Source organism: Rhodospirillales bacterium (genome assembly GCA_016710335.1).
GTDB lineage: Bacteria > Pseudomonadota > Alphaproteobacteria > Rhodospirillales > Defluviicoccaceae > JADJXQ01.
Genome location: JADJXQ010000004.1, coordinates 1 through 57,671 on the forward strand (window position 1 = coordinate 1; position 57,671 = coordinate 57,671).

At 62.0% G+C, this 57,671-nt stretch carries 45 protein-coding genes and 3 pseudogenes (1 of these 48 running past the window's edge); 16 read left to right on the plus strand and 32 right to left on the minus strand.

Annotated features, from left to right (window positions below; genetic code table 11):
• A partial coding sequence (locus IPM60_07740; protein ID MBK8907787.1) for an N-(5'-phosphoribosyl)anthranilate isomerase occupies positions 1 to 232 on the minus strand: 232 nt, incomplete at its 3' end.
• Positions 222 to 968, minus strand: a complete 747-nt coding sequence (gene pyrF / locus IPM60_07745; protein MBK8907788.1) for an orotidine-5'-phosphate decarboxylase — start codon at positions 966 to 968, stop codon at positions 222 to 224. The genes pyrF and IPM60_07740, both read right to left, overlap by 11 nt.
• 181 nt (positions 969 to 1,149) lie before the next feature.
• Between pyrF and IPM60_07750 the strand changes: the two genes are divergently transcribed.
• Positions 1,150 to 2,121, plus strand: a complete 972-nt coding sequence (locus tag IPM60_07750; protein MBK8907789.1) for a patatin-like phospholipase family protein — start codon at positions 1,150 to 1,152, stop codon at positions 2,119 to 2,121.
• Positions 2,122 to 2,590: 469 nt separating this feature from the next.
• Here the strand turns inward: IPM60_07750 and IPM60_07755 are convergent, their stop codons facing one another.
• Positions 2,591 to 2,812, minus strand: coding sequence for a hypothetical protein (locus IPM60_07755; GenBank protein ID MBK8907790.1), 222 nt, complete (start codon positions 2,810 to 2,812; stop codon positions 2,591 to 2,593).
• Positions 2,813 to 3,088: 276 nt separating this feature from the next.
• Between IPM60_07755 and IPM60_07760 the strand changes: the two genes are divergently transcribed.
• Together IPM60_07760 and IPM60_07765 are read left to right on the plus strand one after the other, a co-directional pair.
• Positions 3,089 to 3,988, plus strand: coding sequence for a helix-turn-helix transcriptional regulator (locus IPM60_07760; protein ID MBK8907791.1), 900 nt, complete (start codon positions 3,089 to 3,091; stop codon positions 3,986 to 3,988).
• Positions 3,989 to 4,115: 127 nt separating this feature from the next.
• A complete protein-coding gene (locus IPM60_07765; protein MBK8907792.1) occupies positions 4,116 to 5,699 on the plus strand; it encodes an EAL domain-containing protein in 1,584 nt (527 codons plus the stop codon).
• A 544-nt stretch (positions 5,700 to 6,243) separates the two neighbouring features.
• Here the strand turns inward: IPM60_07765 and IPM60_07770 are convergent.
• The 10 genes and pseudogenes from IPM60_07770 to IPM60_07815 all read right to left on the minus strand — a co-directional run bounded on the left by IPM60_07770 (position 6,244) and on the right by IPM60_07815 (position 18,907).
• Positions 6,244 to 7,482, minus strand: a complete 1,239-nt coding sequence (locus tag IPM60_07770) for an AMP-binding protein (protein ID MBK8907793.1) — start codon at positions 7,480 to 7,482, stop codon at positions 6,244 to 6,246.
• 13 nt (positions 7,483 to 7,495) lie between these two features.
• On the minus strand, positions 7,496 to 8,338 hold the full coding sequence (locus IPM60_07775; GenBank protein MBK8907794.1) for an ABC transporter ATP-binding protein: 843 nt from the start codon (positions 8,336 to 8,338) through the stop codon (positions 7,496 to 7,498).
• Positions 8,339 to 8,457: 119 nt separating this feature from the next.
• Positions 8,458 to 9,804, minus strand: a complete 1,347-nt coding sequence (locus tag IPM60_07780) for an ABC transporter substrate-binding protein (GenBank protein MBK8907795.1) — start codon at positions 9,802 to 9,804, stop codon at positions 8,458 to 8,460.
• 87 nt (positions 9,805 to 9,891) lie between these two features.
• Positions 9,892 to 10,967: pseudogene (locus IPM60_07785) on the minus strand (branched-chain amino acid ABC transporter permease).
• A 15-nt stretch (positions 10,968 to 10,982) separates the two neighbouring features.
• Entirely contained in the window at positions 10,983 to 11,918 is a 936-nt protein-coding gene (locus tag IPM60_07790; GenBank protein ID MBK8907796.1) for a branched-chain amino acid ABC transporter permease, read from the minus strand.
• 160 nt (positions 11,919 to 12,078) lie between these two features.
• Positions 12,079 to 12,891 (minus strand): ABC transporter ATP-binding protein, encoded by an 813-nt coding sequence (locus IPM60_07795; protein MBK8907797.1) that lies wholly within the window; start codon positions 12,889 to 12,891, stop codon positions 12,079 to 12,081.
• Between the two features lie 32 nt (positions 12,892 to 12,923).
• The gene (locus tag IPM60_07800) at positions 12,924 to 14,909 is read right to left on the minus strand and encodes an AMP-binding protein (protein MBK8907798.1); all 1,986 of its coding nucleotides are present in this window, start codon (positions 14,907 to 14,909) and stop codon (positions 12,924 to 12,926) included.
• Between the two features lie 351 nt (positions 14,910 to 15,260).
• The gene (locus IPM60_07805) at positions 15,261 to 16,622 is read right to left on the minus strand and encodes a HAMP domain-containing protein (protein ID MBK8907799.1); all 1,362 of its coding nucleotides are present in this window, start codon (positions 16,620 to 16,622) and stop codon (positions 15,261 to 15,263) included.
• On the minus strand, positions 16,609 to 17,289 hold the full coding sequence (locus tag IPM60_07810) for a response regulator transcription factor (protein MBK8907800.1): 681 nt from the start codon (positions 17,287 to 17,289) through the stop codon (positions 16,609 to 16,611). The genes IPM60_07805 and IPM60_07810 overlap by 14 nt, the downstream gene beginning before the upstream one ends.
• 163 nt (positions 17,290 to 17,452) lie before the next feature.
• On the minus strand, positions 17,453 to 18,907 hold the full coding sequence (locus tag IPM60_07815) for a DegQ family serine endoprotease (GenBank protein MBK8907801.1): 1,455 nt from the start codon (positions 18,905 to 18,907) through the stop codon (positions 17,453 to 17,455).
• 566 nt (positions 18,908 to 19,473) lie between these two features.
• On the opposite strand from IPM60_07815, the gene IPM60_07820 reads away from it, so the two are divergent.
• The 6 genes from IPM60_07820 to IPM60_07845 all read left to right on the plus strand — a co-directional run bounded on the left by IPM60_07820 (position 19,474) and on the right by IPM60_07845 (position 27,109).
• On the plus strand, positions 19,474 to 20,922 hold the full coding sequence (locus IPM60_07820) for a lipopolysaccharide biosynthesis protein (protein MBK8907802.1): 1,449 nt from the start codon (positions 19,474 to 19,476) through the stop codon (positions 20,920 to 20,922).
• A 43-nt stretch (positions 20,923 to 20,965) separates the two neighbouring features.
• Complete coding sequence (locus IPM60_07825; protein MBK8907803.1) at positions 20,966 to 21,733, plus strand: glycosyltransferase family 2 protein; 768 nt, start codon at positions 20,966 to 20,968, stop codon at positions 21,731 to 21,733.
• Positions 21,734 to 21,842: 109 nt separating this feature from the next.
• The gene (locus IPM60_07830; GenBank protein ID MBK8907804.1) at positions 21,843 to 23,069 is read left to right on the plus strand and encodes a glycosyltransferase; all 1,227 of its coding nucleotides are present in this window, start codon (positions 21,843 to 21,845) and stop codon (positions 23,067 to 23,069) included.
• Positions 23,069 to 25,150: an NAD-dependent epimerase/dehydratase family protein gene (locus IPM60_07835; GenBank protein MBK8907805.1), complete on the plus strand. Its 2,082-nt coding sequence runs from the start codon at positions 23,069 to 23,071 to the stop codon at positions 25,148 to 25,150. Before IPM60_07830 ends, IPM60_07835 begins: the two co-directional genes overlap by 1 nt.
• A complete protein-coding gene (locus IPM60_07840; protein MBK8907806.1) occupies positions 25,147 to 26,070 on the plus strand; it encodes a glycosyltransferase family 2 protein in 924 nt (307 codons plus the stop codon). The genes IPM60_07835 and IPM60_07840 overlap by 4 nt, the downstream gene beginning before the upstream one ends.
• A 169-nt stretch (positions 26,071 to 26,239) precedes the next feature.
• Complete coding sequence (locus tag IPM60_07845) at positions 26,240 to 27,109, plus strand: sulfotransferase domain-containing protein (protein MBK8907807.1); 870 nt, start codon at positions 26,240 to 26,242, stop codon at positions 27,107 to 27,109.
• Between the two features lie 112 nt (positions 27,110 to 27,221).
• Here IPM60_07845 and IPM60_07850 read toward each other — a convergent pair whose 3' ends face one another.
• From IPM60_07850 to IPM60_07860, 3 genes are all read right to left on the minus strand, one after another.
• Positions 27,222 to 27,677, minus strand: coding sequence for a hypothetical protein (locus IPM60_07850; GenBank protein ID MBK8907808.1), 456 nt, complete (start codon positions 27,675 to 27,677; stop codon positions 27,222 to 27,224).
• A 221-nt stretch (positions 27,678 to 27,898) separates the two neighbouring features.
• A complete protein-coding gene (locus IPM60_07855; protein ID MBK8907809.1) occupies positions 27,899 to 28,972 on the minus strand; it encodes a hypothetical protein in 1,074 nt (357 codons plus the stop codon).
• Between the two features lie 156 nt (positions 28,973 to 29,128).
• Positions 29,129 to 29,758, minus strand: coding sequence for an autoinducer synthase (locus IPM60_07860; protein ID MBK8907810.1), 630 nt, complete (start codon positions 29,756 to 29,758; stop codon positions 29,129 to 29,131).
• Between the two features lie 445 nt (positions 29,759 to 30,203).
• On the opposite strand from IPM60_07860, the gene IPM60_07865 reads away from it, so the two are divergent.
• Positions 30,204 to 31,022, plus strand: coding sequence for a sulfite exporter TauE/SafE family protein (locus IPM60_07865; GenBank protein MBK8907811.1), 819 nt, complete (start codon positions 30,204 to 30,206; stop codon positions 31,020 to 31,022).
• Positions 31,023 to 31,028: 6 nt separating this feature from the next.
• On the opposite strand, the pseudogene metH reads toward IPM60_07865, so the two are convergent.
• Together metH and metF are read right to left on the minus strand one after the other, a co-directional pair.
• Positions 31,029 to 34,750: pseudogene (gene metH, locus IPM60_07870) on the minus strand (methionine synthase).
• Entirely contained in the window at positions 34,747 to 35,697 is a 951-nt protein-coding gene (gene metF, locus IPM60_07875) for a methylenetetrahydrofolate reductase [NAD(P)H] (protein ID MBK8907812.1), read from the minus strand. Before metF ends, metH begins: the two are co-directional and overlap by 4 nt.
• 381 nt (positions 35,698 to 36,078) lie before the next feature.
• Between metF and IPM60_07880 the strand changes: the two genes are divergently transcribed.
• Positions 36,079 to 36,924, plus strand: a complete 846-nt coding sequence (locus IPM60_07880; GenBank protein MBK8907813.1) for a VacJ family lipoprotein — start codon at positions 36,079 to 36,081, stop codon at positions 36,922 to 36,924.
• Between the two features lie 44 nt (positions 36,925 to 36,968).
• Positions 36,969 to 37,619, plus strand: coding sequence for an ABC transporter substrate-binding protein (locus IPM60_07885; protein ID MBK8907814.1), 651 nt, complete (start codon positions 36,969 to 36,971; stop codon positions 37,617 to 37,619).
• A 61-nt stretch (positions 37,620 to 37,680) separates the two neighbouring features.
• Here IPM60_07885 and IPM60_07890 read toward each other — a convergent pair whose 3' ends face one another.
• Complete coding sequence (locus IPM60_07890) at positions 37,681 to 39,174, minus strand: CBS domain-containing protein (protein ID MBK8907815.1); 1,494 nt, start codon at positions 39,172 to 39,174, stop codon at positions 37,681 to 37,683.
• 649 nt (positions 39,175 to 39,823) lie between these two features.
• Here IPM60_07890 and IPM60_07895 point away from each other — a divergent pair.
• The 3 genes from IPM60_07895 (at position 39,824) to IPM60_07905 (ending at position 42,806) form a co-directional block, all read left to right on the plus strand.
• Positions 39,824 to 41,836 (plus strand): sodium:solute symporter family protein, encoded by a 2,013-nt coding sequence (locus IPM60_07895; GenBank protein ID MBK8907816.1) that lies wholly within the window; start codon positions 39,824 to 39,826, stop codon positions 41,834 to 41,836.
• Between the two features lie 86 nt (positions 41,837 to 41,922).
• Positions 41,923 to 42,171, plus strand: coding sequence for a hypothetical protein (locus IPM60_07900; GenBank protein MBK8907817.1), 249 nt, complete (start codon positions 41,923 to 41,925; stop codon positions 42,169 to 42,171).
• Positions 42,168 to 42,806: a tetratricopeptide repeat protein gene (locus IPM60_07905; protein ID MBK8907818.1), complete on the plus strand. Its 639-nt coding sequence runs from the start codon at positions 42,168 to 42,170 to the stop codon at positions 42,804 to 42,806. The genes IPM60_07900 and IPM60_07905 overlap by 4 nt, the downstream gene beginning before the upstream one ends.
• Positions 42,807 to 43,391: 585 nt before the next feature.
• Here IPM60_07905 and IPM60_07910 read toward each other — a convergent pair.
• From IPM60_07910 to IPM60_07920, 3 genes are all read right to left on the minus strand, one after another.
• Positions 43,392 to 44,132, minus strand: a complete 741-nt coding sequence (locus IPM60_07910) for a hypothetical protein (GenBank protein MBK8907819.1) — start codon at positions 44,130 to 44,132, stop codon at positions 43,392 to 43,394.
• Positions 44,133 to 44,311: 179 nt separating this feature from the next.
• Positions 44,312 to 44,911: a hypothetical protein gene (locus tag IPM60_07915; GenBank protein MBK8907820.1), complete on the minus strand. Its 600-nt coding sequence runs from the start codon at positions 44,909 to 44,911 to the stop codon at positions 44,312 to 44,314.
• A 1,261-nt stretch (positions 44,912 to 46,172) separates the two neighbouring features.
• A complete protein-coding gene (locus tag IPM60_07920) occupies positions 46,173 to 47,165 on the minus strand; it encodes a D-glycerate dehydrogenase (protein ID MBK8907821.1) in 993 nt (330 codons plus the stop codon).
• Positions 47,166 to 47,349: 184 nt separating this feature from the next.
• Between IPM60_07920 and IPM60_07925 the strand changes: the two genes are divergently transcribed.
• Positions 47,350 to 47,850 (plus strand): hypothetical protein, encoded by a 501-nt coding sequence (locus tag IPM60_07925; GenBank protein MBK8907822.1) that lies wholly within the window; start codon positions 47,350 to 47,352, stop codon positions 47,848 to 47,850.
• A gap of 46 nt (positions 47,851 to 47,896) precedes the next feature.
• On the opposite strand, the gene IPM60_07930 is transcribed toward IPM60_07925, so the two are convergent.
• The 10 genes and pseudogenes from IPM60_07930 to infB form a co-directional block, all read right to left on the minus strand.
• Positions 47,897 to 48,484, minus strand: a complete 588-nt coding sequence (locus IPM60_07930; GenBank protein ID MBK8907823.1) for a DUF3501 family protein — start codon at positions 48,482 to 48,484, stop codon at positions 47,897 to 47,899.
• Positions 48,485 to 48,498: 14 nt separating this feature from the next.
• Positions 48,499 to 49,842 (minus strand): glycerol-3-phosphate dehydrogenase, encoded by a 1,344-nt coding sequence (locus IPM60_07935; GenBank protein MBK8907824.1) that lies wholly within the window; start codon positions 49,840 to 49,842, stop codon positions 48,499 to 48,501.
• Between the two features lie 127 nt (positions 49,843 to 49,969).
• Entirely contained in the window at positions 49,970 to 50,389 is a 420-nt protein-coding gene (locus IPM60_07940; protein MBK8907825.1) for a rubrerythrin, read from the minus strand.
• A 154-nt stretch (positions 50,390 to 50,543) separates the two neighbouring features.
• On the minus strand, positions 50,544 to 50,972 hold the full coding sequence (locus IPM60_07945; protein MBK8907826.1) for a transcriptional repressor: 429 nt from the start codon (positions 50,970 to 50,972) through the stop codon (positions 50,544 to 50,546).
• A gap of 108 nt (positions 50,973 to 51,080) precedes the next feature.
• Positions 51,081 to 52,478, minus strand: coding sequence for a nitronate monooxygenase (locus IPM60_07950; protein MBK8907827.1), 1,398 nt, complete (start codon positions 52,476 to 52,478; stop codon positions 51,081 to 51,083).
• 253 nt (positions 52,479 to 52,731) lie between these two features.
• Entirely contained in the window at positions 52,732 to 54,867 is a 2,136-nt protein-coding gene (gene pnp / locus IPM60_07955) for a polyribonucleotide nucleotidyltransferase (protein MBK8907828.1), read from the minus strand.
• 95 nt (positions 54,868 to 54,962) lie between these two features.
• Complete coding sequence (gene rpsO / locus IPM60_07960) at positions 54,963 to 55,232, minus strand: 30S ribosomal protein S15 (GenBank protein MBK8907829.1); 270 nt, start codon at positions 55,230 to 55,232, stop codon at positions 54,963 to 54,965.
• Positions 55,233 to 55,247: 15 nt separating this feature from the next.
• Positions 55,248 to 56,174, minus strand: coding sequence for a tRNA pseudouridine(55) synthase TruB (gene truB, locus IPM60_07965; protein MBK8907830.1), 927 nt, complete (start codon positions 56,172 to 56,174; stop codon positions 55,248 to 55,250).
• Between the two features lies 1 nt (position 56,175).
• Positions 56,176 to 56,598, minus strand: coding sequence for a 30S ribosome-binding factor RbfA (gene rbfA / locus IPM60_07970; GenBank protein MBK8907831.1), 423 nt, complete (start codon positions 56,596 to 56,598; stop codon positions 56,176 to 56,178).
• A gap of 85 nt (positions 56,599 to 56,683) precedes the next feature.
• Positions 56,684 to 57,671: pseudogene (gene infB / locus IPM60_07975) on the minus strand (translation initiation factor IF-2); it runs 1,689 nt beyond the window's last position.

Genomic DNA, 57,671 nt, shown 5'->3' on the forward strand with positions numbered 1-57,671 from the left:
CGCCGGCACTCCTTGCGATTTCGGCAAGGTCGTCATCCGGCGCGTCGACGACCAGACCAACGCGTTTGGCCCCGGAGGGAACCAGATCGCCAAGCGCCACCGCCTCCGCCACCGTCACCGCTCGCGGCGAGGGCGCAAAGAACACGAACCCGAGAAACCGCGCGCCGCCGACCACCGCCGCGGCGACCGCCTCCGGGGAATTGAGCCCGCAGATCTTGACGTCAATCGCCATCGGACCGAGGCGCGGCATCCGACAGGCAGGCGATCTCGTCGCAGATCCGCCTGGCGGCTTCGGCAGGATCGGCGGCACGGATGATCGGGCGGCCGATGACAAGATAATCGGCGCCGAGGGCAATGGCATCGGCTGGCGTGATCATGCGCTTGTGATCGTCACCGGCAGCCCAACTCGGCCGGATCCCCGGCACGATCAGCTTGAAGCGGGCGCCGCACGCCCCCCTCAGCGCCATGATCTCGGCGCATGAACAGACGACCCCGTCCAGGCCGCAATCGCGCGCCAGCACCGCGAGGCGCGTCACCTGACGCGGTAGCGACGCGCTGATGCCCATCGCCGCCAGGTCTGCGGCGCTGAGCGACGTGAGGACGGTGACAGCGAGCACCAGGGGCCGCTCGATGCCGGCCTCGGCCGCTGTCTCTTCCGCCGCCGCCGCGGCGGCTCGCAGCATGAACTCGCCGCCCATCGCGTGGACGTTCAGCATGAACGGTTTCAGCTTGATGGCGGCGCGCACCGCCCTCTCGACGGTGTTGGGGATGTCGTGGAACTTGAGATCCAGAAAGACCGGCAGGCCCACTTCTGCGACACGCTCGAAGCCGTCGGGACCGGACGCGGTGAAGAACTCAGCGCCGATCTTGACGCCGCCGACGGTGCCCTTGAGCTGCCGGGCGAGCGCTACCGCGTGCTCCACATCGACGGTGTCGAGCGCGACGAAGATGCGATCCGACGGCTTCATTGCAGGATGCCCCCGGCCATGTGTTCGGCATATTTCTGTTTCATATCACGGAACGCCCACTTAGCACACACGAAGCGTGATGACCCGTCTTCAGCGCCCGCGGCGGTTTCTTGCGCGGCGGGCCCGCTAGTGTCAATGTTGCAGATGCGAATGGATCGCGAAACCGAAGGGAAAGGGTGACATGACCAAGTATGGATTCGCCGCGTCCGGCGGCGGCTATCGCAGTTTCTATACGGCCGGCGTGCTGGTGTGGCTGAGCAAGCAAGACATGCCGGTCGTCCATCTGACATCCACCAGTTCCGGCAACAACATCGTCCTCGACACTCTCATATGGGACCGGGCGAACGAGGAGTTGCCGCCTGTGTTGACCAAGACCGTGCGGCTCAGCCTGACCGACATTTTCCAGGTGTTCTCCAACTTCATCGGCTTGCGCCCGAAACTGATGCCGACCGGATCGCACCTCTTCACGGTTGACAAGGACTCCTGTCGCAAGTCGCTGCAGCTCGACGATGCAAGACGCCGGCAGATCCTGGAGCGGACACTGCGAGAGGTGCGGTGGGACATCTTCGCGACCAACCTGACCAAGCGGGAGTCCCGAGCATTTCCCGTCAACGAAATACTGGCCGCCGTGAACGACGACACGCTGGATGCCTTCATGGACGCCTTCCTTGCCGGCATCACGACCATTCCCTATTTCAAGGCGATCACCATCGACGACGACTTCTACATCGAGGGCGGCTACCTCGACAACACGCCGCTCCGCACCCTGTTCGCCGACCCCGAGGTCGACGAGATCATCGCCATCGACTTCACCAACTACGACTACCATGTGGAACTGGAGAAGCTCTACCACAGCCAGGTATTCATGCTGCCGTTCAACGCCATCGACATGCATCTCCTGATCAGCGACATCGAGCTGACCCTGCCCAACAAAAAAATCTTCAGCCAGGCGCAACTCATCAACCGCATGCTGGAGGTGTTCGGGAAGGACTCCATGGAGGTGGACGGGCGAACGTATTACCGGAAGCCTTTGCATGTCCTTCGGCCGCAAAACCTGGAAGCAATGACCATTTCGCTCAAGGACTCGACCGCGCAGAAAAGCTACTTCGAATTGGGCCAGACCGAAGCGGCGGCACTCTTGGCGAAGACTTGAGGCCAGGACCGGATGCGCGGCGTTGCCCGGTGATTGGGCGGTGATCTGGCATCGCAGGTGTCCCGAGGCGCGCAGCCGGTAAACAAAACCGCAGGCAGTTTGCCGCGATCGAGGCTAAAATCCAATAATGATGCGCGCCGGACAAGATCAGGCGCCTTAACGCTTGCGCGGTATGGGAAACATCAATATCAATGAAAGCGTCGGGTCGATGGATACACGACAAGCAGATCCAAAACCGATGAGATGAACATACTTCTTTTGATCATCCCTCTTTGGGTGTAGAGAGGTCACAAACGTGGCTTTCAGATTGTTTTTCTCTGTGTTTGGAAACGCGATGCGGTATGCACCCGGTGAATCAGGGTCCGCCCCGGTCTGCGCGACAGAGAACCCACGGTTGACTCGACATCAGAAAATAGTACAAACATACACGTATAGGTTTTGCGCTCATGGGAACTCGTGCGGTGGCAGGTCAGCTTGTTGATCGAAGGACCGGAGGCGATCGGAGGGCATCCGATGATCGCCGGGACAAATTCGATCGGCGGTCGGGGGGAGACCGGCGGCGAAGCCTGTTCGACAAGCTGCAGATCGGTACGGGCCCGCGGCCCGGAGGCGTTGCCGAAGACCGGCGCAGCGGCAAGGACCGCCGCAAAGGCGAGGACAGCCGGCTCGGCGTGGACCGCCGCACCGGCATGGAGCGGCGGATCGGCGTCGACTGGAAGCAGTCTGGCGTCGGGCGGGAGTTGTCTCCGGAACAGGCGGTCGATCTTGTCTCGGATTTTTACGGGGCGAGCATGGATGGGCGGTTTTGGCCGACGGCGCTGATGAAGCTGCGGGAAGCGGTTGACGCGAGCGCGTGTGCATTGGCGTGGCATGATTTTGGTTTGGGGACGGGCGGTCTTGATCAGTCAGTTGGGTTTGACGTTGAGTCGGTGCGTTCCTACGCCGACTACTACGACCGGCTCAACCCGTGGCTTCACAAGGAGGCGTTTCTGACGCCGGGGACGGTGTGGAGCGGCGGCGATCTGGTGTCGAGGAGGAGGCGGGTTCAAGCGAGTTCGTGCATCACTGGCTGCAGCCTCAGGGCCTCGGTCCGCAGCTGTTTGGGGTGCTGGAGCGCCAGGGCAGCCGGGTTCTGTATCTGGTGCTGGCGCGTCCGGCCAGCCGCGAGGCGTTTTCCGGCGACGACGTGGCCCTTTTGCAACGGCTGCTGCCGTACCTGCAGCGGGGGTTGCGGGCCGGGCAGTTGCTGCGCCGCACTCAGCATGTGCGCCAGGCGGCTCTCGATGCGCTCGACGTGATGCCGATCAGGGTGATCCTGTTGTCCGGCGGCAGGATGGTTCTGGCTGCCAACCGCGTCGCCCGCGAGGTGATGGCGGCCCGCGACGTGCTGTCGGTGGGGCGCGGCGGGCTCGAGGTCAACCGCGACGGCAGACAAGGTGCGGTTCCGCGATATCATCGCCGAGACGGCCAGCGCCGCCGAGAGCAACCGCCCGCCGGATCTTGTCGCCTTCTCCGTGGCGCGCGCCGCCAGCGCCGCCCGCTGTCGCTGATGATCTGGCCGACCCGCGAACGCGACCCCGACCAGGGGCTCGACGCTCCCGCCGCCGTCGTCTTCCTCGGAGATCCGGATCGCTCTGCCGACGTCGACGAAGGCCGCCTCAAGCAACTCTACGGCCTCACCACCGCCGAGGCCCGCGTCGCCGCCCTGCTCGCCCGCGGCCACCGCCTCGACGAAATCGCCGAAATGCTCGGCGTCGCCTACGAAACCACCCGGAAGCATCTGAAGCAGATTTTCAGCAAGATGCAGACCGACCGCCAGGCGGAACTGGTCAGGACCCTGGTCACCGGCCCGGGCAGCCTCGGCTGATTGCCTGATCCAGTTCGGGACGAGCGGCCTCCTGTCGGGCTAGCAGCCAGCGGTACGGTGGATCCGTCCGTGCGGTTGCGGCCATTTCATGAGATAAGGAAAACTTCTCGGCGGGACGCTCCGAACCGTGACACGAAGAACGCGGAAAGTTCTTATTGCCGTTGTTGTCGTCACGGCTCTCGTCGCGTTGCCGACAGCCGGCACCCTCGTTTACGACTACGTCGTCACCATCGAGCGGTCCCGCGCCAAGGTCGAGACCACCGCCGATATGGTTGCTCGAGAAGTAGCCGAACTCCTTCTCGTCGCTGAAGCGGCCCTTGCCGACGTCGCCTTCGATGCCCGCACCGGCTGCACGCCCGACTTGGTGCGAGAGTTCCGCAACAAGGTGATCGCACAGCCGGCGATCCAGGGCATGGGGTTGGTGAAAGCGAACGGCCAGCTCGCCTGCACGGCGTTCGGGATGACCGATCCGCCGATCGACGTCGAGCCTGCCGCCGTCATTGAGCCGGCGGATTCGATCCTCCGCTTCACGCCGCCGGCAGACCTTCCCTACGCGCCGACGCGGTCGTTCGCGGCGCTTTACCCGATGAAGGGGGGTGGCCGGCTGGCAGCTGCAATGGCGCCGGCGACCTTGTTCGGTTTCCTGCAGGCGGACGTTCTCGGCGACGACGGTCACATCGCGGTAACGCTGCAAGGGTCCACCCTCGCCGACTTCGGCGCGACGGCACACGCTGCAGGAAGCAGGCTCGTCGCAACCACCCCTGTCGGGCTCTACGGGGCAGAGGTGACCGCATCAGCGACACGGTCGTGGGCGCTGGCGCCGTGGCGGGAAAATGCCAAGATTGCAGGACTGCTCGGCGCGCTTGCTGCCCTGGCGGTCGGGATCGGCGCTGCTCGTTACGCCCGCAACCGCTTTTCGCTCGGCGCCGAGCTCAAGGAAGCGCTGGCCAACAAGGAGTTCGAGATCTGGTATCAGCCGGTCGTCGACCTTCAGCGCGAGCGCTGCGCCGGCGCCGAGGCGCTGATCCGCTGGCGTCATCCAGAACGGGATCTGATTCCTCCGGATTTGTTCATTGCCATGGCCGAAGACAGCGGCATCATCGTTCCCATGACTCGCTGGCTGATGGAGCGGGTGGGGGAAGACATGGCCCCGCTGCTCAACGCCGACCCGACGCTCCACATCGCCATAAACCTGGCGCCGATCCACATGAGCGACCACCGCATCGTCGAAGATGCCCGCGCGGCACTGGCGCGTTACGGCGTCCGCCCGTCGCAGATCCTGTTCGAGTTGACGGAGCGGGGGCTGATCGACGATCCCGGCTGCCGCGAGGTGGTCGTCGAGGCGCTCGGCCAGTTGGGTTCGGAAGTCGCCCTTGACGACTTCGGCACCGGCTACTCCAGCCTCGCCTATATCGACAAGTTCAAGCTCGACTACTTGAAGATCGACAAAGCCTTCGTGTCGGCGATCGGCACCGCCTCGCCATCGGTCCGCCTTACCGACATCATCATCGAAATGGCGACGTCACTCAACCTCAAGCTCATCGCCGAAGGGGTGGAAACGGCCGAGCAGGCGGCTTACTTGCGGACACGCGGCGTCACCTACGCCCAGGGCTGGCACATCTCCAAGCCCCTCGCGACCAGAGACTTTTATGCTTTCTGCCGCACCGGAGGACCCGCAACCGCCGACAACCGGGCGTCCGCGCCGGCATGACGAGGGTGATGCTGATGCGTATTACAGGCGGTGCGCTGCACCAAAAGAAACGGCGGCTAGCTTGCGCTAACCGCCGAGTTCGGCACATTGGCCGATTGGGGATACCAGAGATGGGGGCATCTCCGGTCCTGTCTCATAGGAGGCTTGGACATGCCTTTATAGCGTGTTTAGTTGGAGAATGCATAGTAAATTTACACAATTCTGTGGATTACGACTGCTGACGAAGTAAGGGGAAATACAGCCTCTGAGCGCAATCAGACTTCGTTGCGCAATTTTTTCTCACGGGCGACACGCGTCAAAGGGCGGGCCCAAAAAAACGGCGGCCAGACGTCATGTCGGCCGCCGAAGTCAGGCTCAAATGCACGCCGCGCCGGCACGGACCCGCGCAGCACGTTCGATCTCGTAGGAGGCCTGCATACCGTAGTAGTGAAGCCTACGAATGTGGCGAAATTTGGTGCGGTGAGAGCCGTTTGCGCCGGGTCGCTTGGACTGAAAGGGTGATTCGCGTGACCCGTAACGGCGGCAGCGGATGCGGGCTCTTCGGTCAGTCGCCGGTGTCTTCGCGACCACGGATGTCGTCGATGATCTTGCCGTCGTTGGCGAGGGTGCCGGGTGGGACGATCTCGACGCGCGCGCGAAGTTTGCAGAGCGCCTGCACCGTCTGCTCGACGCTAGTCGCATCGACGCCGACGCTTTCGCAGCGCAGCGTCATGGTGTCGTTACCCTGGTGGCTGTCGACGACCAGGCGGGCCCGAAGGAGCTCAGGATGGCGCTTCATAACGTCGGCGACCTGACTAGGGTGCACGAACATGCCACGGACCTTGGTGGTCTGATCCGCGCGGCCTAGCCAGCCGCGAAGCCGCATGTTGGTGCGCCCGCACGCACTCTGCCCCGATAGAACCGCCGACAGGTCGCCGGTCGCGAACCGGATCAGCGGGTACTCGCGGGTGAACGTGGTCACCACAACTTCGCCGACCTCGCCGTGCGGGACGGGTTGGCCGCTGCCCGGGCGCACGATCTCGACGATGACACCTTCGTCGACGATGAGCCCGTCGGCGGCTTCTGATTCGTAGGCGATGAGCCCGAGATCGTCTGCGGCGTACCACTGCGTCACGCGAACGCCGAGAGTCCTCAGTTCGCCGCGAAGGCTCGCCGGTAATGCCTCGCCCGCAACCGATGCGTTGCCGAGGCTGGAGAGGTCGGCGCCGGCCTCGAGGCCGCGGGTGAGCAGCACCTTCAGGAAGGACGGTGTGCCGGTGAAGTACGCGGGTCTCAGGTCGACGATCGCGCGGACCTGCAAGTCGGTACTGCCGGTGCCGGCAGGGAAGACGGCGCAGCCGAGCGCCTCGGCGCCTGCCTCGACCATGGCTCCGGCCGGCGTCAGGTGATAGGCGAAGGCATTGTGGATGACCCCGCCGGCGCGAAAGCCGGCGGCGTGGAACGCCCGCGCCGTGCGCCAGTAATCGGGTCCCGCGCCTTCGGCATCGTAGATCGGCCCCGGCGATTGAAAGACCCGCCTGAGCCGACCGGGCGCGGCGGTCGCGAGTCCCCCGAAGGGCGGCCGTTCCTGGTGCAGTCGGATGAGGTCCGACTTGCGCGTGACCGGCAACGTCGCGAGGGACTCTTGATCGCCAATGCTCTCCGGATCGACACTGCGAAACAGGCTGGCGTAGTACGCCGTGTTGTCTTTTGCGTTGGCGATCTGGTTTGGAAGGTCGCGGAACAGCGCCGCGGCGCGGGCGTCGGCGGATCGGGTCTCCAGGTCGTCGTAGAAGTCGTCCATCGGAGCAAGCCGCTTACAGCCAGCGCTTGCGGCGGCGGTAGTGCTTGACGTCGCGGAAGCTCTTGCGGCCGCCGGTGCTCAGGCCGAGGTAGAATTCCTTCACGTCCTCGTTCTCCCTCAGCGCATTGGCGTCGCCGTCCATGACCACCCGCCCGTTCTCCAGGATGTAGCCGTAGGTGGCGTAGCGCAGCGCCACCATGGCGTTCTGCTCGGCGACCAGGATGCTGACCCCTTCGTCGCGGTTGAGGGTTTCGACAATTTCGAAGATCTCGGCGACCAGTTGCGGCGCGAGGCCCATGGAAGGCTCGTCGAGCAACATCATGGTCGGCCGCGACATCAGGGCCCGGCCGATCGCCACCATCTGCTGCTCTCCGCCGGACGTGTAACCGGCCTGGGAGTTGCGGCGCTCCCTCAGCCGCGGAAAGTAATGATAGACCTTCTCCAGGCTCTCCTTGACGGCGGCGCTGCCGTCCTTGCGTAGATACGCCCCGGTCATGAGGTTGTCTTCGACGGTGAGATGTTCGAAGACGTGGCGGCCCTCCATCACCTGGATGATGCCGCGCTTGACGACCGCCGAGGGGTTGAGCTTGTCGATACGCTCGCCGCGAAAGACGATGCTGCCCTTGGTGACGTCGCCGCGTTCAGTGCCGAGCAGATTGGAGATGGCCTTGATGGTCGTGGTCTTGCCGGCGCCGTTGGCGCCGAGCAGTGCGACGATGCCGCCTTCCGGCAATTCCAGCGACACGCCCTTCAACACCAGGATGACGTGGTCGTAGATGACCTCGATGTTATTGATGGTGAGCAGGGCGCGCTCGTCCGCCGCGACTTGCTGCTTGCCGGTGGCTTGAGGGTTCATCGATCGCTACTGCTTCTGGTTTCGCATATGGCAACCGCTGTTTCCCCACATCCTCCCGCTGACGCGGGGCCCTGCTCTCTCCCGATCGCGGGAGAGAGCAGGGGGTGCGGGTAGTACGCTTACTCTTCCTTGGAGCAGTCGCGGATCTCGATGCTATTTTCCTTGGCGTAGGCCTCGGCGGCATCTTCGATGGCCGGACGCACGACGTCCGTAATCGGCTCGATCCAGTCGCTCGCCTGCACCCACTTGGCGCCGTCCCACTGCTGGATGAACACCGGACCGTTGCCCTCGTGGTTTTCGCACGAGAGCTTGATCGGCCGCACCAGACCTTCGGCGCCGAGATCCTTGATGCGATCCTCGTTGAGGTCGAGGTTCTCCATGCCCCAGCGGACTTGTTCTCCGGAGAGCGAAACGTTGCCGTACTTGCCCATTGCGGTGCGCATCGCTTCCGTGTCGTACAGCATGTTGACGATGCCGCGGTTGTAGAGAACCGACCCGAACCCGTTGGCCTCGGCCGCCGCTTTGTCGCCGTTGTAGACGTGCTTCAGGATGTCCTCGTGCAGCGGGTAGTCGGCGCCGACGCCATGGAAGTTGCCGGCCTTGTAGCCTTTGGCCGCCATGCCGGACGGGATGACATCGGGCTCGGAGCCTGCCCACCACACGCCGATGAAGTGGTCCATCGGGAACTTGATGTTTGTGGCTTCCTTGATGGCGACCTGGTTCATCACCCCCCAGCCCCACATGATCAGCCAGTCGAGGCGATCGCGGCGAATCTGCAGCCATGAGGCGCCCTGCTCCTGGCCCGGATGGTCGACCGGGTAGGTGGTGAGGGTGTAACCGTGCTCGGCGGCCAGCGTCTCCAGGGTCGGAATCGGCTCCTTGCCATAGGGACTGTTGTGGTAGAGGAGGCCGATCTTCAGGTCCTTCAGCTTGTCCATCCCGCCCTCGACCTCGGCGATATGCTTGATGAAGGCCGATGCCTGGCTCCAGTAGGTGGTCGGGAACGTGAACGCCCACTTGAAGACGCGCCCGTCCGAGGCTGCAGTGCGGCCATACCCCATGGAGTGGATCGGGATCTTGTCGACCTCGGCTTTGGGGATGATCTGATAGGTGATGCCGGTGCTCAACGGGTTGAATACGGCGGCGCCCTTGGGCCCACTGTTCTTCATTTTCTCGTAGCATTCGACGCCGAGCTTGGTGTCGTACTTGGTCTCGCATTCCTCGAAGGTCAGCTTGACGCCGTTGATGCCGCCGTCGCGGGCATTCAACAATTTCAGGTAGTCCGACCAGCCGTTGGCGATGGGGATGCCGTTGGGAGCGTAGGCGCCGGTGCGATAGACGGTCAAAGGCACGTAGATCTCCTCTTGAGCTACGGCCTCGGGCGCTTGCATTAGGGCTGTCGCACCGATGGCGCCGGCCACGACGGCAGGCAGCCAACGGCTCAACGAACGCTTCGTCGTGTTCATTCTTGTGTTCCTCCCACGGTTTCGTTTTATGAAACAGCCGTCTCTTTCAATAGTGCATCTTCAATAGTACATCGCTCGCTCGAAGCGCTAATAGGGGAAAGGCCATCGCCGCAGCTTCTCCTTCAAAATCTGCCACAGGCGCGCGAGTCCGTGCGGCTCGACGATCAGAAGAAAATGATCATCGCGCCGAAGACGATGTTCTCCAATTGCTTGGCGATGCCAACGTCAATATGCATGCCGACCGCCTCGGGCACGTTGGTCAGCAGGATCGGCACCACGGTGATGAACAGGGCGCCGAGAATCGACCCCAGGATACTTCCGAGGCCTCCGACGATGATCATGAAGAGCACCAGGAACGACACGTTGATGTCGAACGCCTGGGTCTCGACGCTGCCGAGGTAGATCGCGAAGAATAGCGCGCCGGCCACACCGCAGACGTAGGAACTGACCGCGAAGGCGGTGAGCTTGGTGTAAAGCGGTCGGATGCCGATGATCTCGGCAGCGATATCCATGTCGCGGATCGCCATCCATTCGCGGCCGACGCGACCGCGCACCAGGTTCTTGGCAAGCAACGCGAAGACGGTCACGAAGGCGAGGGCGACGAGATAGCGGACCTCGGCAGTTGCGGCCGGGCCGGTGACCATGATGTCTCCGATGGTGCGGGGCGGCTGGGTGATGGTCCCGGATGGATTGTGGTTGTAGAACCACGACACTCGGTTGAACAGCCACACCAGGAAGAACTGGGCCGCGAGCGTCGCCACCGCCAGATAGAAGCCCTTGATCCGGAGGCTCGGGATCCCGAACAGGACCCCGACCGCGGCCGCGAACACGCCGGACAACAGAAACACAATGATGATGTTGATGTCGGGAAAGGCGGTCGTCAGCTTGTACGTGGCGTACGCGCCGACCGCCATGAAACCGCCGGTGCCGAGCGACAACTGCCCCGCGTAGCCGGTGAGGATGTTGAGGCCGAGCGCCGCCAGCGCGAACACCAGCGCCGGAATCAACACCGCCTGCAACAGGTATTCGCTGGCCAGCAGCGGCACCGCGACGAACGCTACGACCATGAACGCAAGGACGAACCAGCGATCCTGCGGGATCGGGAAGATCGCCTGATCGTCGGCGTAGGACGTCTTGAACTCGCCGGCCTCGCGATAGAACATGGCGCTCCCTGAATCCTAAACCCGCTCGATGATTTTCTCGCCGAACAGCCCCTGCGGGCGGAACAGCAGCACCACCATGGCAAGGACGTACCCGAACCAGGTCTCGATGGCGCCGCCGATCACCGGCCCCCAGTAAACCTCCGCGACCTTTTCTCCCACGCCGATGATCAGGCCGCCGATGATGGCTCCGGGGATCGAGTTGAAGCCGCCCAGGATGAGCACTGGTAACGCCTTGAAGGCGATCAGCGACAACGAGAACTGCACGCCAAGCTGCGTTCCCCACATGATGCCGGCGACCAGAGCGATAAAGCCGGCGACCGACCACACCACCACCCACACTGACGTCAGCGGGATGCCGACCGAGAGCGCTGCCTGGTTGTCATCGGCGACTGCGCGCAGCGCCCGCCCGATTGCAGTAGTCTGCAGGAACACCACCAGCGCCGCGACCAGGGTGCCGGCCACCACCGTGGCGGCAATTTCGAACTGATTGAGGAGCATGCCGCCGATGAAGAATGGCTGATCCGGAATGCCAAGATCGACTTTCTTCACGTCGGCGCCCCACAGGATCTCGCCGACCCCTTCCAGCACGAACGCGAGCCCGATCGTGGCCATGAACAGGACGATGTGGGGCTGGTTGACGAGACGGCGCAGCATCAGCCGTTCAATCCCGAAGGCAAGGGCGATCATCACTCCGATGGTGATGATGATCGCCAGCCATGCCGGCATTCCGAACTCGATCACGCCGACCAGGGTCAGCGCGGCGAACAGCACCATTGCCCCCTGCGCGAAGTTGACCACGCCGGAGGCCTTGAAGATCACCGCGAAGCCGAGCGCCACCAGCGAGTACATGACGCCGGACATCAGCCCGCCCACAACCACCTCGGCAAAGAAGATGGGCGCCGAGACCATGTCGGCGAATGGCGCGATCAAGGCGGAGTGCAGCCAATCCATGTCAGCGCCTCATCCTTCGCCGCGGCTCATGCGCTTGCGCTCGTGTCTCGACTACGCGCCCCCTTCGGCACGCTCGGGATGAGGTGCTGTAGTCGGAAGACGGAGCCTCGACATTGTGCGCCTCCCGCAATGGAGGGCGAGTGCGGAAGGTGCGGCGGCATCAATGGGGAACTCCCAGGTAGGCGTCGATGACGCTGGCGTTGGCGCGGACCTCGTCAGGGGTGCCGTCGGCGATCTTGCGGCCGTAGTCGAGCACGACCACCGAGTCCGAAATGTCCATGACGACGCCCATGTCGTGCTCGATCAGCACGATGGTGGTGCCGAATTCATCGTTAACGTCGAGAATGTAGCGGCACATGTCCTGCTTTTCTTCCAGGTTCATCCCCGCCATCGGCTCGTCCAGAAGCAGCAGATCCGGCTCGGCGGCGAGCGCTCGCCCGAGTTCCACCCGCTTCTGAAGTCCGTACGGAAGCCGGCCGACCGGCGTCTTGCGGATCGCCTCGATCTCGAGGAAATCAATGATCCGCTCCACTTTGGCGCGATTGGCGAGCTCCTCCCGCCTGGCCGCGCCGAAGTACAACGCCTGCGCAAACAGGTTGACTCTCATCTTCGTGTTGCGCCCGGTCATTATGTTGTCGAGCGCGGTCATGCCTTTGAACAGCGCAATGTTCTGGAAGGTGCGAGCGATGCCCTGGCGAGCTGCCTCGTAGGGCCGCATCTGCCGGCGCGTCCTGCCCTTGTAGGTGATGGCGCCCTGCTGCGGATGATAGAAGCCGTTGATGACGTTGAGCATCGAGCTCTTGCCGGCGCCGTTGGGACCGATGATGGCGCGGATCTCGTGCTCGCGGACCTCGAAACTGACGTCGGACAGGGCGCGCACGCCTCCGAAGCTGAGCGAGATGTTGTCGACCTTGAGCAGCACGCCGCCAACGGTCTTCCTCGGCGCGACGCCGGCGGCCGGGCTCTCGCTCATCGCTAGATCGTGCACGTCCGCCACTGCCGGTTCTATCCCGCCTTCCGCATCGGCTCGAAGCACTTCACGTTGCGGATCACGAGATCCGCGTCGATCGTTGCCGTGCGGCCGTCTTCATAGGTGACCTGGGCCTTGACCGGACAGTGGTCGCGGTCGGAGTAGAGCGCGGCGATGAGTTCGCCGTAGCGTTCAGCGATGATGTTGCGCCGCACCTTGCGGGTGCGCGTCAACTCGCCGTCGTCGGCGTCCAGCTCCTTGTGCAGGATGAGAAAGCGCTTGATCTGGGAGCCGGCAAGATGCTCGTCGGCCGCGAGGTCCGCATTGACTTTTTCGATGCACCCCTCGATCAAGTCGAGGACCTGGGGCCGGCCCGCCAGGTCGGTGTAGCCTGAGTATGCCAGATGGCGACGCTCGGCCCAGTTTCCCACTGCTTCCAAGTCAATGTTGATGAACGCGGCGGCATAGTCGCGCTGATGCCCGAAGGTTACGGCCTCTTTCACGTATGGGAAGAATTTGAGTTTGTTTTCCAAATACTTGGGTGCGAACATGGAGCCGTCGTTGAGCTTGCCCACATCCTTGGCGCGGTCGATGATTTTGAGTTGTCCGTCTCCGTCGATGAAGCCGGCATCGCCGGTGTGCACCCACCCGTCCGGGGTCTTGGTCTCCGCGGTCGCGTCGTCGTTCCGGTAGTAGCCTTGAAACACGCCGGGGCTGCGATAGATGACTTCGCCGTTGTCGGCGATCTTGAGCTCCACGTCGATGGCTGGCACGCCGACGGTGTCGGCCTTGACGCTGCCGTCCGGCTGCAGGGTGATGAAGACCGACGCTTCCGTCTGACCGTAAAGCTGCTTGAGGTTGATACCGAGCGAGCGGAAGAAGTCGAAGATGTCCGGGCCGATCGCCTCGCCGGCCGTGTAGGCGACGCGAATGCGCCGAAAACCGAGGGTGTCGACGAGCGGCTTGTAAACCAGCCAGCGGCCGATGGCGTAGAGAATGCGGTCCTTCGTCGGAACCGGCTTGTTCTCCATGATGCGGATGCCGGATCGGCGGGCAACGTTCATGAAGACGTGAAACATCCGGCGAGTGAACCAGTCGGCGTCCTCCATGCGAATCATCACCGTCGTCAGGATGTTCTCGAAGATCCGCGGCGGCGAGAAGAAATACGTCGGGCCGATTTCCCGCATGTCGGTCAGCACCGTATCGCTGCTTTCCGGGCAACTGACGCAGAACCCGGCGACGTACGACTGGCCGAAGGAAAAGATGTTGTCACCCACCCACGCCATCGGCAGGTAGGCCAGAACTTCTTCCTGGTCGGTCAGGTTGTCGAAGGCGATGGCGTTGCTGGCGGTGCGGATCAGGTTGTCGTAGCTGAGCATCACGCCTTTGGCGCGGCCGGTGGTGCCCGATGTGTAGAGAAGAATGGCCAGGTCGTCGCCGCGGCCCTTCGCCACCTCCGCGTTGAAGAACTCGGGGCGATCGCGATCGAGCGCCCGTCCCTGCTCCAAAACCTCGGAATAGGCGTGGAGGAAAGGCCAGTCGTAGTGCCTGAGGCCGCGGGGATCCTTGTAGATGATGGTTTCCAGCGCGGGGCAGCGATCCTTGATCTCGAGAACCTTGTCGACCTGCTCCTGATTCTCGACGACGGCGAAGCGGGCGCGCGTGTGCTCCAGGATGTACTGCATTTCGTCGGCGACGGCGTCCTGATAAAGAGGCACCGGCACGCCGCCGATGGCTTGGGTCGCCACGATCGACCAGTAGAGCTGCGGCCGATTGTCGCCGATCACGGCGAGCTTGTCGCCGCGCGTGAAACCAAGAGCCGCAAGGCCGCAGGCTAGCGCCCGCGCTTCGTCGGCGACTTCGGCCCACGTCCATGACTGCCAGATGCCGTAGTCCTTTTCGCGGATCGCCTCGCGCGATCCGCGAACTCGCGCATTTTCCAACAACAGCTTGGGAAACGTGTCGGCAGGCTGAGCGGCTTCGGCACGCTCACGCACAGCACTCGGCGGTTGCTCCCGCATCTTGCTTACGTCTACCTCCCGTTCACATCGGTCGGTGGACGTCGATTGCGTGCTCTTTTCCGACCGTGCGCTGCGGTGCATACCGCGATGGCCGCCCAAACGCAATGGCTTTGAGAACCTTCTGAACGGCCCTTGCGGGTGCTGAACGTGATGCTGCCCGGTGGCGGGAGGAGAGAAGGCCCTCCCGTGATTCCGCCTTGAGGGGAAGTGAGAGGCGGACGGGAGGGCCGAGCAGTGCAGTGGAATGCACCTGGGATGCGAGGCCAAGGATGTGCGTTCGGGGCGGTCTAGGCAACTACCGGAAATGGTAGGCCGCTGAAGAAGACGGGCAAACCGGGTCTGTGCACGAGGTCAGCAGCGGGCGAACGTCAGGGTGACCCGGAGGCCGGGTCTGTTATTGGAGAGGTCGATGGTGGCGTCATGCAGGCGCGCGACAGCAGCGACGAGGCTCAAGCCAAGGCCGGCGCCGGGGCCGGTGCGGGACGGCTCGAGCCGCACAAACCGTTCCAGGGCGCGCTTGCAATCGGCCTCCGGGATGCCCGGCCCGGTGTCGGCAACGATCAGCGCGACCGCACTGCCCTGCTCTTCAACACGAACCTGCACGCGGCCCCCCGCCGGCGTGTGCTTGACGGCGTTGTCGAGGAGGTTGGCGACGGCTTGGGCGAGAAGCTGCCGCTGCCCTCGGACGCAGGCGGCCGCCGTCCGGACCTCGAGGCGGATACCTGCGTCCTCGGCAAAGGGTTCGTAAAGATCAGTGGTGTCCCGCGCCAGTTCGTCCAGCGCCAGAGTCTCCATGTCGGCGGGCTCTATGCCGGCTTCGGCAAGCGCGATGTTGAGGAGGCTGTCGAACACCGCCAGCGCCGCATCGGTTTGCGCCAGAACTTCGCCAAGAGCCTCGCGGTCCTTGGCGGAGTCGGGAGGGCCGCGTAGCGCCAATTCAACCCGGCTTCTGAGGCGTGTGAGGGGGCTGCGCAGGTCATGTGCCATGGAGTCGCTGGCGAGTCGCATCCCGGTCATCAGCCGCTCGATTCGCGCGAGCATGGTGTTGAGGCTTTCGGCCAGCCGGTCAAATTCGTCGCCGCTCCCGGATTTCTCGAGCCGCTGCGACAAATCGCCGGCGGCGATCCGCCGGGCGGTGGTGGCGACCCTCTGGACGCGCTGCAGCATCCGGCGGCTGAGCACGACGCCGCCGAGCAGTCCGAGGGCGATGGTCGCCACAAGGGACCATGCCAGGGCGCGCACCACCATGTCGCGAAAGCGGCTCTTCTCGTAGGTGTCGCGTCCGACCAGCAACCGGTGTCCGGTCGGCAGGAGAAACGCCCGGGCAGAAACGGCGTACGGGACAAGGTGATCGCCTTCCCGCCGCTCTCGCACCAGGTTGACCCACATGCTGCCGTTCGTCGACTCCGGCCAGTTCGCTATATTGCCGACGACGGAGCGGCCGAGTGGATCCGTCAGCAGGTAAATGCTTTCGTCGTCAGCGTCGGCGCGCTCCCGAATTGCAGTGATCAGACGGCCGAGCCCGCGCTCCCGGTACTGCTCCACGAGACCGCGGACCTCGGCCTCGATCGTCTCCGTCGTCTGCCGCTCGATGACCGCAACCGTCGAATAGTAGATGAACAAAAGGAGCAAAGTCACCGAGACGGAAAAGAGCCCAGTATAGAGAACCGTCAGTCGAAATGCGGAAATGCGGACCAGGTTACCGAGGCGCACGGAGCGAATACCCTGCACCGCGGACGGTGTGCAGCAAAGGCGGGTCGAAATCTTTGTCGATCTTGGCGCGCAGCCGGCTGATATGGACATCGATCACGTTGGTCTGCGGATCGAAATGGTAGTCCCACACCCCCTCCAGCAGCATCGTCCGGGTCACCACATGTCCGGCATGGCGCATGAGGTACTCCAGGAGCTTGAATTCGCGCGGTTGCAGGTCGATGGGCGTGCCGTTGCGGGTGACGGCGCGGGCGAGCAAATCCATCTCCAGATCGGCGACGCAGAGGCGCGTGGCCACGGCGTCCTCGGCGCCGGAGCGCCGCGTCAACGCTTCGAGGCGCGCCATCAGTTCGGAAAACGCAAACGGTTTGACCAGGTAGTCATCGCCGCCCGCCTTAAGCCCCAGCACCCGGTCGTCCACCTTGCCGAGCGCGCTCAGAACAAGTATCGGTGTCTTTACGCGCTGCGCGCGCAGCGCCTGGATGAGGGTGAGTCCGTCCAAACCTGGCAGCATGCGATCGACGACCAAAGCGTCGTGGACGCTCGCCAAGGCCATGCGCAAACCTTCGCGGCCGTCGGCGGCCAGATCCACGACGTGGCCCATCTCTGCAAGACTCTTGCGCAGATAGTCGGCGACCTGTCGGTCATCCTCGATGATCAGGATTCGCATGACGCATCAGTATAAGGGAAGTTGGCTTCAGCGAGCCGGAAGAAAAAGCCCCGTTCCCGCCGCGGGGGGATAGCGGGAACGGGGCGAGAGGCACGTCCGGATCTCTATCGAGCATGTGCACGAGGAGGGGGATGCACACGGTCCCCGACGAACGCGAGGGGCGTTACGCGTCCGTCAGGCTAAGGGCGACAAAGCGTGAGTCGCCCTGGCGCTCGACGAGAAAGAGGACGGCCTTTTTGTCTGAGTTCTTGGCGGCTGCGATTGCGTTGACCACGTCGATCGGCCTCGACACGGGCTGTTTGTCGACAGAGGTGATGACGTCACCGGGACGAAGTCCCTTCTGTCCGGCTTGCTTGGCACCATCCACATCGACGATCACAACTCCGGAAACCCCTTCATCAAGCTCGAGCCGCGACCGCGCCTGAGCGTCGAGGGGCGCAATCGCAAATCCCAATTCGTCCAGGGCCTGCGTCTCCGATGCGCCCGACGCTGATGATGCGATCTGCTTCGGGGCCTCGCCGAGAGTGACGGCCAACGTCATGTCCTTGCCGTCGCGCCACAACTCAAGCTGTTTCTCGACACCAATGCCGGACTCGGCCACGGTGCGGCTGAGATCACGCGGTCCCTCGATCGCCTTCCCGTCAAAGCGCAGGATGACGTCGCCGCGCTGGATGCCGGCTTTGGCGGCCGCGCTGTCAGCGGTGACTTCGGCGACCAGCGCGCCGCTTGATGAGTCGAGCCCCAGGCTGTCGGCGATTTCATCGGTAACCGGCTGGATCATGACCCCGAGGAAACCGCGCTCGACGACTCCCTTCTCCTGGAGTTCCGCCACCACGTCGGCCGCGATATTGGACGGGATCGCGAAACCAATGCCGACGTTGCCGCCGTTCGGCGTATAGATCGCGGTGTTGACGCCGATCACTTTCCCGCTCCCGTCAAAGAGCGGGCCGCCGGAATTGCCCTGGTTGATGGACGCATCGATCTGGATGAAATCGTCATACGGGCCGGCGCCGAGATCACGACCGCGGGCGGAGACGATTCCTGCGGTCACCGTACCATCGAGACCGAACGGGTTGCCCACGGCAACCACCCAGTCGCCGACGCGCGTCGCATCCGAATCACCCCATTTCACGACGGGCAGGGCATCATCGCTCTCGAGCCGGAGCACTGCCAGATCGGTTTTTTCGTCGACGCCGACGACCTCGGCATCGAACGTCCGGCCGTCCTTGAGGGTGATCTTCAGGTTATCCGCGTTACGAATGACATGGTTGTTCGTGACGACGATGCCGTCTTCGTCGACGATGAAGCCCGACCCTGTAGCGGCGGCGTGAGGGAGCGTGCCGCCACGGTCGCCTGGCAGGCCGGGCGGCTGCTCGCGGAAGAACCGATCGAAGAACTCGCCGAGCGGCCCGTCGCGGAACTGCTCGGGCACCTGGAACTGAGGCTCGCCCGTAGCGCTGCCCTGAGGGTGCGACCGAGTGGCTGCGATGCGAACGACTGCCGGGCTGGCCTCTTCGATCACATCCGCAAAGCTCATGCCCGCAAGCTTGTCCGACGCGTCGCGCGCCTCCACGGAGGGCGACGCCAGGATTGGTGTCGCAACCGCCGCGCCGACCATGAGCCCGATGGCGAGGATACGACGCTGACGGCGCAAAGGCCGGCAGTAGTTTACGAGCGCTGGTGGCACGGAAGCCCTCCTGTAAAGCGTTTCGTTAGTGTCGACGTGGGCGCCGAGGCGGCCGACGACTGATGGAGATCTGGGCACACCAGCTTACGTACGACTTGCCGATTGATTACATTTTGTTCATGAGGCGAGGTGTCCGGGACCGTCGTATGCTCGGTCGCGGCCGGCGGTCGCGGGTGCGTCTCGGACGTGTTGAAGCGCCTTGTGGCGCACCGTTTCAGGTTGTATCATCTCGTATGTTCGCTACTGTCATACGCTTGGCTCATCCGTCTGGGGCCGCGCGACCTTCTTCGCTCTCCGGCTGTTGTTGAAACTAAGCACTGCAGGTCCATGAACGTCACGCCCGCCCGCGGATGTCGCGGCTACCCGCGCGAATTGAGCGGTGAATCCACTGTCGCTGCCCGGCCGCGGGTCATGCGCAGGATGAGAGACTTCGGTCTCGGCAGATCGGGTGCAGCGCATTGAGCCTCAACAGGCGAATGGCTGTCGGCGCATTCTGGATGATCAGCAAGCGATTCAGCACCCAGGGCTTGCGGTTCGTCAGCACCATCATCCTCGCCCGGATCTTGAGTCCGGAAGATTTCGGCATCCTCGCCATGGCGGCGATGATCCTGCATTTCATCGAAGCTATTTCGGATCCGACCTTCGAGGTGCAAATCTTGAAGAAGGACAAGGTGGATCCGCGGCTCTATGACACCGTTTGGACGTTCCAGGTCATCCGCGGGTTCCTAATTGCAACGCTGCTGTTGGTCTTGGCGCCGTTTCTCGCGGATTTCTTCAGCGAGCCGAGGCTGGATCAGGTTTTGCTGCTCGTTGCGCTGACGCCGGTCATCGATGGATTCAAGAACGTCGGCCTGGTTCTGTTCGAAAAGGACATGAACTTCAAGAAGCAGTTTTTGGTGGAGACGGCCAGCGTGTTCGCCTCCGCGGTTGTGGCCATTACGCTTGGGCTGTTGATGCGGACGTACTGGCCGTTGATCATCGGCATGGTCGTGGCGAGCGCCACCCGCTTCGCTCTGAGCTACGCCATGCACCCATATCGCCCGCGGCCGTCGCTGTTCGGCTGGCGCGACACCATAGGAATCGGCGCCTGGTTGCTGGTCAGCCGAATCTGCAGTTTCATCGAGTCCAAGGCTGGCGACTTCGCGGTCGGCCGTCTGATCGGGACCGCCGCGCTCGGCTATTTCAGCATTGCCTTCCGGCTTTCGGACATCGCCACTCAGTCCTTGATGGCGCCGGCGCGGAGGGTCCTGTTGCCGGGCTACGCCAAGATGGCGAACGACCCGCGGCTGCTCCAGTCGAGCTTCCTCGACGTGCTCTCGGTCATGCTCATCATCGGTGCTCCGGTCGGCGCAGGCATGGCGCTGACTGCGGAGCCGCTGGTGGAGGTGCTGCTCGGTTCGAAGTGGCAGCCGGCGGTTCCGCTGATCCAGATACTGGGTATATTCGGGATCGTGACCGTCTGTGTCGGCAACATCGAGCCGACGATGCTGGTGTTGGACAAGGCGCGCCTGTTCGTCACCGTTCGCGCTGCTTCGACGATCGTGCTGCTGCCGGTGGTGTATTGGGGCTGCGCAGTCGGCGGTGCGATCGGCGCGGCTTGGGCGCTGTTGGCGACGTCGCTGGTGCGTCTCTCCATGCTGTGGGCTCTCGCGCTGTACAATCTCGACCTGTCGGTGGTGCCGCTGCTTCGCGCCGTGTGGCGAACGCTGGCTGCGGTCGGGGTGATGTCTCTGGTCGTGACAGGGCTGAAGACCGCCTTTCCCGATTCGGAGTCATTCTCACAGAACCTTGTCGAGCTCCTCTCCCTCACCGTGGCCGGTGCTGCGAGTTACGTGGTCTCGCATTTGCTTCTGTGGCTGGGCAGTGGTAAACCGAGTGGCGGAGAACAGCGCATTCTGTCGCTGGTCCATGTCCTTCGCGCCAAAAGAAATCTCCGCAGCGCGTGATCCGCAATCGGTCCAAGATGTGCAACGGGCAGAAACTGAAGCCATGACGGCCACAGATGATCTGGTCTCCGTTGTCATGCCCAATTTCAACGGCGCCCGCTTCATTGACCACGCGATGCATTCGGTTCTGAACCAGGCCTATGAGACCCTGGAGCTGCTGGTCTGTGACGACGGCTCGACGGACGATAGCAGGGAACGGGTGCAGGCGCTTGCGAGCAGGGACAAGCGCGTCCGACTCCTCGTCAATGCCGAAGGCAAGGGTCCAGGGGCGGCACGGAACTATGCGACGACGGCGGCGCGGGGACGCTATATCGCCTTCCTCGACAGTGACGATATCTGGGAACGAGACAAGCTGTCGCTGCAGCTGGGTCTTATGCGGGAGGAACACTCGCCGCTGTCGTATACGGCGCTTCGCAAGATGGACGACCAGGGTTGCTTTATTTCGGGCGTCATAGCGGTGCCTGATCGGACCGATTACCGAACCCTGCTCAAAAGCAACGTCATCGCTTGTTCCTCGGCGGTCTACGACGTCAGCAAAGTCGGAAAACGATACATGCCGTTCGTTGATAAGAGCGAAGATTTTCCGCTGTGGTTGGGGATCCTCAAGGAAGGCCACGTGGCAGTCGGACGCACAGAACCGCTGCTTCGATATCGCGTTCACGCGACGTCGTATTCGGCTAACAAACTTCGCGCCGCGGCGTGTTATTGGCAGATACTGAGGCAAATTGAGCACTTGAGCATGGCCCAAAGTGTTTATTACTTTGCGCATTATGCTGTTATTTCAGGTTCTAAATTCCTTAAGAAGACCTAGCAATGCGTGCAGTTCGCCTTCAGCTTCAAGTATGGTCGTGGTAGCAGTGTCCAACGAAACTCTCGCAGTCCGCTCGCTCGATCCTTCATCCGAAGCATCCTCAGGAGGCTTGGTTTTTGCCTCGTCCGGCGATCTTTCGGACCGCGGCGCTGCGGCGCTCGACGGCTGCGGCATCGTCTACTTCGGCAACGCCTGGACCGCGGAAAATCGCACCAGCAGCCACCACATCGCACGGCGGCTCGCCACACGGTTTCCACTGCTGTACGTCGAGTGTCCCGGAATGCGGCCGCCCACCACTCAATATCGGGACGTGCGCAAGCTCTGGCGGACGCTGTCCCACACTATCCAAGCGCCGCGGCGACTGAGTGAGCACATGTGGTTGTGCACGATTCCGCAACTTCCGTTTGCGAGATTGCCCGGTGTTCCGTTCCTGAACCAGAGTTTCGGCGCGGCGGCAGTTCGAAACGCGATTGCGCGTGTCGGTTTCAAGCGCATTATCCTCTGGTTTGTTGTTCCCCATCCGGGCTATCTGGCGGGACGTCTCGGCGAGGCGCTCTCGGTGTACTACTGCATCGACGACTACGCTGCGCATCCAGGTGTCGATCAGGACGCGATCCAGCGCGCGGATGCGGAGTTGACGCGCATGGCGGATCAGGTTTTCGTGGCGCCTCCCGGATTACTGGAAGCCAAGCAGCAACTCAATCCGCACACCCTGTTTTCGCCACATGGGGTTGATGTGGACCTGTTCGCGCAAGCCATTTTGCCTGAAACTCCAATCGCTCCCGCCGCTGCATCGCTGCGGCACCCGGTGGTCGGTTTCTTTGGATTGCTCGGAGAATGGATCGATGTGCCGCTTCTCGTGCGGATTGCCGAGGCGCATCCAGAATGGACGTTGCTCATCGTCGGCCGTGTGGCGGCCGACGTCACGCGCCTGAAAGAGCACGGCAACGTCACCTTCGTCGGGCCGCAACCCTATGAAGAGCTTCCACAATGGGCAAAGGCATTCGACGTCGCGGTGATCCCGTACTTGCGCAACCGTCAGGTCATCAATGCCAATCCGCTCAAGCTGCGGGAGTACCTGGCGACGGGCAAGCCCGTGGTTGCGGTGTCCACCCCCGAGATAGATCGATTTGGCGACTGCGTCCGCGTCGCCGCCGACGCTGCAGACTTCGTGACGAAAATAGAGGAGGCGCTTGACCGGGATACGCCTGAGCAACAGGCAAGCCGCATGAACGCGGTCCGCGCCATGACCTGGGACGCTCGCGTCGAGGAAACCGTTGGCGCGGTCGGGCAGGCCCTGCGCCGCAAAAACGATCACGCCCATAAGGATCTTTAATGCCTTCCAGCCCAATCCAGACTCTGCGCGTCGGCGTCGTCGGCGCCGGCTATGTCAGCAAATACCATCTAAGCGCTCTGAAGACCCTCGACTTCGTGGAGATCGTCGGCGTTGCGGACGTTGACGCCGATCTCGCCCGACAGGTCGCTCGCAAGTTCGGCGTGCCGTTCACCTGCACGTCGCTGACCGAATTGGCCAGTCAGCGCCCGAACGCGATCTACATTCTGACTCCCCCTGCCACCCATTTGGCGCTGACCCTCGAGGCGTTGGATCTTGGCTGCCACGTCTTGGTGGAAAAGCCGATGGCGGAGCGGGCGGAGGATTGCGATCGCATGATCGAGCGCGCGCGCGAGAAAGGCCTCGTGCTTTCGGTCAACCATTCGGCGCGGCTCGACCCCGTGGTCCTGCAGTCTCTTAGCCGCCTGCGTGACGGGGCCTGCGGAACGCCGCTCGAGGTGGATTTCTTCCGAAGCTCCCAGTATGAACCCTACGGCGGCGGGCCGCGGCCGGCCATGTACCGCAAGGGCTCCTATCCGTTCCAGGATCTGGGTGTTCACGGCCTTTATCTGCTTGAAGCATACTTGGGTGAGATTCGAAAGCTGGACGTGGACTACCGTGGGACCGGCTTTGAGCCGAACCTGGTGTTCGATGAGTGGCGCGCGTTCGCCGACTGCGAGCGCGGGGTGGGGCGGATGTACATCTCGTGGAACGTCCGACCGATGCCGAACCGGATCGAGGTCTTCGGCACTGGCGGCACCCTCAAGGTCGACTGCTTCATGCAGACGCTGATCGGCAGCCGCAACCTGCCCGGCCCCAAGTTCCCGCAGATGGTTGCCTCTACCGCGGCGAACGGTTTCAAAGAAGCGTTCGCGGTGATGTGGAACACGGTGCAGTTCGCCCTCGGGCGACTCAAGCCGTCGCCCGGCATTTACAAAGGGGCGCTCGATTTCGCGACCGCATTGCACGAAGGGAAGGCGCCGCCGGTTTCAGCCGAGGAAGGGAGACGCATAGTCGCGCTGATGGAGGATGTGTGCGTCAGGGCCGACGCGGACGCGGATCGGCGGCGCGAGCAGGCGCTGGCGCCGCTTGCGCCGTGTCCGGTGCTGGTGACCGGCGCGGCCGGCTTTCTCGGTAATGCTCTTCTCAAGCGCCTCCTCGCCGACACGGACGGCCCGATCAGGGTTCTGGTGCGCCGGCCGACGCCGTTCCTGCAGGACAACCCGCGCATCCAGGTTGTGTGCGGAGACCTCGGCGACCCCGAGATCGTCGACCATGCGGTCCAGGGGATACAGCGCATCTTCCACGTCGGTGCGGCTATGAAGGGTGGCCCGCAGCAGTTTCAGGCCGGCACCGTATGGGGAACAAAGAACATCATCGAGTCGTCATTGCGCCACGGGGTGCAGCGCATTGTCTATGTAAGCTCAGTGAGTGTTTTGGATCACGCCGGGCACCGCCCCGGCACACCGGTTACGGAAGATGCGCCACTGGAGCCCCATCCTGAGCGTCGCGGCAGCTACACGCAAACCAAGCTGGAGGCCGAGACCCTGGTACGCAAGGCCGTCAAGACGCGCGGTCTGCCGGCGGTCATCCTGCGGCCCGGCCAGATCTTCGGACCGGGGGCGGAGGGCGTCGCTCCTCCTGGGATCATCGGTATCGGCGGTCGCTGGATCGTCGTCGGCGACGGCGAACGGCGACTGCCGCTGGTCTACGTGGAGGACGTGGTGGACGCCTTGTTGTATGCGGCAGACAAGGAGGGCATAGACGGCGAGGTGATCAACGTGGTTGATCCGGCGCCGGTAACCCAGCGCCATTATGTTGCGCGGGCGCAAGCGGCGGGCGTCTCTGCCGCAAAGCCACACTACGTGCCGCAGCCCGTCATGATGGCGCTGGCGGCAGGCGTCGAGGTGCTGGGACGGGTTCTCGGACGGGGCGTCCCGCTGACACGCTACCGCATTCGCTCGATCCGTCCGCTGGCGGAATTTAGCGTTGAAGCGGCGCGCACCAAGCTTGGCTGGACCCCCCGAGTTGGTGCGGATGCCGGGCTGAAGACGACATTCCGAGCCAGCGACGCCTCAGGTTGAAATCAGATCTTGGCGCAGACCACGACGGGGCGGCGATGACTTCGATGGGATGTAATCCCCCGGTCTCTTTCATTACCACCTGCTTCAACGGCGGGGACGTGATCGAGCAGGCGGTCCGCTCCATGGAGGCAGTGGACTGGCCGGCGAAGCAGATCGTGCTGCTCAATGACGGGTCGACAGACCGTACCGCCGAAATTTGTCGGGCGCTGGCCGCGGACAATCCGGACATCACCTTTCTCGACCGGCCGAGGCTGGGACGCGGTCGCGCCCTGAATGAGGCGCTGGCCGCTGCCTGTGGCACCTACATTGCGATCAACGACGCCGATGACGTGAGCTTGCCCCACCGCCTAGTGGCAACCGTTCCGTATCTGGAAGATAATCCCGAGCTGGGCCTTCTGGCGACGGACGTTCATTTCGTGCCGCATACGGAGTGGGCGGAGCGATTGACCGCTCTTCCTGATGACACAACCACGGGCAGAACTCTTCGCTGGATCGAGCCGGTAGAAATTTATGGCGAGAACTTCATTGCCGCGTCTTCCATCGTATTCAGACACGATGTTGCCTGCAGGGTAGGCGGATTCAACGAGCGGATATCGTGTTCAATCGACTACGATTTCTACTTTCGCGTCATGACGTGCGCCCGCATGGCGTTTCTCGACTTCCCGACCGTCGCGCACCGCAGCGGCTTCGCATACCCTACTTTCTTTCGCAGCCTGCCGGCGAACATCCGTCGGCGGGATACCTTGAGCGTCCTGGCGTTCGCCCGACAGCACTTTGACATCCCTCTGAAGAAGCGGATCGTATCGGGGGGAAGAACGCTGATCGACACATACAAGCTGGGTCTGCGCCAGGGCTTTCCGCGCGCATTCGCGTGGTATCAGGCTGTTAAATCCTTACGGCGGTCACTTCCACAGGCATAATGACTACCTTTTTCCTGGCAGAGCCAGTAAGTCCTGCACGTCGCGCGCATGGGGAACGGCGCAGCACACTCGTGCTCCTGCAATCTGTTGTATCTTGTGGGATACGCAGGATCATTAGAGCAGGGGGTTTGCCATCAATCCGCGGTCTAACCAGTAATGGACACACAGCATGAGAAATGATGATTTTAGCGTAGATTTCGTAATAGGAGGATGTCGCAAAGCCGGTACATCTTGGCTTTATGAAGTTTTAAGATCAAATCCGGAAGTATGTCTTTGCGAAAAAGTAAAAGAAAGCCATTTCTTCACAACCAAGTTTGGAAAAGGGCTTGACTGGTACCGCTCGCTGTTCCCAAGCAATTTATCTGGGCTGGCCGTCGGGGAAATCGATCCCTCGATATTCATATTTCCCGAGGCTGTCTCAAATATCAAATCAACTTTCCCGGACACGAAGCTGATTTTTATATTACGTCGGCCCCCTGATCTGGCGCATTCGGGTTACATGTTTTCTTTGCGGGAAGGCACAGTGACGGGAACCGAGCAAGAGCGATGGGAGCAGTCTCCCTATGCGCGCCGCGACGTCTCGTTTTTCACTGTGCTGCGGCCGTTCTATGAGCACTTCGGCGCTGACAAGATTCTCATCACCATATTTGACGATCTCAAGCAGCATCCTGAAGCGTTTTACAAGCGGGTTTGTGAATTTGTGGGAGTGGAGACGAGTGCCGATCCACTGTTGTTTTCCCGCAAGTTCAATGCAGCAGCTCGCAGCCGCGTACAATGGCTGACGGCGCCCGTACAGCGACTGAAGCGGCTTGCGCGCCAGACGGATATGCACTGGTTGGTGAACACCGCCAAACAATTCGGTGGAAAAAGACTTTTCAATATGTTGTTCCCCGCGGAGAGCACCCGAATCTCACCCGAAATGGAACAGATCATCATCCGGGATACATATGATGAAGTTGCAAAAGCCTCCGAACTGATCGGAATAGACTTGGTTTCAATGTGGCGGTACGACAAAGCTCCCGGAGCGCCGAGCCCATAAGCGGTTTGCAACCAGCCATTAATTAACAGAGGGTTGCCGGCGGACAAGGGCACATCAGCCGCGACTTGCTCAATCGTCAATCATGCAGCCGGCATCCTCTTTCGTGATTTCGCTACCTCCCGGGGATGCTCAGGATCATATGGGCGGTGTCTTCAGTGCCACTTCCGGGCCAACTCCACGTGAAAGTGAGGCTGTCAAGATTTTGCGGCGCCCGGTATGACACTGCACCGCGGGATCGGAAACCACCGTCGTGAAGCTGGGTTTGTGATCCCGCGGCGATCAAGGCGTCGTTGTCGGTTCGACTAATGATGTCGCATAGAAGATCCGTCGCGGCATTCGGCGCCCCCGACGTGCTGACGGGACTGGCCTGCTGAATGCCGCCACCCTTGGCCGCGCTAATGACCGAGCCGCTGGCGTTGCGCAACGCGATGAGGCAAGGGTTGAGCGCGCCGTTCAGTTTCCAGTTGAAAGCAGTGTAGGTCAGACTTCCGGAACCGGCGTCTGGGTGCGTCAGGACCCACGCCCGCACGTGTTGGATCCCAAGGTTGTGCTGAGCGACGAGGGTCATCGTGTTGCCGTTCCACAATGGCGTCCCAAAGGAGTCTACGTACTGGCCTGCCGCCAAGCACAGGAGTAGATCCGTGTTTGCGGGAATGGTCCACGACCGTGTAGCTGGCTGGGATCCGGCGTTCACGCTCTGGAACCACATGTTCGAGTCGAGGATGCTTGGCTGCGTCACTCCCACGGCCGCAACGCGGTGGCGGGAAGCAATGATCGGAAGAAGGCGGCTCATTTCGGTGCCGACGGGTAGCCCGTCGCTCCCAGCTTGATGTACATTTGGTCGAAGTAAATGCAGCGCTTGAAGCCCCTCAGGTCGTAGTCGCTGTACTGTCCCCAGTTGCTAGCTTTTGCTTCGACATCGTCGGACTTGCCGCAACGGGCATTCCGCGCAGAGGAGAACGGGGTTTTCATGTCGTCGATGTACATGTCGGCCCAACCGCGGTCGCCGTTCTTGCCGGTTTCCTTGTCGATGACCCCGCGGATTCGGATCGCGTACCATCGATTGGGAACCCACGGTTTGCCGAGATTCGAGGGGAATTCTCCCTTGCTGATCCCTGGCGAAAAGTAGGTTCCGTTTGGGCCCCAGTAGGTCTCCTGCTCCTTGCCGCCCGCCGAGTACCCAGACTGCAGCAGGATCTGCTGCGGGGCATTGGCGTAGTGGTTCAACCTGACTCCCCAGCACTCCGTGGTACGATTGTCAGACGACACCCATTCCCAGATGATCGTCCACTGGCAGCCGGGCGGGTTGAAGGCGGCGAGATCGGCGTCCGACGGCGCCGGAACCAAGAACTTGAAGCCGACCTCGAAGAGACGCCCGTAAGGAAGAGTCCACAATTCCCCATTGGATCGAATTGCCGCGCAGAGGTTATGCGCGGCGTCCAGTTCCTGCCAATCCTTCGTATCGGTCGGTCCGCCGGTCGGGTCCTTGCCGCCTTTCGGACACCGCACGGCGCGGACTGCTCCTTTGTTGGGGCCTGAAGCGACGCAGCGGGGCTTAACTGCATCGTTCTTGAGACGCAGCTTTCCGGGCATCCCGTGCTTTGTAAGATCGACGACCTTTGCCGGCGCCGCATTGTAACTGTATTTCGCTGCATCGTTATTCCAACTTGCGATGGTCGCGTCTGACAGTCGCGATGCATCGAACCACCAGTCCGCGTCTGCGGGAATGAACGATACAGGTGTGGGCGTCGGATCAGGGGTAGGGTCGGGTGCAGGGGTCGGCTTTGGATCGATCGTCGTCGCTGGCGACAAATCCGGTAGACGACGTCGGCGCCAGCGGGGTGCTTGTCTTGCAAATAGCATGAAATTTTCCCGATGCTTGGTTCTGCAGGAGTGGGGCCACGAAGACGCTGCGGCGGCCCGGCACACTATGAATTGATTATGAACGGCATCATGCAAATAATCCTTAACGCTCGCACGTCAAGGATTATCAGCCTATATCGGCGGTGCGAGACCCAGTTACGCCGCGTTCATGACAGGCTCTGCTTGGAATCGCAGTACGGAACTGGTGATCCCGTGACATGTGCGGGCGCTTTCGAGCGCTTCCGCGGTGATGGTGACATTCCCCGCGACGACCGTGAACGTGCCGAGCACCTGGGCTGGACCGAGCAACTCGACCTCACAACCCGACCCGGCGAGGACGTTTTTCATGATCCGCGGGTGGGTCACAAACAGATAGGACGTCACTCCGTTCAGCATTGCGAACTCGCCGAGCGCGCAGACGATTTCGCCGAATGCTCTCTTCCGCTCTGCCGGATCGAGATCCGGATCTATGCCGAGGCGGGTGACCTCCCAGATGTCCGGACGGTTCGGTAATGTTGCGTCTGCCGCGAGGTGCGGCCACAACTGCTGGATCATGTACGGAAAGGTTGTCGGGATGAGCCGAGCCACTGCGCGCACCTTCCCATCCCCGTCTCGCCATAGCAGATACACGGCGGCCGGGGTGTCGAACTGGTCGAACTCCATGCCGTCGAAGCAAGGAACGTCATACTGCTGCCGCTCCACGAAAATTTTGTGGCGCAAGCGAAGTGAGGAGGGAAGCGCATCGCCGAAGCAATGGGCGGTTGCGAAAGTGACGACGTCGATCACTGGCCTCTCCATCAGGAAAATTTACCGAGCTCTTGTCCCGATAGAGCGGAAAATTCCCATCCATTGGTGCAATCTGATGAACTGCTTGGTGCTGTTTCATCCGCGTCTTTTTGTTGAAGCCACTCATTCCGCTGCTTTATCTGACTGTCGCCGGCACGAAGGGAGGCGTCCGGCGTCTGGTGAAGACATGTTATGAACATATGAATGCGGCGTTGCAAGGAAAAAATACCGATACTGGGCCTCAGAAATGTGATCATGGTCCGGAGTATGGGATAGCTGGCGCAACTTCTCGGCGGCACAAGACGGTCAGCCTGTTCCCGTCGTTGCTCTCTTCTCTGGCGAAGGGGGCGGCGGCCTTTTGGGGACGAACGTGCAGCGTGATGTAGGATGGGGACAGTCGGCGCCTCCCGTGCCTCGCGCCGTGAAATGACGGAGTTCCTAACGGATGTCCCTTGAAACAGTCGTGCTGGCGCTGGGGCTGCTCGGCACCGGCGCCGTGGCCGGCCTGATCGCCGGCCTGTTGGGCGTCGGGGGTGGCATCGTGATCGTACCGGTTCTTTTCCACGTCCTGCCATTGGCGGGCGTGGAGGAGGCGGTGCGCATGCATCTCGCCGTCGGCACGTCGCTGGCGACCATCATCGCCACCTCGATCGTCTCAGCTCGCGCCCATTACGCTCGCGGCGCCGTCGACGTCGGGCTTCTGCGACGGCTAGGGCCGTGGATCCTGCTTGGGGTGATCGGCGGCAGCGCGCTGGGCGGCAGCGCCGGCGGCGACACGTTGACCATGATCTTTGCAGCCGTAGCGGTCATCGTCGCGGCCAACATGGCGTTTCGGAACGAGGGCGTGACGGTCAGGCAGGGATTGCCGTCGCTACCCTGGCGGCAACTGATCGCGCTTGGCATTGGCGGATTTTCAGTGGTCATGGGGATCGGCGGCGGGACCTTGAGCGTGCCGATCCTGACCCTGTTCGCCGTTCCCATACGCCGCGCCGTCGGCACCGCCGCCGCCATCGGCCTGATCATCGGGTTACCGGGGACGCTAGGGTTCGTTATCGCTGGTTGGAAGAACCCTGACCTGCCGCTGTTCAGCCTCGGCTACGTCAACCTGCTTGGTTTCGCGTTGATCGCACCGACGAGCGCGTTGCTGGCACCGCGCGGCGCGGCGCTCGCCCACGCAATATCTCCGCGCCTGCTGCGCTACGCTTTCGCGTTGTTTCTGTTTATCACGTCGTTGCGCATGGCAGCGAACGTGCTCGTGCACTGAATAGTTCTACGCCTGCGCGCGCTCGAGGTCCGGGTCGTAAGCCAGATTGGGGGCGAGCCAGCGCTCCATCTCGGTGAGCGACATGCCCTTGCGGCGAGCGTAGTCGGCCACTTGGTCACGATGAACGCGCCCCACGCCAAAGTAGCGGCTCAGGGGATGGCTGAAGTAATAGCCGGACACGGAGGCGCCCGGATGCATGGCGAAGCTGTCGGTGAGGGTGATGCCGACGGACTCCTCCGCGTTCAGGAGGTCGAATAAGGTCCTTTTCTCAGTGTGGTCCGGGCAGGCGGGATAGCCCGGAGCCGGCCGTATGCCGACGTACTTCTCGGCGATGAGGTCATCGTTGGTGAGGTGCTCATCAACAGCATAACCCCAGAATTCCTTGCGCACGCGTTCGTGAAGGCGTTCGGCGAACGCTTCGGCCAGCCTATCGGCAAGAGCCTTGACCATGATCGCATTGTAATCGTCATGTTGACGTTCGAAATCGGCGACGACGGCGTCAAGACCGTGTCCCGTGGTTACCGCAAAGCCTCCGAACCAGTCCGCGATGCTGCTTTCCTTCGGAGCGATGAAATCGGCAAGAGCAAGGTTGGGGCGCTTCCGGTCGCGCTGCATTTGCTGGCGAAGCGTATGGACGACGGCAAGAATGTCAGCGCGTTCGTCATCGGCGTAGACGGCGATGTCGTCGTCGTTGATGGCGTTGGCGGGCCAGAGCCCGATGACGCCTTTGGCCGTCAACCACTTCTCGCCAAGGATCCGCTGCAGCATGGCGAGCGCGTCGCCATAGACACTGGTCGCCGCCTCGCCGACGACTGGATCGTCGAGGATATCGGGCCAGCGCCCCGCGAGCTCCCACGTCGAAAAAAACGGACCCCAGTCAATGCGGATGGTTAGTTCCGCCAAGTCGTAATCTTCAAAGACGGTCAGCCCTGGCACCGCCGGCCTTGGCGGCTCATAGCCGTCCCATGTCGAGATCTGTTTATTGGCGCGCGCGTCGGCGAGAGGCAAGCGTTCGCGGGCTTGGCGGCCACGCATGTGGGCTTGGCGCAGCTCCGCATATTCGGCGCGGATCTTGTCCGCGAAGGCGGCGCGTGCGGCCTTCGACATAACGCTACCGGCAACGCCGACGGCGCGCGATGCATCGTGGACGTGAATCAGCGGCCCGTCGTAGTTGGCCGCGATCTTGACGGCGGTGTGGACCTTGCTGGTGGTCGCTCCGCCGATCAGCAGCGGCAAGCGCAGTCCCTCACGCTGCATTTCCTTGGCGACGTAGCACATCTCGTCGAGAGACGGGGTGATCAGGCCAGAGAGGCCGATGATGTCGGCGTTCTCCGCGCGCGCAGTCTCCAGGATCTTGGCGGCCGGAACCATGACGCCGAGGTCGACGACCTCGTAGTTGTTGCACTGGAGAACGACGCCGACGATGTTCTTGCCGATGTCATGCACGTCGCCCTTGACGGTCGCCATGACGATCTTGCCATTGCTTTGTTTCTGGCCGTCGGCGCTGGCTTCCATGAAGGGCAGGAGGTAGGCGACGGCTTGCTTCATCACGCGAGCGCTCTTGACCACCTGCGGCAGGAACATCTTGCCGGACCCGAACAGATCGCCGACGACGTTCATGCCGTCCATCAAAGGCCCCTCGATCACGTCCAACGGCCGCACAGCCTTTTGCCGCGCCTCTTCCGTGTCGGCCACGACGAACTCGGCGATGCCGTTGACGAGAGCATGAGTCAGCCGCGCCTCGACGCTCCGCTCGCGCCACGAGAGATCCACTTCCCGTGCCTTGGCGGCGCCGCGGAAGTTCTCGGCGATGTCCAGGAGGCGTTCTGTTGCATCCGCTCGGCGATTGAGGATGACATCTTCGACACGTTCACGGAGATCGGCGGGGATCTCGTCGTAGACGGCGATCTGCCCGGCATTGACGATGGCCATGTCGAGGCCTGCCGCAATGGCGTGGTAGAGAAAGACCGAATGCATCGCTTCGCGAACAGGACTGTTGCCCCGGAAGGAAAACGACACGTTGGAGAGGCCGCCGGATACGTGGCAGTGCGGCAGATCCTTCTTGATGCGGCGCGTCGCTTCGAAGAACGCTACGGCGTAATCGTTATGCTCCTCCATGCCCGTGGCGATCGCAAAGATGTTGGGATCGAAGATGATGTCTTCGGGCGGGAAGCCCAACCTGTCGACGAGGATGCGGTAGGACCGCTCGCAGATGGCGAACTTGCGGTCGGCGGTGTCGGCCTGTCCCGCTTCGTCGAATGCCATGACCACGACCGCCGCGCCGTAGCGCCGGACCTTGCGAGCGACATCGATGAAGGCCGCTTCTCCTTCCTTGAGACTGATCGAATTGACGATGCTCTTGCCTTGCACGCACTTCAGCCCAGCCTCGATCACCTCCCATTTGGAAGAGTCGATCATGACCGGAACGCGAGCGATGTCCGGTTCTGCTGCGATCAGGTTGATGAACCGGGTCATCGCCGCCTCGGAGTCGAGCATGCCCTCGTCCATGTTGACGTCGATGATGTTGGCGCCGTTCTCCACCTGCTGCCGAGCGACCTCGACCGCTGCCGCGAAGTCGCCGGCAACGATGAGCTTTCGGAACATGGCGGAGCCCGTGATGTTGGTCCGCTCGCCGATGTTGACGAAAGCGCCGTTCATGATGCGAACTCGAACGGCTCAAGGCCGGACAATCGGAGCCGCGGAGGTCGCCTTGGGATCGCGCGCGGCGGAACACCGGCCACGCGCCGTGCAATGGCCGCGATGTGCTCCGGTGTGGTGCCGCAGCAACCTCCGACAATGTTGAGCAGCCCCGCTTCGGCCCATTCACCGAGCTGAGCTGCCATTTCCTCAGGCGCTTCGTCGTATTCGCCGAACTCGTTTGGCAGCCCTGCGTTCGGATAGGCCGAAACCATGGTGTCGGCACATCGCGCCACTTCCGCCACGTAGGGGCGCAGTTGGCGTGCTCCGAGCGCACAGTTGAGGCCGATCGAGAACGGCCTGACGTGACTGACCGAATTCCAGAACGCCTCTGCGGTCTGACCCGAGAGGTTGCGGCCCGAGAGATCGGTGATAGTTCCGGAGATCATGATCGGCAGGCGCACGCCGACCTCATCGAATAGTTCTTCGATCGCATAGAGCGCTGCCTTGGCATTGAGCGTGTCGAACACCGTTTCCACCAGAAGCAGATCGACGCCGCCGTCCACCAGAGCCGATGCCGCCTCACGATACGCGACGCGCAAGTCGTCAAAGGTGATGTTGCGGTATCCGGGATCGCCAACGTCTGGTGAGAGCGACGCGGTGCGATTGGTCGGACCGATAGCGCCGGCGACGTAGCGAGGCTTCTCCGGATTGCGAGCGGTTGCCTCGTCGGCGGCCTGACGGGCGATGCGCGCGCCGGCGGCGTTGATCTCGGGGGCAAGCCCCTGCATGTCGTAATCAGCCAGGGAAATGCGGTTGGCGTTGAAGGTGTTGGTTTCAACGATGTCTGCACCAGCAGCGAAATAAGACCGGTGAATGTTCCCGATGATGTCCGGCTGGGTGAGGTTCAGGAGGTCGTTGTTGCCTCTGACGTCCTTTGGCCAATCTTTGAAGCGGTCACCGCGATAGTCTGCTTCCTCCAGATCGTGCTGCTGGATCATGGTACCCATGGCGCCGTCGAGGATCAGCAACCTTTCTTTTGAAGCCTGCAACAGGGTCTCGCCGCTACGTTCCGTCGCCTGCGAACTCATACACCGGCCTCCTCGGCAGAAATTGGCCCATGCGCGGGCTCCGCCGGCGCCCTCACGCCCAGAACATGACAGAGCGCGCGGGTCAGGTCTGCGCGGTTCAGCGTGTAAAAGTGAAACGCGTTGGCACCTCCGGCATGAAGGGCGCGGCACTGCTCCGCCGCAACGGAGACGGCCACGAGCTTGCGTAGATCCGGGTCATCGTCTAGGCCCGCGAACAAGTCGGCCATCCAGGCCGGCACCGCCGCACCGCAGGTCTTGGCGAAGTCGACGATGCGAGCAAAATTGCTGACCGGCAAAATGCCCGGGACGATCGGGACATTGATGCCAGCCGCCTGCGCCCGGTCGCGAAAGCGGAAAAACACTTCGACGTCGAAAAAGAACTGGGTGATGGCGCGGCTTGCTCCTGCGTCAATCTTGCGTTTCAGGTTGTCGAGATCGTCCTCGGCACTTGTCGCTGCCGGATGAGTTTCCGGATATGCGGCTACACTGATCTCGAAGTCGGCGACCCGCTTCAGCCCCGCAACCAGGTCTGCGGCATACGCATACCCGCCTGGGCAGGGCGCATAGCCGGCCCCGCCCGCCGGTGGATCGCCGCGCAGCGCTACGATGTGACGAACGCCGGTGCGCCAGTAGCTGCGGGCGATGGCGTCGATTTCCTCACAGTCTGCGCCGATACACGTCAAATGCGCCGCCGGACGCAATGTTGTTTCCCTCAGCATCCGGGCGACGGTCGCGTGAGTGCGTTCCCGCGTCGAGCCTCCGGCGCCGTAGGTCACAGAGACGTAGGCAGGTCGCAAGGGGGCGAGGCGCTCAATGCAGGACCACAGGCTGCGCTCCATTTCATCCGTGCGCGGCGGGAAGAATTCGAAAGACACCTCGACGTCGCGGGGCAACGGCGCCGCGATCGGCAACGGCGGACCGTGCCGCTTCGAGCGCCATCCAATCATCGGTTCTCCTGCTTCCATTCTCTGCTCTTCATCGACACCGACGGTCGACGATCCGGATTTGTCAGCGTCACTGAACCCCGAAAGGGGTTTTATGCAAGCCGACGTCAAGGTCAACGACAATCGGCCCGGGCACGGCCAACGCGCGGGGCGACGCTGTCCATTGCAACGCGGTTGCGACGAGAGTATTGGTGTGCTCCCCTGATGACCCTACCCTCCCGGTCTCGAAAGATCCACGCGAGACAGGTCATAGAGGAAATCCGTGGTTAACTCGATGCCAACCTCTCTGAGCCATACTGGATCCAAGGGCTGTTCAAGAACGCACCGAGTGAATGATGAACTCGAGATCCCGGCAATTCTGCCGCTTGAAGGGTGATTTGCGCCATGATTTTTAAGCAAGCTCTCGCAGAAGCAAAGGGCGCAGGGGCTCTGGCGAAATGCCTTCGTCTGTGTTCCGGCATCACGTTGCTCGCGGCTCTGGTGCTGACGGCCGGATGTGCGTCGAGGCCCGATGCGCAAGCGGATCCCGAGGCATTCGCTGAGTACGAGCAGATAAACGACCCGCTGGAGCCTTTCAACCGCGCGGTGTTCCAGTTCAATCGCGGCCTGGATGCGATGCTCTTGAAGCCGCTGGCGATTTTCTACCAGGACTTGCTGCCGCCGCCGTTTCAGCGCGGTATCCGCAACGTGCTGAGCAATCTTCGTGAGCCTCAGACATTCTTCAACGATCTGCTGCAGGCGCAACCGGAGCGAGCCGGCACCACCTTGATGCGGTTCGTTATAAACTCGACCCTAGGCGTCGGCGGCCTCAACGAAGTCGCCTCAGACTTCGGCTGGGAGCACCACGAGGAAGATTTTGGGCAAACGCTCGCCGTGTGGGGCGTCGATGATGGCCCCTACCTCATGCTACCAGTTCTGGGCCCGTCCAGCCCGCGGGATGCGACCGGCCGCGTTGTTGATAGCTTGGTGATCGATCCGTTCGGACTGCTCGGTGCGGTTCTGATCGAAGACAGCGAGTGGTTGACGACGTTTTCTATTACGCGTGGCGTCCTCAGCGCAGCGGAACAACGCGCGAGAGTCCTCGGTCAACTGGAGGAACTGGAACGGACGTCGCTCGACTTCTACGCGGCTATACGGAGCGGCTATCGTCAGAACCGCGAGCACCAGGTTCAGGACGGGCTCTTGCATGTGCCGTCGTATCCGCCCAAGTCGGAGGGGAACCAGAAGTGACCGCGCCGTTTCCATCTCCCCTATCAGATTTGAACAGGTTGATCATGAATCCGTTGCGCAACAGCTTAGGCGTCATCTTCCTGGTTGCGGCCCTGTTTGCGTTGATGTCGGCCACGTACAGGATTTCTGCCGCCGCCGACACTTCGGAGGCCTTCGTTACTAACCTGGGCAAGGAGGCGGTGGACGTTCTCAAAGCGACTGACACGACGGAGACGCAGCGCATCGAGCAGATGCGTGCGCTCTTCGTGACGTATTTTGACGTGCCGGAGATCGCCAAGTTTGTCGCCGGACGACATTGGCGCGGCCTGACCGATGCGCAACGTAGCGAGTATCTCGGGCTGTTCGAGGACTACATTGTCTATGTCTATTCCAGGCGCCTGGGCGGTTATGGCGGAGAAAGCCTGAAGGTCAAGAATTCGTCCCCGAAGCCCGGGGGGACGGACGAGACATTGGTCGTGTCTGAAATCGTCTCGCCCAATACGAATAAGAGTTACCAGGTGAACTGGGACGTCGAAGGCCAGGATGGGGGGTACAAAATTACCGACATCGTCGTCGAAGGCGTTTCGATGAAGCAGCAGCAGCGCAGTGACTTCGGTGCCCTTGTGCAGCAAAGCGGCGGGCGTTTCGAGGGGCTGCTGAAGGCCCTTCGTGAAAAAAACGCTCAATTGAAAGCGGAGCGCGAACAGGCCAGTTAGTGGGGGAACCACCCAGCGGTAACAGCACTGGCAGCGACAGCCAAGGATTCAATCCGCTGCACTAAAAGACGTCTGCGGTGAACTCCAGCCGGACACGTTTGCGAAAGCCATCAATGGCCTTTAGGGAGTCGAGCAGCATGAGTCGATCGCGTTTAACCAGCGACTTAGGGTTGACGTAGTAGTTGACGCGTTTTCCGGCGTTGAAATCGGTAATTTGCTTTCGGAGCAGGATATCGGTGATCAGGTGGAAGGCGCTGGTGAGATCTTCCTGCTCGTTGATACTGAGCGCTCCTTCGTCGTGCAGATGACGGATGCGCTCCAGCGTCGAAGTCGACTCTACTCCTTCGCGCAGGGCTAAAAGCCGGACCCCTTCGACCAGTGGGATTGTTCCAGTGTACTTCAGGTTTACTTGGCCGCGGAATTCCCGTTTTTCCCGCTCAGTCATGAAACCGCCGAAGAAACCGAGCGCGACATTGTGATCCGCTTGATCCTGGAACATTTGCTTCAGGAAAAAGTGATTGTTGCGGACCATCTCGGTCACTCTCTGACGAAGCTCAGCCGCGAGATCCGTGTTGCCCCACACCGGTTGAAAATCGAAGAAGATGTCGGCCAGGCGGATGGCGACAAAATTGCTCTTGCGGCCCCATAAGGTGATCTGGTCAATCCACTGGGGCAACGTCTTCCGCCACAGCGGATTGATCGCCATGCAATAGCCGTTGCAATAGGGGATGCCGATGGCGTTGAGGTCCCGGCACAGCCTCTCTGCCAACTCAAGGAAAAAGGTGTCGATGCGATTGTGCTCGCTGTCCGGATAGGCTTCAATGATGAATCCGTTGTCCTGATCCGGAAAAAGGTAATTCTCACCGCGCCCGCCTGACCCCATGACGATGGTGGTCGCCTTGACCGGCAACGTGCCCCAACCTTCGTTCTCCATTTGCCGAAGATGCGTTTCGCCGAGACGGCGATATAGGTCGTTGTTTATTTGCGTCAGCAACTGCTGGATGTCGGGTGCGGGAAGATTTTCGGCGAAGAGCTGCTCCGCAAGTTCGATTTCTGCACTGCGGACCTGCTTGAGACCTTCGATCGTTCCTTCCTGCGTCAACAGGTCGATCTGGTGCATCAACCCCTGTGACGCCATGGCCAGCGCGTCATGAAGGTACAGCACCCCGGCCACGCGGCCTGTCCGGTCGGTGACCGGCAAATGCCGAAGATTGTGGCGGCGCATCCAAGCGATTGCGTGATACAGGTATTCTCTCCGGCCGATGGTCACCACGGGCGATGTCATCACGGTCTCGACCGGGGTTTCGCCGGGTACGCGGTAAGCGATGCGGCGTGCAATGTCCTGCTCGGTGATAATGCCGGCAGGGCGGCCAGACGCATCTACGACCAGAGCGCACGAAGCTTTGGTGGCCGCCATGTGTTCGATCATGTCGAAGCAGGTGGTTCCTGTTCGTATCGCGAGGACATCCGAACGATGCCGCATGGTGTCTTGTACGCGTTGACTGAACACCACACGCTGCGGCGGAAGGTGCTCATGGGCCGGATTGCGTTTCACGATTGTCTGCGGTGCCTCTTCACCATGCCCGAGCCATTCGAGATGTGCGGCTCATGCGGGACGACCAAACCGATGAGTGTCATGCACTCGGGAACCCCACGTCCGGGCGATTGCCCAGCGCAGGTGGCGCGCTTTGCCAGTGTCGGCAGCAGATCGAAGCATCGAAATCCGATGTCTTTCAAGCCTGCGCTGTGCGGGATCCTGGTGCTGTAGTGGAACCACGAGGTCGAGGGGCACTTGATCGCCCGCTGACTAGGCAGCCACACGTCTAAACGCCACATTCCGCACGACGATTGTCATCTTATTACCGTATTGCCCGGGGCGTGCGAAGATGTTATGGATATTTCAAGCGCGTGGGTAAAACGTTCCGCCGCGTGAGGAAACGTTGAACGATAAAAAAGCGGAAGCACCGGGCGTATAGCGAAAGCTTGCAAACTTTCGTCGATAGCGCTCGCGGGGAAGGTGAAGCGTTCAGACGCAGGTAAGCGATTAGCCAGAAGTGATTGGCGGCGCCTCCTACACCCCCCGTTCTGTCGTTCGGCGCCGGTGTTCCCGGCTTCGGGTTCACCGGAATTCATAGTGGATTTGGGTCCTGGCGGCCAAGCAGAGGCTTCGCCGTGACTAGGCCGACGGAGAGGGGAGAACTGTCTTGTCACCAAAAGTGATCTGGCTGTTCGTGTTCGTAGGACTTTATTGGGCGTATTGCATTTTCTGGGGAATACGCGGAGCACGAATGGCAAAAACAGCCAGCGATTACTTTATCGCCGGCCGTCAACTTTCATTGTGGGTTTTCGTTCTTGCGGCCACCGCGACGTCGTTCTCGGGCTGGACCTTCATGGGCCACCCTGGATTGGTTTTTCGCGATGGCTTTCAGTATGCCTACGCCTCGTTCTACGTGATCACCATCCCGTTTACCGGTGTGATGTTTCTGAAGCGTCAGTGGATGCTGGGAAAGCGCTACGGCTATGTTACGCCGGGTGAGATGCTCTCCGATTACTTCCAGGGGGACGCCATCCGCATTTTGACGGTGTTGGTGGCGTTGCTGTTCTCCATCCCGTATCTGGGCGTTCAACTCGGAGCTTCCGGCTTTCTGTTCACCGTGTTGACGGACGGTCTGGTTCCCAAGGACTTTGGCATGTGGCTATTGTCCCTGGTGGTGTTGATCTACGTGGCGTCGGGTGGGCTCCGCGCGGTGGCCTACGTGGACACCATGCAGTGCATTCTACTCGCGCTTGGCATTATCATCACCGGCATCATTGCGCTGACTTTCGTCGGCGGGTGGGATGCGCTGGCGGCCTCCCTAGCGGAGATGGGCAGGCATCCGGAATGGAGCGGCAAGTGGGGATCAACCCAAGGCCTGGGGGGCGGTGACTACAATACCTATCTCGCCGTGCCCGGGGTGATCCAGTTTACCGCCGGTCTTGGAAAAGAGACACCGGTAGGCGGCCTCTGGACGGGCGTCATGATTCTCACCTACATGTTCGCCTTGATGGGGATTCAGTCGGCGCCAGCGTTCACCATGTGGTCGTTCGCCAACACCAATCCGCGGCCGTTCGCGCCGCAGCAGGTTTGGGCCTCGGCGTTCGGCATCGGCCTGATCCTGTTTTTCTTTACGGCGTTCCAGGGCCTGGGCGCGCACTTCCTCGGCATGAACCAGCAGATCAACGACGCGGGCTTCACCGCCACGCTGCCGGGGATCCAGGAGTACATGAACGCCCATGCCGGCCAGATGCCATTCGATCCGGGCGTCAGTCCCGATTCGGTGGTGCCGCGCTACTTCAACCTGATCGGTGATGCGATGCCGTGGCTGGTAGGGCTGTTGGCGGTCTGCGCTTTGGCAGCCATGCAGTCCACCGGGGCGGCGTACATGTCCACGGCGGGCGGCATGCTCACCCGCGACCTGTACAAGCGGTACCTGAACCCGACTGCAACACATACGACCCAGAAGATGTTCGGCCGTCTGGGGGTTGCGTTCATCGTCGTCAGCGCTTTGATGGTGGCGACGTTCTCTGAAGATGCTCTCGTTCTTCTCGGCGGTCTCGCCGTGGCGTTCGGGTTCCAGATGTGGGTGCCGCTGGCGGGGGTGACGTTCTTCCCGTGGATTACACGCGCCGGTGCGACTTGGGGTCTTGCTGCTGGATTGCTCGGCGTCAGCTTCACCGACAGCTTCGGGTTGACGCTTCTGCAATCCATTGGGATAGACCTGTGGGGCCGGTGGCCGTGGACCATTCACTCGGCCGGCTGGGGTATCATCGTCAACGTACTCGTCTGCGTCGTTGTTTCGGCCATGACACAGAACGACCAGGCGCTCGCCCACCGCATGAAGTATCACAACTTCCTGCGGGAGCACGCCACGTTGCGAGCGTCCAAGCGCGGCCTCATCCCTGTAGCTTGGGCCATCACATTGGGCTGGTTCTTCTTCGGGATCGGGCCGGGCGCCGTGATAGGCAACGATATCTTCGGTGCGCCTGACGCAGGGGTTGATGGATGGACATTTGGTATCCCGTCGATCTGGGCGTGGCAGATCCTATTCTGGCTGCTCGGCGTGTTTATGATGTGGTTCCTGGCCTACAAGATGGAGATGTCAACCGTTCCCGACACCGAAGTGGAAGCTTTGGTCGAAGACATCGGTGACACCACGCTGGAGAAACCAGGCGTCTAGCGTGCCATCGTCGCAAAGCTGGGGGGAAGGGCGGTGCTCTTCCCCCCTTTTTATGGAATCGGCATCTTGATGGATACGCGCGGCGGATGGAGGAGTTATTTCGCAATCAGTGGCTTTGGACTATCGTACTCGGCGTGGCTCTCTACCTCCCGGTTCGCCATCTCATTTTCGCACTGGCTGTGCGTCGCGAGGAACGAAAACTGGGTCATGCGGCCGACCCGTCTCGCCAGAGTGAGATCAAGCGGCGCGTGTCGCTGACCGCGGCTTTGCTCTGTTTCGTGTTCGCGGTTGTGTATGTCCACGTCATGCTGAACAGAATCTACGGCGGGACATGAACGCCGGATTCTCGCGAAGCCCTTTCAGCTTTGGGGTGCTCCGCCGTTACGTCATCATCGCGTTGGTGGCGTTGATGGGTTGGGGCCTTTACAAAACCATCATCAACCCGCTGTTCGTCACGGCGCCGACCGGCGATTTCGAAGTCCGTCAAGGTGACATTCTGCTATCGGACAAAAAGTACGATGAAGCTTTGGAGCGCTTCGACGCGGCTTTGATGATATCGCCGGACCATCGCGGAGCACTTATGGGGCGCGCCCTTGTCTTCCTACAGACGGGCCAAGACGCCGAAGCCGAAGCCGCCTTGACCGGGCTGATTGACGGCCTCTCCACGACTCTGGAGCCTGACGATGCTACCGGCCGAGGTGCTCTCGCCGCAGCGTACGCCAACCGCGGAATTTTATACGACCGAATGGGAGAATTCGAGAAGGCGCTCGCGAACTACATCCTTGCGTTGAGGGTGGACGCCGAGGCCGTCTCCGGTCCCGATATTTTCGACAAGATCCTGTATGAGGCGCGGCCGTCCAGCATTGAGGCTCGAGCCAAGTACTTGGACGAACAGCTTCAGTTACCGGAGGACCAAAGGATATTGCGCGTTCCAGAAATTGACGCCAGACAGCGCATGCACAAACCTTAGTGGTCCGACCTCACTGACCTACTACCACTTCCCGGAAGAGCACTGGCGGCGGATCCGGACCAACAACCCGCTCGAGCGGATCGCGAGATCCGCGCGGGAACCCGGCTGGCGGGAGCATTCTGGACGGCGAAAGCGCCCTCAACCTGGCCGCGGCCAGGTTGAGGCACATCGCCGGCACCACCGTCCACCCGCCGCTACCTGAACATGCAGCGCTGCACGAGCAAAACTGACCGCATAAACCGCATGACCCGACGGCCATCACCCACGGAAAAGTGCGAAAGACTTGGACACTACCGGCTGGCGGGAGCATTGGGCGACCCCCGGCGGCTAGATAGAGGCACATCACCGGCACACGACGTCAACTACCAGACGCTGAAGCAGTGGGCCGAGCGCCAGCCAGTCAGCCGTGCCGGCGCAGGGTCGCAAAAACTGGCATTCGCTTCAGATCAGAGGTGATGGGTTCGGAACAGGATGCGTTGTTGAAAGCTAACGGCGAGGCTCGTGTGAGCCTCGCCGTCCGGATTCGCATGTTCAATACCAACAGCGCTCAGATGGTTGCGGTGAGCTGCGCGCTGACCTTCCCGATTAGACCGTGCGGACTCGCTTACGTCTCGCCGCTGCAGCGCCCAGTGCGGCGATGCCGGTTGCGAATAGCCACACAGCACCCGGAACGGGAATGGGCTGTACGCCTCCCCCGTCACCGCTCAAACGCACATCCGCAGCCAAGGTCGTAGTGGTCTCTTCATTGACCGAGAAAGTATTGGTCGCCAATTCGAGATCGACGGTCCTGCCGCCAATGTCCCCGGTATACTTCGCGTCAACGATGCTTATGTCATCTCCACAGCCGTACGACGCCGACCACATGCTGGGGCACGACGCCGGCGGCAAGGAATTTAGGTGCTGATTGATCAAAAACACAATAATCAGCGATCCACCGCTCGACGCTCCGTTGTCGACGTCCACGTTCACGTCCAGTTTCACCCGAACGCTCTGCTGTCCGAAGGTCTCGGTGTTGCGGAACACGATCGTTCCGAGCGACTCGCGCTCTCCGGACAAAGCCGCGAGCGGCTTGTCCACGCCTTTCCACACCAATCCGCTTTGCAGCGCCGGAGTGAGCGGACTGACCACTCCCCAGTTGCCGTAGGCGTCTCCACTGTAGCCGGGAACCGCCGACGTATTGAAGTTGTCAGCGCTCAACGCGCTGAAGGACGCACTTCTCGTATTGACGGTAGCAGCCTCGGTCGCAACCGGCGCAACGACGGTCGCCACCAAGAGCATCAATCCCGCAATTTTTGTGAGCCTGTAAACTTTCTTGAGCCTGTTCATACCCTACCTCCACCCGAGTTTGCGCTACGAGCTTATTGTTCTAGCTACCTGTTGTTCCAAGTACGTCATCTTTGGAATACGCACTGCGTCCCGCCCGAAATCCCAGCACGAAGTATCCGCTCCAATCTGTCAACTATTTCTCATACCCTTTAGCTATCTTCGGCAAATCTTGCCGGCCCTTAGCGCGCCCCGCCTCCGCCACCGCCGTCCCCGCCTCCATCGCCGCCGGAACCGCCCGGTCCTCCGGCTCCGCCTGGGCCGGCCAAGGTCGTGGTGCCGAACACCGATGGCAGCCCCAGATCAGCCCTGAACTCCTCCGCGGCAATGGCAAGCTCCGCATGTATGGCTTGTCGGTTGCGAAGCGGCACACACAGCGCCTGTTCCGTCTGAGGCGCATGCTCCCGCAGCGGCTCGACTTGCCCCGCATCACTGCGCAACGCCTCCGGCGCATAGGTGTTGCCGGTCTTCTCCTCGGCAAGCTTGATCAACCATGCTTGGCACGTCTCGCTCTCATCGACAACGCCGTCGTTGTTGAGATCGTATGCCCGGAGCCACGTGGCGGCTTCAGGAACGTCGCTGGTCTGGATGCGTACCAGCGGCAAATCCGGTTCATCCGCCTCCACGAGCGTCAGTGGGCCAACAACCTCCGTATAGCGCCGATACTCGCCGGCAGTGCTGTCGTAGAGCATCAGATCGGACAACTGAGCCTCGTTGGGGACCCTTGCAGTGGAGCACGCCACCACGGCCAGACCTGTACAGACTGCAAGAACTTTTTTCACGATCGCCTCCGATTGTTTTAGCTCAACCCGTTGTTCTTGTTCGACACCCATGCCTAACCGGCAATACCGCCTACGATCCTCTAGGTCCCGTATGTCTGTCAAAACAAGTATATTTCATATAAGAGAAATTCGCAAGCGCAGCGCAGAATGCCGTGACAATTTTACGTATCAGTATCCTCGCGGCAACACTACACGTCTGAGGCCCATCAGGTGTCCAGTGAGGGGAAGGGCTGCCTCTTCCGCTCCTTTTGCTTTCCTCATCGCCAGACGGAGCTGCCCCGGTCCGCACACGACTTCGCGGCACATGGCAACCGGCTGGCTAGAGCCGCAACGGGAACTGGTTGCACACTAACGCGCAGTAATCGTCATGGTTCCGCCTTGCGTCCAGGAACCAGAATGCGAATCCGATTTGCGAGGGCGCCCGGGCTGCGCCAGGTGCACCCGAATTTGAACCGGTGAGCGTTGACAACGTTCTCCGCATGTCGTGAAGATAGGGATTGGCATGTGTCGCGTGAAGACCATGTGTCGCGTGAAGACTATTTGGAGGAGCGCGCAGTGGTCGGCGCCGGTAGACACATTCGTGACACGTTGAAGTGCTAATCGTGACGCAATCACGTTGAAGGAATGCTGCAGTGAAGACACCGAAGACGCTCACCGCCATAATTGCGATCGGGACCCTGTCCGTGATCTGGGTCGCCGACGCAGACGCCCAATTTCGCGAGGACTCCGGTTACCTCGGAAACCGGGGGCGGCCGACCACCGTCCTCGACCTCATGAAGCAGCAGCGGGCAATCGATTCACCGACGGTGCGAAATCCGCCGGGGGCGGCGCCGGTGCGCCGCCCGCCAGGGTTCGTGACGGATTCTTCATCAGCCGGAACGCGGCGGGCGATCGTGAGCCCGGGAGCTGAAGAACCGATGATCCCGGGTTCGCAAACCCGCGACGCCCCGGCTAAAGATGCAGCGACAACCGCTCCGGGTGTGGCTGCAGAATCGGCACCTCAGTTCCCGAAACCGAAAGAGCCAGCGGTGGAAGGCGAGGCTCCGCCCGCAGGTGCGCCGGTTCAGGCGCCGACCGAGGGCGAGGGGGCGCCTTCGACGGAACGCCAGCAGAGTACGCAACCCGCCGCGCAGTAGGCTGAACCGTCCCATCGGCTTGGCTACATGTAAGCCAGCGCGGCACGCCGTAAGCGGATTTGTGCGGCCTCTGGAGGTAGGCCGAAAGCGGTCGAAGGCACTTTATCGATTGCGCGCCGGGAGCGTCAGAAGCCGAGGTCTTCGGGCAGGACTCGATTGGGTGGGCGGTGCCCGTCGACGAAAGTCTTGATATTGATAACGACGCTCTCGCCCATGGCGACGCGACCTTCCATGGTGGCGGAGGCCATGTGCGGCAACAGCACCACATTGTCGAGCTGTAGCAGCTTAGGGCTGATGGCAGGCTCGTGCTCGTAGACATCGAGTGCCGCGCCGGCGATCTCACGATTGCGCAACATGGCGACGAGCGCTTTTTCATCGATGATTTCGCCCCGCGCTGTGTTGACCAGGTAGGCGTGCGGCGGCAGCAGTTTGAGACGCCGGGCCGACAACAAGTGGTAGGTGGCCGGGGTATGGGGACAGTGGACGGTGACGATATCCATTCGGGACAACATCTGATCGAGGCTCTCGTGGTAGGTCACCTCCAACTCGGCCTCGACGTCGGGATGCACGCGGCGGCGATTGTGGTAGTGGATCGCCATGTTGAAGCCGCGCGCCCGCCGGGCAACTGCTTGGCCGATGCGGCCCATGCCAACGATGCCCAGGCGCTTGCCCGTAACCCGGTGCCCCAGCATCCAAGTGGGCGACCACCCTCGCCAACGACCGGCGCGCACGATACGCTCGCCTTCGATGAGGCGTCGTGGGACCGCGAGGATAAGCGCCATTGTCATATCCGCCGTGTCCTCGGTGAGCACGTCGGGCGTGTTGGTGGCGGTAATACCCCGCTCACGGGCGGCGTTGAGATCGATATGATCGACCCCCGTCCCGTAGTTGGCGATCAGCTTCAGGCGCTCGCCGGCCGCTTCCAAGACTCGCCGATCGATCCGGTCGGTGACGGTCGGCACCAGGACATCTGCGGTCTGCACCGCGTCGATCAACTGCTCGCTGGTGAAGCTGCGGTCGGCGAGATTGAGGCGGACGTTGAACAACTCCATCATCCGAGTCTCGATTTCGTCCGGCAGCTTGCGCGTCACCACGACAAGCGGCTTCGCTCTCGCCATTGTGCTCCTCGTCCACCGCAAAAACAGGACACGGCGCGATACCATTCCGGCGACCGCAAGTCCAGGGCTGCGCGGGCGGCGCGCTGGCGCTTGACCGCGAGCGGGGCGACCTCCCTATAATGGTGGCTCGTACCCGATGATTGACAGTCCACGTTGTCGCTCGATGGTCTCGCTTATGCCGCTAATGGGAGTCGCTCGCATTCTTCTGCTTGCGACGCTGTTTTTGATCCCTTGCGTGACCGCCGTCATCGCCGCGCCGAAAGGCAGTGGCCTGCCGCTGCCTCGGTTCGTGAGTCTGCAGTCGACGGAGGCAAATCTGCGTACCGGCCCCGGCCTTCAGTACCCGATCGCCTGGATCTACCGCCGCGCCGAACTGCCGCTCGAGGTAATCGCCGAATACCGCACATGGCGGAAGGTGCGCGACTGGCAGGGGACGGCGGGCTGGATGCACCAAAGCATGTTGAGCGGCCAGCGAACGCTGATCGTCACCGCCGAGCGCTCCGCCATACAAGAAGGTCCGGAGCCGGCCAGTCCGATCATCGCGATCGCCGAAAACGGCGTCATCGGCCGACTGCTGTTCTGTCCGCAAGAAGGGTCGCTGTGCCAAGCCGAACTCCGCGGCCGGCGCGGCTGGATCGGGCGCGATACCTTCTGGGGCATGCATCCCGATGAAGCGCTGGAGTAGCGGAACGCTTGCCGCAGTCACCCACGGCGCCTGAGACGCGATGGCGTCAGGCGAAGTCCGTTGCCAAAGCCGTGCGCGTTGCTTCCTTCAGGGCCGCCGTGTGATCGTAATTCCGATGTCGGATGCTCAACACCACGCGCGTTCCCGGCACCCGAAACGCCTGCACTTGCTCGGGCGAGAACGGGAACTTGAGAAAGTGTACCGACGATGTCTTTCCATCGGACGTGGTCCGTTCCACGTCACCCTCGGGAGTGGCGGCGACGCGTCGATCGCCGATCTCGAAGGTTACCGTGTCCTCGATCCCGCCGAGGCCGGCGAGAACGCGGGCGCGGCGCGTCGCCTCCTCGATCTCGATCATCATCGTGGCGACGAGGTTGCGGCCGTCCGGGACCAGCGGCGCATAGGCGCGCAGTTCGTCCTCGATCTGCCCCTCGCCGCCCTTCTCGATTCGAAGCATCTCATGGATCTGGTGCCAGATGGTGTCGAAATTCTCGAAGTAGAAGGTGACATCGGGCCCGACGCTGACCCGGCGGTCCCTCTTGATCGCGGCAATTTGACCGCGGCGCTCTGCGCGGACTGCCTCATAGTCTTCGAGCGACAGAATGTCGGCGCGGGTGATGCCGCCCTTCGGCACGGTTCAATCCTCCTCTAAAGTCCGTAGGCGCGGGCGATGAGCTGCACCGGATGCTGAACCGGCTCGACGCGATCCCATTCGCGGCCGTCCAGACGTTCCATGCCCTGAACGATGTGGTCGCGGGCGAGCGGACATTCCGACACAACAAACGCCGTTTCGTTTTCCTTGGCTTGGCGCGCCGCAGGTCGCCCCACCTTGAGCGCCACCTCGAAGTTGTCTTTCATGATGCCCCAAGAGCCGCCGTGCCCCGAGCAGCGCTCGACCACCTTGACGTCGGTTTCCGGCAGCAGTTTCAACAGCTCTGTCGCCTTCTGGCCCATGTTCTGCGCACGGGAATGGCACGCGATGTGGACCGTGACGCCGCCGGGCAGCCGCTGGAGGCCGTCGGCAAGGCCTTCCTTGCGGGCGATGTCGACCACGTACTCGGCCGCATCGAAAGTGGCTTGGCCCAAAGCCTTGACATTGTCATCGTCCGGTTCGATCAGCGGCCACTCGAACTTCATCATCAGGCTGCAGGACGGCACCAGGGAGACAATGTCGAAGCCTTTGTCCACCCATGGCCTGAGGTCCGCGGCGATACGGCGGGCGTTGGCGGCGACCCGATCAAGATCGCCGTGTTCGAGTTGCGGCATGCCGCAGCAACCGGGATATACGACTTCTGTGTCGACGCCGTTGTGAGCGAGCACGTTGCGGAACGCGGTTCCCACATCCGGATTGTTGTAGTTGACGAAGCAGGTCGCATAGAGCGCCGCCTTGCGCCCGAACGCGGGCGCTTTCACATTCACTGTGGGCGCGGCAGCACCTTTGGCTCGCGCAACGAACGTCTTCCCGTGGAACGGCGGCAGATGGGCGTCCCGATGGACGCCGGCGACGCGCTCGATAACCGGCCGGGTGAGGGTATTGCCCCGCCTGCTTGCCCAGTTGGCGAGGCCGGGCACATGCGACGCTAAGCGGCCGTTGCGATCGGTCTCCGTCAGTTGCCGCGCGGCGAACGGAATTTTGCTCCGCTTCCGCTCGACGGCGCGGTACCGCAGCATCAAATGCGGGAAATCTAGATCGAACTCGTGCGGCGGCACGTACGGACACTTGGTCATGAAGCACATGTCGCAAAGCGTGCAAGCATCAACGACGGGTTTGAAGTCGGCGCTCGCCACCGAGTCCAGTTCGCCGCTCGCCGACTCGTCGATCAAGTCGAACAGGCGAGGAAAGCTATCACACAGGTTGAAGCAGCGGCGACACCCGTGACAGATGTCGAACACGCGGCGAAGCTCCGCGTCCAGCTTGGCCTCATCGTAAAAATCGGCATCGCGCCACTTGATCGGATGACGAGTCGGTGCATCCAGGCTTCCTTCGCGCATACATCACCCTTTGAGCCCAAATCGGAGCCGTCCCCTCCGACGCGCCTGTGTCAGGCGCTCCTCGTTTACGGTGACTGTCCAAGCGCCGGCACGGGACGCATGTTCCCCGCGCCGGCAGTCGACGATATTACTCCATGGTGTCGAGGGCTTTCTGGAATCTTCCAGCGTGGGACTTTTCCGCCTTTGCCAAGGTCTCGAACCAGTCGGCGATTTCCTCGAACCCCTCGCCTCGCGCGGTTTTGGCCATGCCCGGATACATGTCTGTGTACTCGTGGGTCTCGCCAGCAATGGCCGCGCCGAGGTTAGCGCCGGTCGGACCAATGGGAAGCCCAGTGGCCGGATCGCCCACTTTCTCCAGGAACTCGAGGTGGCCGTGGGCGTGGCCGGTCTCTCCTTCGGCAGTGGAGCGGAACACCGCAGCGACGTCGTTGTAACCTTCGACGTCCGCCTTTTGCGCAAAGTAGAGGTAGCGCCGATTAGCTTGCGACTCGCCGGCGAATGCGGCCTTCAAATTCTCTTCCGTCTGGGAGCCCTTCAACTCAGCCATGGTACATCTCCTATACCCATGATTGACGATTGGCAGTACGCGCATTTCGAACCGGCAGTTGAAGCCGGATGATGCGCGCAGTATGCCGCTCACGCCCCTGCCTGTCAAGGCAGATTGGAGCGGTTCTCAAATGCAGGAAACGGTATTGAAAAGCCTAGAGCTTTTGGGGGCGGCGATCGACCCGGACAATCACGTCCACGCGTGTTACCCGCGCACCTTCTGGCGCCGGGGGCAAGCCCGCTATGACCACGTCCTGAGACGAAATATCTTCGAGACGTCCAGAATCAGTGAAGAAAAAGTGGTGATGGTCGCGAGTGTTCGTATCGAAGTAGAACCGCGTACCGTCCACCATGATCTCGCGCAACAGCCCGGCATCGGTGAACTGATGCAGCGTGTTGTATACGGTGGCCAACGAGACGCTTACGTCCGCAGCAATCGCTTCTTCGTGCACGGCCTCTGCCGTGACATGGCGATCGCCCTGCTCGAATAGCAGCTTCGCCAGCGCCAGCCGCTGGCGCGTCGGCCGCAAACTGGCGGTGCGCAAGAGCTCAAGCGCACGACTGTAGGGTCTACCCGTCACCATGCCCGCAATATGGGGACCACGTGCATCGGCGGCAAGCCCTGAACCGGCATCGGCCTCGCCGGGCAAACCATCGACCGCATCATCCATCGCCTGATCGCGCCCGCATGGTCAGTCGCCCGTCCGGATCCGCTCGACAAGTTGCTTGACCGTCGGGATGAAGCCGCCTTTGTAGAACGGATCGGTGGCGAATCGATAGGCGTTGTGCCCGGCGAACATGAGGTTACCTTCGATCTCGCCCTCGTGAGCGATGGACTGCAGAGTTTTCTGGATGCAGAACGAGCGGGGATCGGCAGGCTTGCCCGTTGTTCCAGAATCGTCCTCAGACCAGTTGGAAAACCGACAAGCGCTAAGACATCCCATGCACTCTTGCTGATCGACTCGGATTTGCTCGGATTTCTCCGGCGTGACGAAGATCAACGTTGAGTCCGGCGTGCGCATGCCCTCGGTGAAGCCGTCGGCAATCCAGGCTTCGGCGCGTGCCTTGTCGGCGAGAGTGACATATACCCGCCGCCCGCGAGCGCCGATCGGCAGCGCCTCGCTGTGCTCGCCGATGAGCTCCGGCGTATAAGCGATCTGGCGCTCGTTTCGCTCCGTCAGTTCACTGAGGTAGGCGTTGCGCACCGCCGACGAGTAGAAGCCGGTAGGACTGAAGCGGTGCAGTTGCACATCGCCTTCCCGCAACGTCAGAAGCCGTTTTTTCCACTCCTCCGACACCGGGCTTTCCTGGGTCACAACGGGCCTGGTCCCGAATTGGAAGGCGATCGGGCCGAGTTCGGGGTTGCCGATCCAGTCCTGCCACTCGCGCAGACACCACACCCCTCCGGCCATGAAGATCGGCGTCGCCGCGAGGCCGCACTCGGTCATCTGCCGGCGGAGCTCGCGAACCCGCGGGTAGGGGTATTCAGGCTTGGCCGGATCTTCCAAATTGGAGAGGCCGTTGTGGCCGCCGGCGAGCCACGGGTCCTCGTAGACCACCCCGCCGAGCCACTCGCCATACTTGAAATACGCGCGCTTCCACAGCGCCCGGAACGCCCGCGCCGACGATATGATCGGATAATAGTAGAGCCCGTAGCGGGCGACGATCTCGGCGATGCGGTATGGCATGCCGGCACCGCAGGTGACGCCATGGATGAGGCCCTTTGCGCCCTCCAGAACGCCGTGCACAATGCGCGGTGTGGCGGCCGCTTCCCACAGCACGTTCATGTGAATGCGGCCACGGCCGCTGGCGCGTTCGTGAGCGACCTGGGCTTGGGCGATGCCGCCGTGGATGGCGTAGGCGACCAACTCCTCATAGCGGTCCCGCCGGGTGCGCCCGCGATAGACCTGCGGGATGACGTTGCCTTCATCATCGAACGAGTCGGCGTTGACCGCAGAAAAGGTGCCGACACAACCCGAGGCGGCGAACGCGCCGGAGCTGGCGCCGTTGCTGACCGACACCCCCTTGCCGCCCTCGACGATTGGCCAAACCTCGCGGCCCGAAATGACGATCGGTTGGAGTGCTACCATGCCTGTTCTTCCCGCGCTTTCCGGACGCCAGCAGCTTTGCAGTTGCGGGTCCCTCTCGACAGGGCGTCCACTCCGCGAAGACCCGCCACCGACTCGAACCTTGTCCTCAGCGTCCGCTGTTCCTCTCCAGGAGCACTCATATATGACTGGTTGTTCGAATTGCGACTCCCGTGCCGCTCAGCACAACAGAAATCCGGCGGCGACCACGTCCGCCGGTTTCGGGACTGCGCTCCGCGCCGCACGATTATCGTCGTCAGTTCGGTGCCGCCTTTTCAGACAGGTCTTCCCCCGTCTTCTGATCTACGGCCCGCATCGACAGCTTGACCTTGCCGCGCTCGTCGATGCCGATGAGTTTGACCTTGACGGTATCGCCCACCTGCACGACGTCGGTGGTCTTGTTGACCCGCTGCGGCGCCAGTTCGCTGATGTGAACCAGGCCGTCGCGGCTGCCCATGAAGTTGACGAAGGCGCCAAAGTCGACGGTCTTGACCACCTTGCCATTATAAATCACGCCGACCTCCGGCTCAGCAGCGATGCCGCGGATCCACTCGATGGCCGCGTCCGCAGCGCGCTGGTCCACGGCTGCCACCTTGACGCTGCCGTCATCCTCCAGGTCGATGCGGGCGCCGGTCACTTCGCAGATCTCGCGGATGACCTTGCCGCCAGGACCAATAACCTCTCGGATCTTGTCCTTGTTGATATGAATAACGGTGATGCGGGGCGCATTCTCGCTGACGGCATCGCGCGGCAGGTCGATGGCCTTCGACATGGCGCCTAGAATCTGCATGCGACCTTCCGAGGCCTGCTCCAGGGCGGTGGCCATGATGTCCTTAGTAATCGAGGTGATCTTGATGTCCATCTGCAGGGCAGTGATTCCCTTGTTGGTGCCCGCAACCTTGAAGTCCATGTCGCCCAGATGATCTTCGTCGCCTAGGATGTCGGACAGCACCACGAACTGATCGCCCTCCTTGATCAACCCCATGGCGATACCGGCGACCGGCGCCCGTAATGCCACCCCGGCATCCATCATCGACAACGACGCTCCGCAAACGGTGGCCATCGATGACGACCCATTGGATTCGGTGATCTCGGAGACGACGCGGATGGTGTAGGGGAAGCTTTCCTTATCGGGGATCAGAGAACGAACCGCGCGCCAGGCGAGCTTGCCGTGGCCGATTTCCCGCCGCCCCGTGAATCCGACCCGACCGGCCTCGCCAACCGAGTACGGGGGGAAATTGTAGTGCAGCATGAAGTTCTCGCGGTATTCGCCGGCCAGGGCGTCGATGATCTGCTCGTCTTGACCGGTGCCGAGCGTTGTCACCACCAGCGCCTGGGTCTCGCCGCGGGTGAACAGCGCGCTGCCATGGGCTCGCGGCAGCAGGCCGACCTCGACCGCAATATTGCGAATGTCTCGCGCTCCGCGCCCATCCATCCGCCTGCCGGTGGCGATCATGTCACGTCGCACCACCTCCTGCTCGACGCTCTTGAACACGTCGTCCAGGTTCGCCAACAGGACGGTCTGGTCCACCGCCTCGTCGGCCGCAAGACTCTCGACGAGCCGGCTTTTGACCGCCGCCACCTTCTCGCGACGGATCGACTTCACCGTTTCGTGATAGGCTTCGCTGAGGTCGTGCTCGGCCAACGCCCGGACGCGCTCAGCTAAAGCGGCCCGCCCTTCCGGCTCGGGCGGAAGGTCCATCGGCTCCTTGGCGCACGCTTCTGCGAGGTCGATGATGGCGTCGATCACCGGCTGGCAGGCCTCATGGCCAAACATGACAGCGCCGAGCATGACGTCCTCGCTCAACTCCCGCGCTTCCGATTCCACCATCAGCACCCCTTCCTTGGTGCCGGCAACGATCAGATCCAGGTTGCTATTGGCAAGTTCATCGAGTTGCGGATTAAGCACGTAGGCTCCGTCGATGTAGCCAACCCGGCAGCCGCTGACCGGCCCCAGGAACGGAACCCCGGACAGCGTCAGCGCCGCCGAGGTGCCGATCAGCGCCGCGATATCAGGGTCGTTCTCGAGATCGTGGCTCAGCACTGTGCAGATGACCTGCGTCTCATTGCGGAAGCCCTTCGCGAACAGAGGCCGAATCGGCCGGTCTATCAGCCGCGAGGTTAGCGTCTCCTTCTCGGACGGCCGGCCCTCGCGCTTGAAGAAACCGCCGGGTACCTTGCCGGCCGCATAAGTACGCTCCTGGTAATGCACCGAAAGCGGGAAAAAATCCAAGCCTGGCTTCGTCGACTTCTCGTAAACGACCGTGCACAATACCTTCGACTCACCGTACGTAACCATAACGGCGCCGTCGGCCTGGCGCGCAACCTTGCCGCTTTCCAATATGAGGGGGCGTCCACCCCAACTTACTTCCTTACGGAATTCCTGAAACATTCTATCCCTACAGTCCTACGATTACATACAGGTGCTTTGAGTGCGACCACGGCTTCAGACCGGCGCCACGCATTACCAAAGCACATTCGAGACGATTATCGGCGCAGGCCCAGGCGCTCGACCACGGTGTTGTAGCGTTCCACGCTTTTCCGCTTGAGGTAGTCGAGCATCTGCCGGCGTTGTCCGACCATCATCAACAGGCCGCGCCGCGAGTGGAAGTCCTTGTTGTGAGCCTTAAGGTGCTCCGTGAGATTGCGAATGCGTTCGCTCAAGATGGCGACCTGAACCTCCGGTGAGCCGGTGTCGCCGGGCTGAGCCGCAAATTCCTGAATCAGTTCCTGTTTCCGTTCTGCCGTTATCGACATCTGTCGCTCCATCCATCATAGGTTGAGAACGCGAATGGGGCGGATTTCCCCGCCTTGCACGCGAGCCAAAGCAACGGGCTTGCCATCAGCCATGGCGAAGATCATCCTATCCTTGAGGACAAGCTTTTCAGAAGTCCGCCTCGCCACCGGCAGGACGGGAACCGATTGCCCGTGCTTAAGTCTGATGGCTTCCGCTGGTGTAAAGTCGAGCGCCGGGATGTCGGCCAGCGCCGCCTCGACGGGAAGCACATGCTGCAGTAGCTCGTCACTATGCCCAAGTGTCTTTACTTTATCCAGGGGAATCGCGTCGGCCTCGCTGAATGAACCCACGGCGGTGCGCCTGAGAGCCACCACGTAGCCGCACGTCCCGAGCGCGGCGGCCAGATCGCGAGCCAAAGCCCGCATGTAGGCGCCTTTGCCGCACACCACCAAGAACTCTGCGTGATCGTCGTCAGGACACGCCGCGAGCTCGACGGCCTTGATCTCGACGCGCCGGGTCGCCAGGTCGACGGCGACGTCGGCGCGCGCCAGGTCATAGGCACGACGCCCTTCCACCTTGATGGCGGAAAACGTCGGCGGGGTCTGATCGATCTCGCCAGTGAAGCGGGGCAGCACCGCGCGAATAGCCTCTGCATCAGGGCGCACGTCACTCACCGCAATTGTGCGACCCTCGGCGTCGTCGGTATCCCGCTGCTCTCCCCAGCGCACCGTGAAGCGGTAGGACTTGGCGCCGTCCATGAGGTAAGGAACAGTCTTGGTCGCCTCCCCGAGAGCTATCGGGAGAACACCGGTCGCCAGCGGATCGAGGGTGCCGCTGTGGCCCGCCTTGGCCGCATCGCAACCGCGGCGAACGGCAGCAACCACATCGACCGACGTGGCGTTTTCCGGCTTGTCGACCACGACCCAGCCATGCACCGGGTTACCGCGGCGTGTGCGGCCCATGTCAGTCGCGATCTTCGGACGGATCGGAAGGATGCTCGGGGGAATGGGCGGTCTCGGGACGGATGACCCGCCGCAGCAGGTCGTCGATCTGGGCCGCGTAATCGAACGACGTGTCCAACCGGAAGGCAAGATCCGGAACAAATTTGAGACGAACCTGCTGCGCCAACCGATGACGGAGAAAGGGCCGCGCCCGTTCCAACGCTGCGATCATGGTAACCCCGTCACCGCCGCCGAGCGGTGCCACGTAGACCACCGCGTGGCGCAGATCCGCCCCGACACGCACTTCCGACACCGTCACGGATATGTCAGCCAAGCCGGGATCGTGAACCTCGCCCTTCTCCAACGTCTCGGCAAGCACGTGCCGCAGCTCTTCACCAACCCGAAGCTGTCTCTGACTCGGGCTTCTGGCGCCCTTTTTCTTCATGTCCTCAAGCTCAGGATTGCTTGGCTCATGCTTCGACAAGCTCAGCATGTGGTTTCGTGTAACGAACAGTTGAGCCAGACCAAGACTAAAGTTGGCGCTCAACTTTCTGCAGCTCAAAGCATTCAATGATGTCGCCGGTCTGGATGTCCTGATAGGCTGCAAGGGCAACGCCGCAGTCGTACCCCTCGCGGACCTCCCGCACGTCGTCCTTGAAGCGCTTAAGCTGTGAAAGATCGCCCTCGTGGATGACCACGTTGTCCCGCAGAAGGCGCACTTTCGCGCCGCGGCGGATGTTGCCCTCGGTCACCATGCAGCCCGCCACCTTGCCGACCTTGGTGATGTTGAAGACGGTTCGAATTTCTGCGTAGCCGATGATGTTTTCGCGGATCTGCGGCGCCAGAAGGCCGGACATCATCCCCTTAAGGTCATCGACGAGGTTGTAGATGACCGAGTAGTAACGGATATCCACGCCGTCGCGCTTGGCCAACTCGCGCGCCTGAGGATTGGCGCGAACGTTGAAGCCGACGACCAGCGCCTTCGAGGCGCCAGCCAAGGTGACGTCCGATTCGTTGATGCCACCGACCCCGGAATGCAAGACCTGGGCCTTGACTTCGTCCGTGCCGAGCTTCTCGAGCGCGCCGACGATGGCCTCTGCCGAGCCGTGCACGTCTGCCTTGATCACTACCGGCAGCGAATTCTCGCCGCCCTCGCGGATGCGATCGAACATCTGCTCGAGGGTGCTCTGACCGGCGGCGACCGTTTTGGCGTCGCGCTCCTTACGGCGGCGGAAATCTCCTACTTCACGAGCGCGGGCCTCGGTGTCGACGACGGCGACTTCATCACCCGCCGCGGGCGTGCCATTGAGCCCGAGAATTTCTGCCGGCGTTCCAGGGCCGGCCTCCGTGAGCGCAACGCCGGCGGCATCGTACATCCCGCGCACCCGTCCCCATTCGGCGCCGGCGACGAAGATGTCGCCGATGCGCAGAGTCCCACGCTGGACGAGCACTGTGGCGACGGAGCCGCGCCCGCGTTCCACCTTCGCTTCGATCACCACCCCTTCGGCCGAGCGATCC

Bases quoted from the DNA above. Each gene is read 5' to 3' on its own strand.
- pyrF (MBK8907788.1), bottom strand. From the start codon at position 968: ATGAAGCCGTCGGATCGCATCTTCGTCGCGCTCGACACCGTCGATGTG.
- IPM60_07750 (MBK8907789.1), top strand. From the start codon at position 1,150: ATGACCAAGTATGGATTCGCCGCGTCCGGCGGCGGCTATCGCAGTTTC.
- IPM60_07755 (MBK8907790.1), bottom strand. From the start codon at position 2,812: ATGCCGGTGCGGCGGTCCACGCCGAGCCGGCTGTCCTCGCCTTTGCGG.
- IPM60_07770 (MBK8907793.1), bottom strand. From the start codon at position 7,482: ATGGACGACTTCTACGACGACCTGGAGACCCGATCCGCCGACGCCCGC.
- IPM60_07775 (MBK8907794.1), bottom strand. From the start codon at position 8,338: ATGAACCCTCAAGCCACCGGCAAGCAGCAAGTCGCGGCGGACGAGCGC.
- IPM60_07780 (MBK8907795.1), bottom strand. From the start codon at position 9,804: ATGAACACGACGAAGCGTTCGTTGAGCCGTTGGCTGCCTGCCGTCGTG.
- IPM60_07790 (MBK8907796.1), bottom strand. From the start codon at position 11,918: ATGGATTGGCTGCACTCCGCCTTGATCGCGCCATTCGCCGACATGGTC.
- IPM60_07795 (MBK8907797.1), bottom strand. From the start codon at position 12,891: ATGAGCGAGAGCCCGGCCGCCGGCGTCGCGCCGAGGAAGACCGTTGGC.
- IPM60_07800 (MBK8907798.1), bottom strand. From the start codon at position 14,909: ATGCGGGAGCAACCGCCGAGTGCTGTGCGTGAGCGTGCCGAAGCCGCT.
- IPM60_07810 (MBK8907800.1), bottom strand. From the start codon at position 17,289: ATGCGAATCCTGATCATCGAGGATGACCGACAGGTCGCCGACTATCTG.
- IPM60_07815 (MBK8907801.1), bottom strand. From the start codon at position 18,907: ATGGTCGGCGCGGCGGTTGCGACACCAATCCTGGCGTCGCCCTCCGTG.
- IPM60_07820 (MBK8907802.1), top strand. From the start codon at position 19,474: ATGATCAGCAAGCGATTCAGCACCCAGGGCTTGCGGTTCGTCAGCACC.
- IPM60_07825 (MBK8907803.1), top strand. From the start codon at position 20,966: ATGACGGCCACAGATGATCTGGTCTCCGTTGTCATGCCCAATTTCAAC.
- IPM60_07835 (MBK8907805.1), top strand. From the start codon at position 23,069: ATGCCTTCCAGCCCAATCCAGACTCTGCGCGTCGGCGTCGTCGGCGCC.
- IPM60_07845 (MBK8907807.1), top strand. From the start codon at position 26,240: ATGAGAAATGATGATTTTAGCGTAGATTTCGTAATAGGAGGATGTCGC.
- IPM60_07850 (MBK8907808.1), bottom strand. From the start codon at position 27,677: ATGACCCTCGTCGCTCAGCACAACCTTGGGATCCAACACGTGCGGGCG.
- IPM60_07855 (MBK8907809.1), bottom strand. From the start codon at position 28,972: ATGCTATTTGCAAGACAAGCACCCCGCTGGCGCCGACGTCGTCTACCG.
- IPM60_07865 (MBK8907811.1), top strand. From the start codon at position 30,204: ATGTCCCTTGAAACAGTCGTGCTGGCGCTGGGGCTGCTCGGCACCGGC.
- metF (MBK8907812.1), bottom strand. From the start codon at position 35,697: ATGATTGGATGGCGCTCGAAGCGGCACGGTCCGCCGTTGCCGATCGCG.
- IPM60_07880 (MBK8907813.1), top strand. From the start codon at position 36,079: ATGATTTTTAAGCAAGCTCTCGCAGAAGCAAAGGGCGCAGGGGCTCTG.
- IPM60_07885 (MBK8907814.1), top strand. From the start codon at position 36,969: ATGAATCCGTTGCGCAACAGCTTAGGCGTCATCTTCCTGGTTGCGGCC.
- IPM60_07900 (MBK8907817.1), top strand. From the start codon at position 41,923: ATGGAGGAGTTATTTCGCAATCAGTGGCTTTGGACTATCGTACTCGGC.
- IPM60_07905 (MBK8907818.1), top strand. From the start codon at position 42,168: ATGAACGCCGGATTCTCGCGAAGCCCTTTCAGCTTTGGGGTGCTCCGC.
- IPM60_07910 (MBK8907819.1), bottom strand. From the start codon at position 44,132: ATGAACAGGCTCAAGAAAGTTTACAGGCTCACAAAAATTGCGGGATTG.
- IPM60_07920 (MBK8907821.1), bottom strand. From the start codon at position 47,165: ATGGCGAGAGCGAAGCCGCTTGTCGTGGTGACGCGCAAGCTGCCGGAC.
- IPM60_07925 (MBK8907822.1), top strand. From the start codon at position 47,350: ATGGGAGTCGCTCGCATTCTTCTGCTTGCGACGCTGTTTTTGATCCCT.
- IPM60_07935 (MBK8907824.1), bottom strand. From the start codon at position 49,842: ATGCGCGAAGGAAGCCTGGATGCACCGACTCGTCATCCGATCAAGTGG.
- IPM60_07940 (MBK8907825.1), bottom strand. From the start codon at position 50,389: ATGGCTGAGTTGAAGGGCTCCCAGACGGAAGAGAATTTGAAGGCCGCA.
- IPM60_07945 (MBK8907826.1), bottom strand. From the start codon at position 50,972: ATGGTGACGGGTAGACCCTACAGTCGTGCGCTTGAGCTCTTGCGCACC.
- IPM60_07950 (MBK8907827.1), bottom strand. From the start codon at position 52,478: ATGGTAGCACTCCAACCGATCGTCATTTCGGGCCGCGAGGTTTGGCCA.
- pnp (MBK8907828.1), bottom strand. From the start codon at position 54,867: ATGTTTCAGGAATTCCGTAAGGAAGTAAGTTGGGGTGGACGCCCCCTC.
- rpsO (MBK8907829.1), bottom strand. From the start codon at position 55,232: ATGTCGATAACGGCAGAACGGAAACAGGAACTGATTCAGGAATTTGCG.
- truB (MBK8907830.1), bottom strand. From the start codon at position 56,174: ATGGGCCGCACACGCCGCGGTAACCCGGTGCATGGCTGGGTCGTGGTC.
- rbfA (MBK8907831.1), bottom strand. From the start codon at position 56,598: ATGAAGAAAAAGGGCGCCAGAAGCCCGAGTCAGAGACAGCTTCGGGTT.